The sequence below is a fragment of the Brevibacillus antibioticus genome (assembly GCF_005217615.1).
Classification (GTDB): domain Bacteria; phylum Bacillota; class Bacilli; order Brevibacillales; family Brevibacillaceae; genus Brevibacillus; species Brevibacillus antibioticus.
Window position 1 is genome coordinate 5,490,001 of sequence record NZ_SZNK01000001.1, and the last position, 57,671, is coordinate 5,547,671.

Sequence of the window (57,671 nt, forward strand, 5' to 3'; positions counted from 1 at the left end):
AACATAACAAAAGTATTTTGAAGAAAACGACCGTTGTTGACTTTAAGCAAGATGCTGCTTTTTTTGTTGACCGGGGAATGCGTTGTTTGAATCGGTACGACTATGATAAAGCATTGCGTTCATTTCGCCGAGCAGTTGAAATGGAGCCGAAGAATGCAGAATGCCACTGCCATTTGGCTAGTGCCTTAGCTGAAACCGGACAGTTTGAAGCATCAAATGAAGTCCTCTATGAAGTGATAGAAAAATGGGACCCATCCATGACAGAAGTGTATTTCTACATGGCGAACAACTATGCCAACTTAGAAGATTACCCTATGGCAGAAGAAATGGCTGTTCGTTATTTACAGGAGGATAGCACCGGACCGTATCGGGAAGATGCCGAAGAGCTCCTCGACTATATTTACTTTGAGCTGGACATGCCACCGCGACACTTCCTCCCAAGTGAAAAAGAGGACGTATACAGCAAGCATGAACGAGCTCGTCGCAGTCTGGAAGAGGGACGTTTCCTTGAGGCACTGGATACCTTAAAAGAAATCGTCGAGGCCGATCCTGACTTTTTACCGGCGTGGAACAATTTATCTCTCGCCTACTATTATGCTGGAGAATTCCAGAAGGCGATGGAGACAATCGAACAGACGCTGGATAAGGAAGAAGGAAACCTGCATGCACTGTGCAATTTGGCGGTTTTGCTCTCCCATCACAATCAAACGGTAGAGCTGTTGAGCTTGATTGATATGCTGAAAAAGGTCGTTCCGTTCCATCCGGAAAATACCTATAAGCTCGCAACAACAATGGGAGTGCTCGGCCAGCATGATGAAGCGTATTTCCATTACCAACGCATGCTGCGAAATGGACGGCCGCATGAAGCGTGCACGTACCACTATGCTGCGATCTCAGCTTATTTGAGCGGGAAAAAGGATCAGGCACTGCGCTGGTGGCAAAAAGCCAAGCAATTAGATCCAGAAGCAGGAATCGCAGATCAATACATTCAAATGGTAAAAAACGAACAAGAAGGGGAGACTATAAAACCGATCCCCTACCAATACAATACGACCCAACGTGATGTTTCTTGGGAAAAGCCTTCGTTCACGGGAGTAGAAGATTTTAAAACAGACCCGATGATCCGAGCTTCCCTTCTCTGGGCATTGCAGCATGGACGCGATGAAGTGAAATTCGCGGTGCTGCAAACATTGTCTCTGATCGGGGACGATGAAGCTGAAAACGCGGTCCGTCAATTTTATTATCAGACGGATAACCAACAGCTGCAAAAGTTGGCTTTGCTGGCTTTGGCTGATATGGGTGCAGACATGCCAGAAGGAACTCCTAATGAATCGAATGATTCACCGACGACGGAAGAGCCACAGAGTGGTATAGAAGAAGGCATAAGGCGTTATTTGCTCTCGCAGGGCAAGCAAGAGGCTGGAGAATGGTGCCTCGATGTATGGAGCAAGCATCGTGAATATGCCCAAAGTCAGGTACAAGTGCGAAAAGAAGTAGCGTGGGTCGCAGCATTAGAATATGTATACGGAACAATAACGAACGAAAAACAGTCACAAGCCCTTCTAGCTCAAAAATATGGCATTTCTGCCGCAACCTTGGCAAAGTGCGTCAAAGTTTTGTCGACACTTGATTTTAAATAGATTATTACATTATAATTAATTTAAATAAGGAAACAGAACTGTGTGAGACGAGGAGGCAACAAGCATGAGCGAACAAAAAGTTTATGACGTGATTATCGCCGGAGCTGGCCCTGCTGGAATGACGGCTGCTGTATATACATCCCGTGCGAACATGAGCACATTGATGCTGGAGAGAGGAATCCCAGGCGGTCAAATGGCGAACACGGAAGATATCGAGAACTACCCAGGCTTCACTTCCATTCTAGGCCCTGATCTCTCTACAAAAATGTTTGAGCATGCGCAGCAATTCGGTGCGGAGTATGCATATGGTGAAATCAAGGAAATCCGCGATGAAGAGCCGTACAAACGCGTTATCACGGGTGACAAGGAATACTTGACCAAATCGGTTATTGTGGCAACTGGTGCAGAGCATCGTTTACTCGGTGTACAAGGCGAAAAAGAATTGTCCGGCCGTGGTGTTTCTTATTGCGCGGTATGCGACGGTGCATTTTTCCGTAATAAAGAGCTGGTTGTTGTTGGTGGGGGAGACTCCGCGGTAGAAGAGGCTGTGTTCCTTACTCGCTTCGCTTCCAAAGTGACAATCGTACACCGTCGTGATCAGTTCCGTGCACAGAAAATCCTGCAAAAACGCGCTTTCGATAACGAAAAAATCGAAGTGATCTGGGATACAGAACTAAAAGAGATCCGTGGTGAAGGCAAAGTACAAGCGGTTCTCTTGAATAACACCAAAACAGGTGAACAAAAAGAATACCCAGCAGATGGGGTGTTCATCTACGTAGGTATGGACCCATTGACTGCAAGCGTACGTCCACTGGGCATTACCAACGACGCTGGTTATGTACTGACAGACGAAAAAATGAACACCAAAGTAAAAGGTGTTTTTGCAGCAGGAGATGTACGCGAAAAAATGCTGCGTCAAGTCGTGACAGCAACTGGAGACGGTTCTATCGCTGCTCAATCTGCTCAGCACTATGTAGAAGAGCTGAATGAAAAGCTAAAGGAACAAAATGTCACAATCTCTTAACCTGCTTGTAACATGGATGAAATAATTCAAGAGTAATCTATAGACAATGAATTGACCCCCTTATCTATATAAACAATTGTTGCGTGGCTGGCATTCAGTCACGCATCTTTTTTTCTAAAAATGCTTGTACGCCTGTAGAGGGCGTCATTGGAAAAACAGGGGAAGCGGTTCAAAAAGGTGCGAATAAGGTGGACAATATGGTATGCTATTGTCAGAATCGTAGGAGGCGAGTTGCGTGACAGAATTGGGAAACGACAAGGCCATGAATCTCCTGATTATTACCGGAATGTCAGGTGCGGGAAAGACAGTTGCTGTACAAAGCTTGGAGGATCTAGGCTTTTTTTGTGTAGACAACCTACCCCCTGTACTGATTCCCAAATTTGCTGAGTTGGTTAAACAGTCTGGTGGGAGTATTGAGCGAGTCGCATTGGTGATTGACTTGCGCGGGCGTGAGTTTTTTGAAAATCTAGCCGTAACCATGGAAAGCCTCAATCAGATGAATGGATTATCCTACCACATCCTTTATCTGGATGCGAACGATCAGACTTTGGTTTCTCGCTATAAGGAAACACGGCGTAGACATCCCCTTTCCCCGAACGGTTCACCTTTGGAAGGAATTCACGCTGAGCGCCGTTTGTTGGAGGAAATGAAGGGCTGGGCGCATCAGATTATCGATACGAGTCAAATGAAGCCAGTTCAGCTTCGAGAAAAAATCATCAACCAATACGGTCAACAAGGATCACCACTTACGATTAATGTATTGTCGTTTGGTTTCAAATACGGCGCACCGATAGACGCCGACTTGATGTTCGATGTCCGCTTTTTGCCCAACCCGCATTATGTGGAGGATTTGCGTCCGAAAACAGGATGTGATCCAGACGTGGCAGAGTATGTGATGCAGCACAAGGACACAAAGGAATTCTTAGAAAAGCTAACAGACTTTTTGGGGTACACCCTGCCGCATTACCAGCGAGAAGGAAAAAGTCAACTTGTGATAGGAATTGGATGCACCGGTGGCAAGCATCGCTCGGTCGCCATTGCAGAACATTTGGGAGAAACCTTTAGCAAAGATTTTTCTGTCCGTGTCAGTCATCGAGACATGGAAAAGAACAAATGAGCATAAGATGGCAGGAAAGACTGAAGCGTGCATAAAAAGCCACCTGTGGTATGTGTATTAGAACTAATGAGGTGACATATGCCTACTAAGGGAGTCGGGAGGCTACAGTCAAGGCCATTACGGGTAGTCGTTATTGGTGGAGGAACGGGTCTGTCCGTCCTTCTACGCGGTTTGAAGCACGAGCCGGTGCATATCACAGCGATTGTTACGGTAGCAGACGATGGGGGAAGCTCTGGACGTTTGCGAGAAGAAATGGATATGCTTCCACCTGGCGATATTCGAAACGTCTTGACTGCTCTGGCCGATACAGAGCCGTTGATGGAAAAAGTCATGCAATATCGTTTTTCCACAGGCACGGGATTAGCAGGGCATAATTTGGGAAATCTATTACTTGCAGCGATGAACGAAATCACTGGAGATTTTGTCACCGCAGTCAAAACATTAAGCGGGGTTTTGGCAGTGCGTGGAGATGTATTGCCAGCTTCCACGCAATCGATTCAGTTGAAAGCGGAAATGACAGATGGATCTCTCGTAATCGGAGAATCCCAAATACCGTTGACTGGCAAAGAAATCAAGCGGGTGTTCCTTGATCCGGAGGACGCTGTTCCTCTGGGAGAAGCCCTGATGGCGATTGCCGACGCGGATGCCATTTTGATTGGGCCTGGCAGCTTGTACACGAGCATCCTGCCCAATTTATTAGTACGCGGGTTATTTGAAGCGATTACACGCGCACAAGCCCCGAAAATCTACATTTGTAACGTCATGACACAACCGGGGGAGACAGACGGTTTTTCTGCATCCAAGCACGTAAATGTCATGTATGAACATGTAGATAGATCATTTCTGGATACGATCATTGTCAATTCAGCTGAGCTGCCTACCCATGTATTGGACAAATACGCGGAAAAAGGAGCAGCTCCTGTCCGATGTGACTTAAAGCAATTGCGCCAGCTCGGTCTGCATGTGGTGGCGAAGCCGTTAGTCACATTTGAGGACGGATACCTACGTCACGATGCACATGCTGTCAGCAAGCAGGTTGTGTCACTCGTCAAACGAAGACGGAAGGTGCTGAAGATAGAGAAGGAGTAGTGAAGTCGATGTCATTCGCCGCGCATACCAAAAAAGAGCTTACCATGATGGAGGGTGCCGATTGCTGCAGCAAGGCAGAGCTCTCAGCCTTGATTCGGATGAATGGAAGTCTGCAGTTTGGAGCCGGACGACTGGTGCTGGATGTGACGACAGAGAACGCGGCGATTGCCCGACGCATTTACACGTTAATCAAGAGGTTGTTTCAGATACACGCTGAATTGCTGGTTCGCAAAAAAATGCGTTTGAAAAAGAACAACGTCTATATTGTGCGTATTCCGAATAAGGCCAATGAGATCTTGCAAGACTTGGGGATAATGGATCAAAGCCTGTCGTTTATCCCAGGAATCGCTCCTGAAATCGTGAAAAAGTCCTGTTGCCGCGCTGCTTATTTGCGGGGGGCTTTTTTGGCGGGGGGATCTGTGAATCATCCAGAGGCATCCAGCTATCATCTGGAGATTTTCACTTCCTATCAGGATTTTTGCGAAGCATTGACCAAGATCGCCAATCGGTATAAACTAAATGCCAAGTGCATCGAGCGGAAAAAAGGGTATGTTCTCTATATTAAAGAAGGCGAAAAGATTACAGAGTTTTTGAGCTTGATAGGGGCTCATCAGGCGCTTCTGTATTTCGAGGACGTCCGAATTGTAAAGGACATGCGGAATTCCGTAAACCGTTTACACAATTGTGAAATCGCCAACATAAACAAAACGGTGAATGCAGCCACCAGACAAATGGAAAATATCCAGCTCATCGATCAAGAGATGGGATTGGAGAATTTGCCCAAACGTCTGCGTGAGGTCGCGGAGCTTCGAGTGGCTCATCCTGACATCAATTTGAAAGAATTGGGCGAGATGGTGCCGAGCGGAGTAGTGAGCAAATCGGGTATTAACCACCGCTTGCGAAAAATTAACGAAATCGCTGACAAAATACGAGAAAAACAAAATATTTCGATGTAGATGCATGATATACTAAAGGATAATAGTCTACAAGTAAGGAGGTCCATTCATGGTTCAACAGCAGGTCGTGGTTCAGTTAAAGACCGGTTTGCAAGCTCGTCCAGCAGCCTTTTTCGTACAGGAAGCTAACCGTTTTGCATCGGAAGTATTCGTAGAAAAAGGCAACAAGAAGGTCAATGCGAAAAGCATCATGGGTATCATGAGCCTCGCAATCAGCTCTGGAACGGAAATTACCATTTTGGCAGAAGGGCCGGATGCCTCCCAGGCAGTCACCAGCCTTACGAATCTGGTAAGCAAGGAAGAATAGAGTAACGAGAGACACTTTTCCCTTAGAGGGAGGTGTCTTTTTTTGTTGATCGTCTTGATGAATATGTATCAATTCGCTTCGGGCAGGGCATTTCTAACCATGTATATTACATGAAGGAGGAAATGAGACATGAGTAACCGTGATAAGTGTCACGAAGGCCGCGATTGCTATGATATGGACATTGATCGAATGGTGAACGAGGGACTGGGAGGCGGAGTTGTTTCCGACCAAAACGGCCTGATTGAAGAAACGACTGTAGACACGATGACTGGGGCTACATCAGCCAAGCAAGCTCTTGACGATGATCAATAGAGGGAGCCAGTCACTTATGAATGTAACGAGAGCACAAGCCATCATGAAATCCGACGACCATATCAAGGTAGAGTACGAAGGACAAGCCGTTTGGATCGATGCTGTTGACGAAAAAACGTCAACGGCACGTGTGCATGAAGAAAAAAATCCTGGGCATAGCCGAACGGTCTATGTCAGTCAGCTAATGGAAGTATCACAATGATCCATCGAAAAAGCCGAGCAAACCAAGGAAACCTCTTGGGGTTTGCTCGGCATATAAAAAAACACTCGGCCAGTCCAGGCACGAGTGCTTCTTTTTTACTACCTATCACTTATTTTTTCGAAGACGCTTCGGAAGTGATGACTTTGTCAATCAATCCGTACTCTACTGCTTCAGCGGCAGAGAGGAAGTTGTCGCGATCAGTATCCTTTTGGATGCGCTCCAAAGGCTGTCCAGTGCGTTCAGCGAGGATAGTGTTCAGATGATCACGCATCTTCAAAATACGTTTTGCGGCGATCTCAATGTCGCTCGCTTGTCCTTGGGCACCACCCAATGGTTGGTGGATCATGACTTCACTGTTTGGCAGAGCAAAGCGTTTGCCTTTTGCCCCAGCAGCGAGCAGGAATGCTCCCATCGAAGCAGCCATTCCGATACAAATGGTGGATACATCTGGCTTGATGAAGTGCATAGTATCGTAAATTGCCATACCAGCAGTAATAGAACCGCCTGGGCTGTTTATGTACAAGTGAATGTCTTTCTCCGGATCTTCCGCCTGAAGGAACAACAACTGTGCCACAACGATATTGGCTACGGTGTCGTTGATTGGGGTTCCCAGAAAGATGATGCGGTCTTTGAGCAGGCGGGAATAAATGTCGTAAGCACGTTCCCCGCGGTTCGTCTGTTCAATGACGGTTGGAATTAAATTCATATGCATCTAGTCTTCCTCCTCTCTTTGTAACAATATCATACACAAAAGGTCAATGAAGGTCAAACACATAAGTGCGCTCCCTCACTACCATGTTTGCCATTTTCCCTCTGTCTAAACCTACTCGAAAAAGAAAACATTCATTCCTTGGAATTCTCATCGGCCTCGGTCAAATCGACGGCGAGTTTCAGCGTGGCTTTCATCTTTTTTCCTTTGATGATCGTATATTCATCGACTTGTTTGGCTTGCAGCTGATTGATGGCTTCCGCCAGTTCCTGTTGATCTTTGTAAGGTTCAATGGTCAATAAGCATTCTTCGTCACTGGCCTCTTGATAAATGAGAAAAAAACGTTCCCCTGCCATGGTAAGCCTCGCTTTCGAAAGTTATCCACAATGTTATGCACAGGTTGTGCACAAAAACATTTGTTCGTGGGATATTTATTTTTTTTCCTAGTCTTGTCATGTTTGGCGAGAGAATTACATAGGAAAAGTATGGGATAAAAAAGAAGGAAAAAGGTGATTTGTGTCGAACTTTACAAAATTGGAATTGATTTTATGATATTTAAGGGGTGTTTATTATGCTTCGCAAGTTCTCAACAATGATGCTGACAGCGGCTCTTCTAACTGGAAGTGTAGCGGCAACGGCTGCGTTTGCTCAAACTGCGCCTGCTCCTGTACAGCAACAAAAAATCAAGGTTGAACTCAACGGCAAGGAGTTCCCATTCCCACAAGAGATCGTTACTGAAAATGGTGTTGCGTATGTGAATGCGAGCACATTGGCGATTGCTCTGGGTGGTAGTGCAGCATGGGATAGCATGGACAAATCTCTGCTAGTTGCCAAAGACAACAAGTACGCACTGCGTATGTACGAAAACAAAAACTTTGCTTATAAAAACGGCAAAGAAACAACTGTAGAAAATCCGCCACGTCCAGTGACTGGAGGAGTACTCGTTCCTCTCGTATTCATCGCCGAAGAATTGGGTGCAAAAGTGGAGTACGATGCAAGCAAGCTCACTTACAAGCTGAGCATTGCAATTAATTCCTAAAACGAATGGATGTTTCTCATCAAGATAGCCACTTCTATGCGTAGAAGTGGCTATTTCCTTAATACAATACGTGATACGCCTCTATTAGCAGACTGCGATAGAGGTTTTTTTTGGTTGATTATTCTTTCAATCATTTCTATTGCAAATTTTCTAAAATATCCTACAATAAGATTGTGATTCATAGTTTGCTCATAAATAAAGAGGGGGATGTTTTGCTATGAAAAAACAGAAATCATTGTCGATATTGGTTGCAACATTTGCTCTGAGCACATTGCTCGCGGGCTGCGGTGGAGGTGCGGGAACTGGTGGACAAAGCGCGACACCACAGCCGAGCAACAATAGCGGAGGAAGCACAGGCGGTGCAAGTGGCGCTACTGAGAAGCTCGTTGTTGCTGTAGTTGGTCCGATGTCGGGTCAGTACTCCGATTACGGAAGCACAGCAAAAGCTGGTGCTGAATATGCACTGAAAGAAAAGGTAGAGGCATTCAAAGCACTTGGCTATGACGTTCAATTGTCCGCTCAAGACGACCAAGCTGACCCGAAACAAGGGGTAGCAGTCGCGCAAATGTTGATTTCGAATCCTGATGTAGTTGGAGTAGTAGGCCATGCTACAACAGGTGCATCGATTACGGCAGCAGCGCAATACGAGCAAGAGAAGCTCGTGATGGTGTCTCCTTCCGCAACGGGATCAGATTTGACTGAGCAAGGCAAGAAGATCGTACACCGCATTTGTGCGCGCGACGATCAACAAGGCTCCAAGGCTGCTATCTTTGCCAAAAATCAGTTGAATGTAAAAACGGCATTCGTTATGCATGACAAAGCTGCTTATGGACAAGGACTTGCGGAAGAAGTGAAAAAGCAATTTGAAAAAGACGGTGTACAAGTTCTCGGCTATGAAGGGGTAACAGCAGGCGAGAAAGATTATAGTGCGATCATCACCCAAATCCTTGCGAAAAATCCAGAGATGATCTACTTCGGTGGATACTATTCGGATGCAGGGATCATCGTGAAGCAAGCACGTGAAAAAGGCTTCAAAGGTGTCTTCATGGGTGGCGATGGCTACGACTCCGCTGACCTGGTGAAAATTGCTGGTGCGGAAAATGCCAATAACGTAGTCTTTACTTCTACTGTTGGCGATATTGGTGCTACCGAAGACGGCAAGAAATGGATCACAGACTTCGAGAGTGCGACTGGCAACAAAGTAGGGATCTTCACTTCGTTTGGCTATGACTCCATGGGTGTTATGCTGAACGGTCTGGAAGAAGCGATTAAAGCAAACGGCGGCAAAAAGCCAACTCGTGAACAAGTGCTGGAAGCTGTTCACAAAACCAAAGATTATAAAGGCAAATTCGTTAACGTAACATTCAATGAAAAAGGCGACAACGACTTTGCTTCCGTATACGTGTATAAGTACGAGGACGGAAAGAAAGTATTTATGGGTGAAGCGAAGTAATCCCTCATTATGAATAAGCCGTTTGGGACATACTACGTTTGGCAAGAATACCAGAATGAAAAGGAAGGGATTCTGATGTCAAACAATCGAAATACGAAAAATGGCGGCAATCAAGGACACAGCAGTAAGACGCAAGGCACCCAAAAGCAAAAGTCCGAAAGAGATCGTAACCTGAATAAGCAGGATCCACAATAACGAAACAAAAACCCACCTGGCCGGCAGTGAGCTCGCAGGTGGGTTTTTGTTTCGTTATACTCGTTGCTTGCTGGGCAGACGCTGCTCTGGATGACCGTAGCCCTGATGCTGTCTGCTTCGCAGGTTTTTCGCTTGGGATTCGCGAATTTTGGCCACGAACTCACTCGTGCTCATTTTGGTAAAATCCATAGGGCACCTCCAATGATGATGAGATGTACACCTTTCTAGGATGACCCAATTTGGTCCTATACAATCGGCAATGTTATCTCTACCACTGTACCTTCGTGCTCTCTGCTTTTAATTTCCAGGCTGCCGTTGTGGTCTTTCATGATTTTGCTACTGATCATGAGGCCGAGGCCAGTTCCGTTTTCTTTTGTCGTGAAAAAGGGGGCACCCAGCTTGTGAATCATTTCTTCGGAGATTCCACAGCCAGTATCCGTGAGCGTAATGAGCACCTGATGATTGTCTGTTAGGGTGGTGGCAATAAGAACCTCACCATGTCCGTCGATCGCTTCGATGGCATTTTTAATGATGTTGATAAAGACCTGCTTGAGCTGGTTTTCTTCTCCAGCAATGATCGGATGGTAAGCAAATGCGGTACGAAAATCGATGTTTTTCAAATTTGCTTCCGACCTCAAAAGTGTCAAGACGTTTTCCAGCAAAGGGATGAGCGGAAGAGGCTTGATTTGAATGCTATGTGGCTTTGCCAAGACTAGCAATTCACTCACAATAAAATTGATCCGTTCCAATTCAGAGAGCATGATGTCGGCGTATTGTTGGTTATCATTCATGCTCGGATAAAGAAATTGGATAAAGCCCTTCAAAGATGTGAGCGGATTGCGAATCTCATGGGCGATTCCAGCAGCCAGCTCCCCAATCACGGACAGTTTCTCAGCCTTCCGTAATAGTTCCTCGTTATGCCGCCGTTCTGAAATATCCCGCGATACGATGATAAAGCCATCACAATCTCCCGTTTTTGTCAGGATGGGGGCACCCTTTGATTCGAGAACGATCCATTTGTTACTTTTCGTTTGGAAACGGAATTCGCATATCTTTGGTTCTTGGGTCGCCAGCAAATGATGAAAGTGGTCAATGACGGTTTGACGATCTTCAGGATGAATCTCGGCAAAGGTGAGCTGACGGCCATGTTCATTCGTTTCGATTACGCGTGAATGAGAAGGGGAGAGATAGAGGATATCCCCGTTTTTGTCCGTAATCAGAATAAGATCCTCTGTGTATTCTGAGATAATTTTATTCGTATTCTCGCTTTTAAATAAGGCAGCCTCTGAGTATTTGCGTTCAGTGACATTTCGCGAGACTAACATGATGTTTTGGACGTCTCCTACCGCGCTTAAAATGGGGATACCGCGTGTTTCGAAGGAGAACTCGTTTCCATTCTTGTCCATAGAGCGCGTCTCAAAATGAACGGGTTGTTTCGTTGCCATGATCTCTTGAAATTTGTCCTGGAACATAGGGATATCCTCTGGATGTGTGAGCTGCAGATTGTTAGGGGAAGTAACCTCGGCTGGAACAAATCCCAATTGCTCGATTGATGGGGATGCATAGATGCGTCGCATGGATAAATCATAAATCGTCACGATATCCTGGGTATGATCGATGAGGAGACGATATTTGGCTTCAGTTTGACGCAAGGCCTCTTCAATTTTTTTGCGGTCGGAAATGTCACGGGTAATGCAGGAAGCACCTATAATTTTTCCCGTTTCGTCTTTGATTGGCGCAGCCGAGAGAATGACATCCATCTTCGTGCCATCTTTGCGCTGCCTGATGGTTTCGTAATTCGTTAGTAATACACCCATGCTCCTGACCGCATCAAATAACTGTTTGGTCTCGCCCCTGTACTCGTCTGGAATAAAACAGAGCGGTGAAGCGTAAATCTCCTCCATGGACCAACCATAGTATTGCTCAAAAGCATGATTCACCAAGACGATATTGTTATCGAGATCACTAATCGAGATGGCATCGGTCGTGAAGTGAAAAAATGCTTTTAATATTTGATCTGGAAATAACACTTGCGTGATTTCCTTTTTTGCTCGTTTCTTTTTCCATAAGAAAGGGGTATTAAGCTTGTTCATCAGATTCCCCCGCATAGTCTATCTAGTATTTGTATGAGATAGCGTTGTCGTAACTATTCGAGATATAGGAGCCATTTTCCTATCAATTAATTTGGAATAGTTTGTTAGTGAATCATGAATTGTTAGGCACGAAGGTTCTGACTCGCATGGAAATCAGCTATAATGAGAGTTAGAAAAAAGTCGGGGGTGTATGCATGTCAACTGGTTTTATCGTTGCGTTGGTGCTCATTTTTATCGTCATCATCGGTGCGACGATTTTGATTACAAACAAAGCTTATTCACGTAAACCTGAACAAATAGATCCGATTCTGCCCAGTAAGGATACTGCTGGAAATAAGGAACCAGATCAATAATGCCAGCAGGCAAAAGAAAAGGAGTGGTTATCTCAACCACTCCTGCTTTATTTATAGCCTACAGTTTGGAGAAGCGTTCTACGATGTCATCAACAAGCAGTTCAGCAGAAAGGATACCGCCGCCTACGTTCCAGATCACTTCGTCAACTTGGAATGCCTTGTTGTTTTTCGCGACATTCAGTTTTTGATAGAGCGGATCTTTCATCCATTCCTCGGTGTACTTATTGGCAGATCCATCACCGGAATAATCGCCGATCCAGTAGAACATGACGTCGCCATCCATTTCAGCCATGAGCTCTTTTGGAATGTCTTTTTTGAACTCATCGATGTCTTGGGAAGCTGGTCGAGCAATGCCGAGCTGGCTCAAAACAACGCCAGAGAAGGTGTCTTTCAAGTAAAGACGAGTTCTGCCAGCTACGAAACGAACGACAGAGACTTGCATCTTCGTCTTGTCACCCAGTTTTCCTTTTGCATCTTCAATCTTCTTATCGAAATCAGCCATCAGCTTGTCGCCTTCAGCCTTTTTATTCAGTGCTTCGGAGTAAAGTGCAAAGTTGATTTTCCATCTACCTACGAGATCCTCGGAGTAGACGGTTGGAGCAATCGCGGAAAGCTGAGCATATACTTTTTCTTGCCCTTGGCGTCCTTTTGTTCCCAGAATCAGGTCTGGCTTCAGGCTGGCGATCAGCTCAACGTTTGGTTGGTTCTCATCACCCAATTCAACTGCATCCTTCATTTTTTCTTTAATATGTGGATGCCATGGGTCACCAGGTTTTCCGAGACCACTCATGACAGCACCAACTGGCGTAATCCCTAATGCGAGAACAGCCTCTGTGCTTTCACTGGTGAGAGCCACGACACGTTGAGGAGTCCCTTTTATTTTTGTCGACCCCATAAAGTGTTTTACTTCTCTCTCTTCAGACCCTGCCGGTGCAGGTGTAGTTGTTGACGCAGCTGGTGTAGAAGAAGATGAGTCGGATGAAGGCGTTGCCTGTCCCCCGCAACCTGTTACGAGCATCACAGCGGAAAGCATAGCCCCGAGCATCAAACGCAGGGAAGTTTTGCGCATGATGGAAAATCCCCCTTTTAACTGATAATGATTATCATTTTTCTTCACTACTGTATATGCTTATATGACAATGTGTCAACATATTTTTTGGAACCGGAGGAAAAGTATAGATATTTTTGTGAGGAATTTTCCAATAGCGATAATAAAAATCAATATCATTGACTAGCCCTATCTGCAAGCTTAGACTGATTAGTGGGAGAAACTTACATACATATGTAGTGAATAGACAGAATAGGTAGAATGCAACGGAAAGAAGGGAACAGGCGTGAATGTGATTTTGTCCAGCCGACTGCAAAAGACTACTGTACTCATAGCAGGATTCGTTGTCCTGGCAGTCGTGATGGTAGCTAGTATCCTTTTCGGAATCAATCAGTATTCGCTCACTACTGCAGTAGAGGCATACACCCAATTTTCCGGTTCAGAGGAACATTTGATTATTACGACTTCCCGAATGCCTCGTACACTGACAGCGGTAGCGGTGGGGAGCAGCCTCGCTGTAGCAGGTGTTTTGTTGCAGGCGTTGACTCGCAACCCTTTGGCTTCACCATCTCTTATCGGTGTGAACGCTGGAGCTGCAGCAGCTATTGTGACGACGATTGTTGTTTTTGGCTCGCAATTCCCAGTGTCGCAAATGATGTGGGCAGGCTTTATCGGAGCGGGTGTAACTGCTCTGCTTGTATACGGGTTGGCTTCCGCTGGGCGGGGAGGCATGACTCCGATTAAACTGACACTTTCGGGTGCAGCGGTTGCCGCTTTTGCTTCGTCTGTGACTTCGCTGTTTATGCTGCTGCAAGAAAAGACGATGACAGAGGCTTTTTACTGGTTAGTGGGTTCTGTGGAGGGAAGACAGCTCGATCATTTTTTTATGATTATTCCTTATTTGCTAGTAGGCTGGTTAGGCGCAATGCTACTGACCGGCTCGTTAAACTTGATGGTACTCGGTGATGATGTAGCGACTGGCCTGGGCCAAAAAATTATCTTGGTAAAAGCTACAGCGATATTGCTCGTGGTGCTCTTGGCAGGTGGGAGTGTCGCGCTCGCCGGACCAATTGCATTCGTGGGCATCATCATCCCGCATCTATGTCGTTTTTTAGTCGGGCTTGATCACAGATGGCTGATTCCCTATTCGATTGTCTTCGGCGGAGCTTTTCTGGTTTGCGCTGATTTGCTTTCTCGCCTTGTATTGATGCCGATGCGTTTGGAAGTACCAGTTGGCGTAGCAACCGCCATGATCGGAGTGGCCTTTATCATTCCGCTGGTCAGGAGGAGGGCGTATGCATAGACATGTAGTCATTCGGACCAAAAAGCCAGCGCTCTCGTTTCATGTAGATAAGCGGGCGTTAGGGATTAATTTCCTACTATTTTTGCTGTTATCTGCTGTGATTGTTTTGAGTATTGGCTTGGGAAGCTTGCATATTCCTGTGTGGGAAGTCATCAAAGCTTTTGTGGGAGCGGGCAGTGAACAGAATGAATTGATCGTGCTCGATTGGCGATTGCCTCGCGTTGTCGTTTCAGTCATGGTGGGAGCTTCCCTGGCGGTATCAGGCGCCATCTTGCAGTCCTTGGTCCGAAATCCGTTAGCTTCGCCTGATTTGATTGGGACGACAGCGGGAGCGACAGCAGCAGCGGTAGCATTTATCACATTCGCAAAAGATGTAAGTGTGCAATGGATGCCATTGGTGGCCTTGATCGGTGGATTGTTAACCGCTACGCTTACGTACCTCACTGCGTGGAAGGGGGGAGTCTCCCCTTTTCGCCTCGCGCTTGTCGGTGTATGTATTTCAGCAGGCATGGGGGCATTAACGATCTTTTTCCTGATCATCACCCAAACTCACAAAGCATCAAACGCTCTCGGTTGGATGACGGGAACCGTGTACGGTACGTCTTGGGTAAATGTCATGACGTTGCTTCCGTGGACCGTTTTGTTTCTCGTGGCTACGATTTTCCAAATCCGTTATTTGAATGCCCAGGAGCTCGGTGATGATATCGCCAAAGGCATTGGTGTAGCGATTGATAAGAAGCGATTGCTCTTGATTGCGATCAGTGTGGCATTGGCAGGGGCTGCGGTCGGAGTGGCGGGAGGAATCAGTTTTATCGGTTTGATGGCTCCACATATTGCTCGTAGGTTAGTAGGTTCTGCGTACGGTTACTTGCTGCCGGCTTCCGCTGTTTTGGGCGGGATGCTTGTCGTCTTGGCTGATTTGATTGGGAGAACGGTGTTTTTACCGCATGATTTGCCAGCAGGGATTTTTACCGCAGCGATTGGAGCGCCGTTTTTTGTTTATCTTTTGTATAAAACGAGGAATCATCAGTAGGAATTCGATGTGAGTTTAACGATAGTTGAGTGAGAACCCTGAAGGAGAGTAATGCTTCAGGGTTTTTTGTGTTCACGACCTGGCAAATTATTACAAAATACTACAAATATTGAATTTACAAAACGGCTTAAATATGGTAAATATTAGTATAGATTACATTTATCATAACCTATGGAATTAATCGTTATGGGCTGCTTTGTGCATGGGAACCCCTACTATACGGAGAGTGGCAAAAATCGATAATAATAGTCATCGTTCGATAAATGTAGACCTCATTCCAGTGTATTCATCAAATTATTACAAAAACTCACAAAACTTATATTTACAATTTAGTTATAAAATGGTAAATATAAGTAGTACTTACTATCATAGCTTTTGGAGGGATTTATTCGTGAAAAAATTCGTAGCAAGTTTATTAACTCTGACAGTAGCATTGTCTCTATCCGCATCTGCATTTGCAGCAGAACCAGCCAAAAATATCAAGTCTTCCCAAAAAGCTGCTGCTTCTGTGACCGATCCATACGAACCAAATGATAGTGTTGAATACGCTCCATATATTAATTCGAACGTTTCATACACAGCTGCCATTAATCACTATAGAGATAATGATTATTTTAATTTTTACGCAAAACCAGGAAAGTTTAATCTTGCATTCAGCACTTTGTCATCAAATTCTGAGCAGATAACAATCTTGGTGAAGAAGCCAACAGGAGGGTTTCTACATAGAGCTGTTACCAAAAGTAATACATCTTTTTCAGTAGATATCCCGGAAGAAGGCCAGTACAGCATTATGCTGGGTACGCCACATGCAGTATTAGATAATAGACAAATAGCACCAATCCCTTATTCTTTCAAAGCGATTTTTAACCAATAAATGTAACGCACGAAAAACAGTCCTTAATCGGGCTGTTTTTTTGTTTCATCTGGGATCCAACATAAAAAAGCAACCTCTTGAAATTCAAGAGATCGCTTTTGGTTTGAAAGTATGGTACGCCTGAAGGGAATCGAACCCCCGCACATGGTTCCGGAGACCATTGCTCTATCCACTGAGCTACAGGCGTATATTGTGACGACAACTTTTATTATAAAACATCGAGAATCTCAATGCAAACGAAAAAAAGTAGTTCAGCAGAAAAAACTAGCGATAAGGTAAGCAAGAGTGAAAAAGTCCTTTGGTGAAGATCATTCGACATATTTTGTGTTCTGTTTCATCAATTTGGCAGGAAAATTGCATGAGAGAACGAATATAATGAAAATAAAGAGTCATCGAGCAGCATGAGCAAGTGCGAAGGAGGCGAGCTTCATGAACATGGGATTGGGGTTATTTCAAGAACAAACACTGAAATTAGTGATGACGCCGGAATTACGCCAAGCGATTACCATATTGCAGTATTCAGCCATTGATCTCATCTCCTATTTGCAGGATCAGGCCAATGAAAATCCTGTTTTCGACCTTGAAGTGGCTGGAGAAGTCGCTTCTGCAAAAGCAGAGAAACCAGCTCCTGAGATTGACTGGAAAGAAATCGTGGGCAATCGCGCGACAGGTGAGTACGGTTCGTTGAAAAATGAAAGCACTTACAATCCGCTGGATTACGTCCAGCAAGGTGCGGAGACACTGTACGAACATCTGGAGAGTCAACTCGGCTATGTAAAAGGATTCTCGTCGCTGCAAAAACAGATTGCTCTTTTTTTGATCGGGAATCTGGATGAGAAGGGGTATTTGGAAATTACACTGGAGGAAGCGAGTACGCGCCTAGGTGCTGAAATGCTGGAGATTGAGGACGTGTTGTCCGTTTTGCAGCATTTTGATCCGGTAGGTGTAGCTTCACGCAGCCTGGAAGAATGTCTTTTGCTGCAGCTCGAGCATTTGGCACTCGATGACGAAAAGATCGTGCAGGTCGTTCGCAACCATCTGCAAGATTTGGCGGACAATCGCTATCAGCGGATTGCAGACAAAATCGGATGTACACCGCAAGAGGTACAGGCGATGGCAGACCTGATCCGTACGCTGAATCCGCGTCCAGGGGCGGCCTTTTCCTCAGTAGAGACAAGATATGTCATTCCAGATGTGACGGTCGAGAAGGTCGGGAATGATTATGTAGTATTGGTCAATGATGTTGCTGCACCGCGGCTGAAAATCAATAGCTTTTATGAAAAAATGCTGAGCCAGCAAAAAAGTCAGGATGAAGCAAAGCAGTTCATTCACGATAAGCTGAATGCCGCCATGTGGCTGGCAAAAAGTCTGGAGCAGCGTCGCTTGACGCTCATGCGTGTAACGCAGGCTATCCTCGATATGCAACGGGAGTTTTTTGATCGGGGGATTCATTATTTAAAGCCCATGACTCAAAAGGAAATAGCAGAGCGGGTCAGCCTGCACGAATCGACGATCAGCCGGGCAACCAGCAACAAATACGTCCAGACACCGCGCGGAATCTTTGAGCTGAAGTATTTCTTTACGTCAGCACTCTCTACTTCCAGCGGGGAATCAACTTCGTCAGAGAGTGTGAAGCGTAGAATCAAAGCACTGATCGAGCAAGAAGATCGGAAGTCTCCGTTATCTGATCAAAAGCTGGGTGAGATGCTGCTTACAGAGGGGATTGAAATATCCCGCCGCACGGTTGCCAAGTACCGGGAAGAAATGCTGATCCCATCGTCGGCCAAACGAAAGAGGTTTTAATAAGAATGAATGAAAAAACGTTTGAATTGGTCTTGTACGGACGAAATAAATGTCATTTGTGCGACGAGGTGGAGCTCTACATCCGCAGTCTGGCGGAGGAGTTCCCTCTTCGTATGCGTATGGTTGATATTGAAAGTGATCCAGTCTTGCATGAAGAAATGATGTTTGTCATCCCAGTAGTTGAGATAGATGGAGAGATCGTGTTTCGTTCCATAACGCATGTGGTGACGCTAAAAGAGCTGCACGAGGAACTATATAGACGTACCGCTCTATCATAAATGATTGCTATGGTATTGGCTGTTTTTTAGCTTTAGAAAGTACCAATGAACCAACAAAGCTTGTGAGAAGAAAAAGCACAGGGCTCGTAGACCTTGGCATCGCCAACCCAGTCGGAACTTCCAAAAGGGGACCCGCTTGTCGAACACTTCTTCTCTGAGAAACTTCCGCCCGTAGGGTGGCTTTGGCTCGACGGTCCCCTTTTGGAAGTGGAGACGGACAGTGAATCTCCTCTGCTGGCGTGTCAGAGTCGAAGAGAACTGTGCTTTTTCTTCTCCTCCACAATGTTGACTCAAACCAAAACGACCTCCTGATGGTTGTCTTATAGGTAGAGGGGAACTTGCAAGATATGGTTAAATATGATACATTCAAGTTGTAGCAAGTGATCTTTTTTTTGCACCGAGCGGGACGTAAAATGTATATACAGGGACGAAAAATGTCCCGATCAACCAATTTGTAACCAAGGAAGAAGGCAAATGCGACGTTTACTGGAACTGCAACAAAAATTGTTGCCCGACTTGATTCAGGTTTTGCGTCAGCGGTACATGTTACTTCGATCCATTTATCATTTGCAGCCAATTGGCAGAAGAGGTCTAGCTCAAGCCATGGATACCACTGAGCGTATTTTACGGGCAGAGGTGGAACTGCTAAAAGAGACGGGGCTCCTTCATGTAACGGCTGCGGGAATGAGCCTGAGTGAAGAAGGACAACAAGTCTTGGACGACATGGAGCCTCTCGTCGGAGAGCTATTCGGCCTTTCTGACTTGGCGGAGCGTCTGCAAAAAAAGCTGGGCATATCAGAAGTCATTGTGGTGCAGGGCAATGCAGACCAATCGCCTTGGGTAAAGGAAGAACTTGGACGGGTAGGGGCAAGGGTCCTCAAACAGGTCGTGCAAGAAGGAGACATTGTAGCGGTAACGGGTGGTTCATCCATCGCCAGCGTAGCAAGTCATCTGACTCCTTCTGCTTCGTTCAAAAACGTTCAGTTTGTCCCAGCTCGCGGTGGACTGGGAGAACGCGTAGAGCTGCAAGCAAATACGCTCGCTTCCGCCATGGCAGCGAAAACAGGTGCTTCTTATCGGCTTCTTCACGTACCGGATCGCCTCCATCCAGAAGCCTTGCAGACATTGGTCAAAGAGCCGCAAGTGAAAGATGTTTTGTCGCTCTTGGGCAAGACTCGAATCGTTTTGCATGGAATCGGGGATGCCGTCACGATGGCGAGAAGGCGGAATTATTCGGAGGAAGAGCTCGCAGAATTAGTCGAGACGGGTGCTGTATCAGAAGCATTCGGCTACTACTTTAATGAAGCGGGAGAAACAGTCCACAGAATGCCGACCATTGGTTTACAGCTAGAGGAAGTGCACAAGGCAGAAACGGTGCTCTCCATTGCGGGGGGCGAAAGTAAGGCAAAAGCGATTCTTTCCTTTGCTAAGCAATCGTGTCAGAATGTACTCATTACGGACGAAGGAGCAGCTTACACGCTCTTGTCCACACGATTGTAACGGAAGGAAGTCGGTCGCATGTCTATCACATCGGTAGCACCCATCTTGGCAATGATCGCGGGTATCATTTTGAGCCTATCGCTCGGTTTTCCGATTGCATGGGGGATTGTTTTTGCGATCTTGGTCACACTGGTTAGTGTAAAAAGATTGGGTTATCCGTGGAAGCAACAGTTCGTGTTTGGCTGGGAAGGTGTCCAAAAGACAAAGCCCGTCCTTACGATTCTGTTTTTAGTAGGACTCTTGATTCCACTATTAATGATGGGAGGAACCATTCCCGCCATCATTTACTATGGATTATCGATTGTGAATGTCGAGTATTTGTTCGTCCTCTCTTTTCTGTTGACCGCAGGCGTCAGTTATTTATTGGGTACATCAATCGGTACGTTGAGTACGATTGGGCTGTCCCTGATGGGCATTGCACACGCAGCAGGGATATCACCTGCGATCGTAGGAGGTGCGCTCATCTCTGGAGCGATGGTGGGGGAACGTTTCTCACCGATATCCAGCAGTCGTTTACTGGTGCTTTCCAATGTGGGTATGACAGACGAGCAGGAAAGAAGAATACGGCGTCCTGCTTTGCTTACGGTAGCGATTTGCGCGTTACTTTTCCTGATCCTTGATCTGTTTCGACCTCAAGCGAACTCGACGGATACCATTCAAATGTACCAAGAGCTGTTAGTCAGTCATTTTTCTGTACATTGGCTGCTCATGCTGCCTCTCGTCGTGTTAATTGCTTCTTTTGCACTGAGAGTAAAAGCGGTAAAGGCATTGTTTTTCGGTATCGGAGCCAGTGCGATTCTAGTCGGGATCAGTGGGAATTTGGATGTGAAGACGTTTTTTACATCGATGCTAGTTGGATTTGAGCTTCATTCAGAAACGCCGCTGGATCAACTGGTCCATGGGGGCGGGATGTTCGCCATCTTCAATGTTTTGGCGTTAATCATTCTCGCAGGCTTTTTAAACGGCATTTTGAACAGAGCCAATTTATTAACCCCCATCGTAGATAAAATGATGGGCCATACAAAAAATAAGACGGTATTGGTAGCGAAGGCAGCGGCATTGTCGTTGTTAGTGGTCATCATCAGCTGTAATCAAACCATTCCAATACTAGTTCTCGGCTCTACTCTTCTCGGGCGTTTTTCTGAGTGGGAGAGAGGGCACGAGCTGTTAGGCAAGACGATGCTGGACTCCACAGTTGTCATGCCAGTACTGATTCCGTGGAACGGACTATCGATGATGATGGCACTCACGTTAGGTGTTTCGACTATCCAAACATTGCCTTTTGTGTTTTTTCCAATCTTATTACCGATTGTGACAATATTATCAACCCGCTGGTTTTCGCCAGAGGGCAGGTTTCTCGCAAAGAAGAATAAAGCTAGCTAATGAGCAGGAGGTATACATTATGGTAAAAGTAGGTATTAACGGATTTGGTCGTATCGGTCGTAACGTATTTCGTGCAGCACTGAACAATCCGAATGTAGAAATCGTGGCGGTCAATGACCTGACAGATGCACACACACTGGCGCACCTTTTGAAATATGACTCTGTTCACGGTGTTCTGAACGTGAGCGTTGAGGCTTCCGAAAACACGCTCATCGTTGACGGCAAAGAAATCAAGGTGCTGGCAGAGCGCGACCCGGCTCAACTCAAGTGGGCAGATTACGGTGTTGAAATCGTAGTGGAATCGACTGGACGCTTCACGAAGCGCGAAGATGCAGCGAAGCACTTGGAAGGTGGCGCGAAAAAAGTCATCATCTCTGCTCCAGCAACAAACGAAGACATTACAGTGGTAATCGGTGTAAACGAAGACAAGTACGATCCAGCACAACACACTGTGATCTCCAACGCGTCCTGCACAACGAACTGCTTGGCGCCATACGCGAAGGTTCTCAATGAAAAATTCGGTATCGTACGCGGTTTGATGACAACTGTTCACTCTTACACCAATGACCAACAAATTCTCGACCTGCCGCACAAAGATTTGCGCCGTGCCCGTGCAGCTGCGGAGAACATTATTCCAACCTCTACAGGAGCGGCAAAAGCGGTAGCACTCGTACTGCCTGAGCTGAAAGGCAAACTGAATGGTTTCGCTATGCGCGTACCAACTCCAAACGTATCCGTAGTGGACTTGGTCGTTGAGCTGAAGACAGACGCAACTGTTGAAGAAATCAACAACGCGCTGAAAGAAGCGGCAGAAGGCCCGCTTAAAGGTGTTCTGGGCTACTCCGAAGAGCCGCTCGTATCGTCTGATTACAATGGAAATCCTGCATCCTCCACAATCGATGCTTTGTCTACAATGGTACTGGAAGGAAACATGGTGAAAGTCGTTTCCTGGTACGATAACGAGTGGGGTTACTCCAATCGTGTCGTAGACTTGTGTCATTATGTTGCACAGCGCGGCTTCTAACACGTAAAATAGAACTGTTGTGGAAAAAAGGGAGAGCAATCTCCCTTTTCCCATATCTTTTTTCCGAATAAAAAGCCAATGATTTGGGAGGATCGTTCATGAACAAGAAATCTATCCGCGATGTTGAGCTGGCAGGTAAGCGCGTATTCTGCCGCGTCGACTTTAACGTGCCGATGCAGGACGGGGTAATCACCGACGATACACGAATTCGTGCTGCTGTACCAACCATCCGTTTCATGGTGGAGGCAGGGGCCAAAGTAATCCTGGCGAGCCATTTTGGGCGTCCTAAAGGCCAAGTAGTGGAAGAGATGCGTCTTACTCCTGTCGCAGCCCATCTGTCCTCGCTCTTGGGCAAGAACGTGCGTAAGCTGGAGGATTGCCATGGTGCTGACGTAGAAGCGGCAGTAGAACGGATGGAGTCTGGCGACGTCATCCTGTTGGAAAACGTGCGCTTCCATGCGGGAGAAGAAAAGAACGATCCAGAACTGGCAAAAAGCTTTGCGGCCTTGGCTGATCTGTTTGTGAATGATGCATTCGGGACAGCTCACCGGGCACATGCTTCTACAGCGGGAATCGCTGAATACATACCAGCAGTTGCAGGCTTGCTGATGGAAAAGGAAATTCGCTTCATGGGCGGAGCCTTGTCCAATCCGCAGCGTCCGTTTACAGCGATTGTCGGCGGTGCAAAAGTAAAGGATAAGATTGCTGTCATTGAAAACTTGTTGACCAAAGTCGATCACCTGATCATCGGCGGCGGTATGGCGAATACATTCCTCAAAGCACAAGGTTATGGCATTGGTGCTTCTCTGTGTGAAGACGACAAGCTCGACCTCGCACGTACGTTGATGGATCAGGCAAAAGAGCGCGGCGTACAATTGCTGATGCCAGTTGATGTTGTGGTAGCTGACCGTTTTGCGGCAGATGCAGAAAAGCAAGTCGTGGCAATCGATGCAATTCCAGAGGGCTGGATGGCACTCGATATCGGGCCAAAAACAGTGGAACAGTACCACAGCGTCATTGTAGATTCGAAAACGGTTGTATGGAACGGTCCCATGGGCGTATTTGAAATGGATGCTTTTGCGGGTGGCACGATTGGTGTAGCCAAGGCGATGGCAGCATGCAGTGGTACGACCATTATCGGTGGTGGTGACTCCGTAGCGGCTGTGGAAAAAGCAGGCGTAGCCGAGCAGATGACACACATTTCTACAGGCGGCGGAGCGTCCCTGGAATTCATGGAAGGCAAGGAACTGCCAGGCGTAGCTGTGTTGGCAGATAACGAATAAGAGCAAAGAGGGGGAGCTTGCATGCGAACACCAATTATCGCGGGGAACTGGAAGATGTTCAAGACGATGGCCGAGGCAAGAGCGTTTGCCCAGGAAGCAAAGGCAGGCAATCATACTTCTGGAGTACAAAAAGTCATTTGCGCACCTTTTACAGCGTTGGCTGCACTTAAGGAAGAGCTGGCGGGCACGGATATTGCCATCGGCGCGCAAAACATGCATTTTGAAGAGCAAGGTGCTTATACAGGTGAAATCAGCGCATCCATGCTGAAAGAAATCGGTGTGGAGTACGTGGTTCTTGGTCACTCCGAGCGCCGTCAATATTTCAATGAAACAGATGAGACCGTGAACAAAAAGGTTGTAGCCGCATTAGCAGCAGGTCTCGTACCGATTGTATGCGTAGGCGAGAGTTTGGAGCAGCGGGAAGCGGGCGAGACAGCTGACGTAGTCCGTACCCAGACAGAAGGTGCCTTTGCTGGAGTGAACGCTGCACAAGTGGCGGATACCGTTATTGCATACGAGCCGATCTGGGCGATTGGCACAGGCAAGTCTTCCACGGCAGAGGATGCGAATGAAACGATTGCTATTATTCGCAGTGTAATCGGTGAACGCTTCGGACAGGCGACAGCCGAGAAAGTGCGCATTCAATACGGCGGAAGCGTAAAGCCGGAAAACATCGCAAGCTACATGGCACAGCCGGATATCGACGGAGCATTGGTCGGTGGAGCGAGTCTCGTAGCGGACAGCTACTTGCAGCTTGTGGCAGGAGCTACGTCGCGATAGGAGGAGAAAGCAATGGCACAAAGACCAAAACCGGTTGCCCTTTTGATTGTGGATGGTTTTGCTCTGCGGAACGAGACGCATGGAAACGCAGTAGCACAAGCCAACAAGCCGAATTTTGATCGTTACTGGAACCAATACCCGCACGCGACACTAGAGGCAAGTGGGCTGGCTGTTGGGCTGCCAGAAGGACAGATGGGGAACTCCGAAGTAGGCCATCTCAATATCGGGGCAGGGCGTGTCGTTTATCAAGATTTGACGCGCATTACCAAGTCGATTCAAGAAGGCGCTTTTTTTGAGAACGAAACATTGATCGCTGCTTTCCAGCACGCGAAGCAAAACGGCAAGCAGCTCCATCTGTTCGGGCTTTTGTCCGATGGGGGTGTGCACAGTCACATTGACCACCTATTTGCGATGCTCGAGTTGGCGAAAAAGCAGGACTTTGCGGATGTGTTCATCCACGGTTTCCTCGATGGCCGCGATGTATCGCCTGACAGTGCAGTGGGTTATATCGAACAGCTACAAGCCAAAATCGCAGAGATCGGCGTTGGCCGTATTGCTACCGTACAAGGTCGCTACTATGCGATGGATCGTGACAAACGCTGGGATCGCGTAGAGAAGGCGTATCGTGCCATGGTGTATGCAGATGCTCCGGCTTATCGTGATCCGGTTCAGGCGGTAAAGGAATCCTACGAAAAGTCCATTATGGATGAGTTTGTCATGCCAACCGTGATTCTCGATGAAGAAGGAAAACCAGTAACGACCGTTCAAAGCGGCGATTCGGTTATTTTTTATAATTTCCGCCCGGATCGTGCGATTCAAATGTCACAGGCATTCACGAATGAAGATTTCCGTGGCTTTGACCGCGGAGATGAGCGCCCACGCGATCTACATTTTGTGTGCCTGACGCATTTTTCCGAGACGGTTAACGGGTATGTTGCTTACAAGCCTTCCAATCTGGATAACACGTTGGGAGAGGTGCTTTCCCAGCACGACTTGAAGCAGCTGCGCATTGCCGAGACGGAGAAATATCCGCATGTGACGTTCTTCTTCAGTGGCGGGCGTGAGCAAGAGTTTCCAGGTGAGAAACGCATCCTGATTCCTTCGCCCAAAGTGGCAACGTACGATTTGCAGCCGGAAATGAGTGCACCAGAGCTGACAGACGCTGTTGTCGCTGAAATCGAGGCAGACAATTTTGACGCGATCATACTGAACTTTGCCAACTGCGACATGGTTGGTCATTCCGGTATGATGGAGCCTACGATCAAAGCAGTTGAGACAGTCGATGCATGCTTGGGCCGAGTCGTGGATGCGATCGTAGCAAAAGGCGGAGTAGCCGTTATCACCGCTGACCACGGCAACGCGGATTTGATGCTGGATGAAGCGGGTCGTCCGATTACTTCACACAGTACATATCCGGTGCCTGTAATCGTGACCAAAGACGGGGCTGCTCTGCGCGAAGACGGTATTTTGGCCGACTTGTCGCCAACGCTTTTAGAGCTTTTGGGGGTAGCGCAACCGGTTGAAATGACAGGCAAATCGTTACTTGCAAAATAGGCTTTACTGGGACACACTGTAAGGGTAGCTTGGTGTTTATCGAAATAGATTGTAAGTGCACATGAAAAAGGAGATGGACGAGAAATGGCAATGATTACTGACATTTATGCACGCGAAATTATGGACTCCCGCGGTAATCCAACTGTGGAAGTAGAAGTGTATCTCGAAGATGGCTCGATGGGCCGTGCAGATGTTCCATCTGGAGCGTCTACAGGTGCGTATGAAGCAGTTGAGCTTCGCGACGGTGACAAATCCCGTTACTTGGGTAAAGGCGTACTGAAAGCCGTAGAAAACGTGAATGAAATCATTGCTCCTGAACTGATCGGCATGGATGCCTTGGATCAAGTCGGCATCGATATGGCGATGATTCAGCTCGACGGCACGCCAAACAAAGCCAAACTGGGCGCAAACGCAATTCTCGGCGTGTCCATGGCAGTAGCACGTGCAGCTGCAGATTCTCTTGGCGTTCCTCTCTACAACTACCTCGGTGGCTTCAACGCGAGAATGTTGCCAGTTCCTATGATGAACATCCTGAACGGTGGTAAGCACGCAGATAACACCGTAGACATTCAGGAATTCATGGTCATGCCAGTAGGTGCTACTTCCTTCAAGGAAGCGTTGCGTACAGGTGCGGAAATTTTCCACTCCCTGAAAAAAGTATTGGGTGAAAAAGGCCTGAGCACAGCAGTAGGGGATGAGGGCGGTTTCGCTCCAAACCTGAAATCCAACGAAGAAGCCATCACAACCATTTTGGATGCGATCAAGGCAGCAGGCTATGAGCCAGGCAAAGACGTGTTCCTCGCGCTGGACGTAGCAGCGACAGAAATGTTCAAAGACGGCAAATACCACTTCGAAGGCGAAGGCGTTGTGAAAACAACAGAAGAAATGATCGCGTTCTACGAAGATCTGGTAAACAAATACCCAATCATCTCCATCGAAGACGGTCTGTCTGAAGACGACTGGGATGGCTGGAAAGCGCTGACTGACAAACTGGGCAGCAAAGTTCAGCTGGTAGGTGACGACTTGTTCGTAACCAACACCGAGCGTCTGGCTCGCGGAATTGAGACCTCTACAGGTAACTCCATTCTGGTAAAAGTAAACCAAATCGGTACGCTGACAGAAACATTCGAAGCAATCGAAATGGCGAAGCTGGCTGGCTATACTGCGGTGATTTCCCACCGTTCCGGTGAAACCGAAGACTCCACGATCTCTGATATCGCAGTGGCTACAAATGCAGGTCAAATCAAGACTGGTGCGCCTTCCCGCACAGACCGCGTAGCGAAGTACAACCAATTGCTGCGTATTGAAGACGAACTCGCTGATACAGCTCGTTTTGGCGGTCGTTCTGCTTTCTACAACCTGAAGAAGTAAGCTAGTATGATTGATAGATAAAAAAGAGCGCGCGGCAGTCCAGGACGTAATAAAGTCCGGGATTGCCGCTGTTTTTTTATAGGATGGAAGAAACATGCCACTGGAAGCCTCCATTCGTTGAGCGTTCAAGTTTTTGCATACAAAAAAAGACTGCCCATACCACTCGATGGACAGTCTTTTTGTTGTTTGGTGCTTATGACATGGCGAATGCTTTTCGTTCGGTCTGCACAGTGCCTAGGCGGCTTTTACTGTACGGGATGCACATAGGAGTTCCGTACAGCGGGTCTTGCGTAATTTGGCAATCCATATCGAAAACCGTTCGGACAAGGTCGGTCGTCAGCACTTCGTTCGGAGCCCCTTCTGCCACGACGGTCTGATTGTGAACAGCAACGATATGATGGGCATAGCGGCAAGCGAGATTCAAATCGTGGAGAACCATGACGATGGTGCGTTGTTCCGTTTGATTCAGTTCAAACAACAGGTCCAAAATCTCAATCTGATGCGACATATCCAAATAAGTCGTAGGCTCATCTAGCAAAATGGTTTCGGTACCTTGGGCGAGCGTCATTGCGATCCAAGCGCGTTGACGTTGTCCGCCAGAGAGACTGTCGACCGCGCGGTTAGCCATTTCCGTGAGTTGAGTAGCTGCTAATGCTTTGTTGACCATCTGCTCGTCTTCTTCTGACCATTGCTGTAGCCAGTTTTGATAAGGATAGCGTCCTTGTTTGACCAATTGCAGAATCGTCAATCCTTCTGGCGCAGATGGCCCTTGAGGAAGGATGGCAAGACGTTTAGCTACCTCTTTGGTAGAGCGTTTCGCGATCGATTCTCCTTCAAGCAGGATGGCCCCTTCCTTTGGTTTGAGTAAACGTGCTAGAGAGCGCAGTAATGTCGATTTGCCACTGCCATTACTGCCAATGAAAACGGTGATTTTTCCACGCGGGATGTTTAAATCTAACGCTTCAATGATGTTGCGTTCTCCGTACGATAACGTAAGCCGTTGGGTTTCCAAAGCTTGCATATGGGTTGGACTCCTTTCAACGTATAGGAAGTTAAAAAATATATTCAGGCAGCATGTGGCTATGGTGGGGAGAAGAATATTTCCAGTCTAGGCTCAGTGCTCCGTCCCGCTGAGGGTTGGGACTGTCCGCTCCGAAGGGATTCGCGGGGAAACGCAAAAGTGGTAGCCGCTACGTAGTTCGGGCACGGTTGCGTTTCTTTTGCCCGCGAATCCCTTCTCCGCTCGGTAGGACTCCACAAGTCGCTACGTCTGGAAATATTCTTCTCTAGCGTTACTGAGCACATTCTTCAATCTTTTAAAGGCTTTTTAAAATTCGTTTAACACGAAAGCTCGTAGAGGAAACAGGAGAAATAAGCGAAGATCTTTGGTACACCGACCGAGACGGAATGCAAAAAGCGAAACACGCTCTTAAGCGTCCACCTCTGAATAACATCCCTGAACCTCTACTTTGGACGCGGTTTCGCTTTTTGCATGGAGTCGGGCAGTCCATCCCTCAGCGGGTGGGACAAGAAGCTGAGCGTTTTCTCCTGTTTCCTCCCCACCACCACAGCCGGACAAAGCTCTTTACTAGCGATTTCGATTTTTATACAGCAAGTAGATGAAAAACGGAGCGCCGATGGCAGAGGTGAATACCCCTACAGGCACTTCGATTGGTGAAAAAGCCATGCGGGCAATCAAATCCGCAAGCAATACGATAATGGCACCCAAGAACGCCGAGAGTGTCATGGCACCGCCAAAGGACGGACCAATCAGTTGCTTGGCAATGTGTGGGGCCAGCAAAGCCACAAAGCTGATATCTCCTCCAACAGAGACGGCTGTTCCCGTCAAAGCTGCGCAAATCATGAGCAGGAGAAAGCGATCCATTTGCAAGGAACTGCCGAGACTCGTCGCCAGATCATCGCCGAGCTGTTGAAGGTTCACACGTCTTGCAAGCAAGCTGGCTACGAGAATCAGTCCAATGACCCACGGCAAAATCATGAATACGTCGTTCCAGTCAACGCCGTAGATGCTTCCAGTCAGCCAGAGCAATGCCTTATTTTGTAGCAAAAACGGACTAAACATGATTAACATGGTGACGATGGCACCCGCAGCGATTTTAATTCCAACACCGATCATGACGAGACGAAGCGGCGTGACGCCTTTTTTCCAAGAGAGGGCGTACAGCAGGAATGTCGTCAGTGTTGCCCCCAAAAAAGCAATGGGAGGAAGCCACTTGATGCTCGCTGTTTCAAAAAGAATCAAGAAGCCGACTGCAAAAACAGAGGCTCCACCCGATACCCCAAGAATATCCGGGGAAGCCAACGGATTGCGGACGAGGCCCTGCATGATGGCACCAGCTACTGCTAGTGCGGCACCTACCAGAATAGCAATGACGATACGCGGCAGGCGAAATTGCTCCACAATCAAAGCATTTTCTTCTGAACCGATTCCCAACAAAACTTTTACCACATCGAGCGGGGCGATTTTCATTTCACCCATTCCGAGACTGACAACTGCTATGGCGATGACGATCAGCAAGGCGAGTAGCGAAAACCAGATCGTCTTTTTATGTAGCTGAAACGATGAAAAGCGCTTGCCGATGCGAAGAGACAGGTAGTCTTTCATTATTTATCCAGCCCCTTGCGTGCGACATAGATGAAGAACGGAATTCCGATCAGGGCTGTCATTACTCCAATAGGAACTTCAGCAGGCATTGCGATAAAGCGAGCACCGATATCTGCTAACAGCAGCAGGACGGAGCCAAACAGACCGCTGTACAAAAGCACCCAGCGAGTATCGATTCCGACGAGATAGCGGGCCAGATGCGGAGTGACCAATCCGACAAAACCAATAGGTCCAGCCACAGCAACCGCGCAACCGGATAAGAGAACAATGACGATTCCTACGCTTAATTTGACCAATAAGGTGCGTTGTCCGAGACCTTTTGCTACGTCATCACCCATCAACAACGTTTGAATCGGGCGTGCGAGGACAAATGCAGCGATCCAGGCAATGATCATATAAGGAAAGACAGTGGCTAAATACTCTAGCTTTCTGCCTCCGACTGACCCTGCCAGCCAGAAAAGCACCTCGTCTGTGGCTTTTTCATTTAGGACCATCATGCCGTGTCGGATCGAGGAAGCCAAAGCGGTGATAGCTGCACCCGCTAGAACCAACTTCACAGGCGAAAGCCCATCTCTGCCGAATGAACCGAGCAAGTAGACGATCAAACCTGCTACAGCGGCTCCTATAAAGGAAATCCACGTAAACTGGGTCAAGGAGCTGATCCCGACAAATGTAACGGCGAACACAACAAAAAGAGAAGCACCTGCATTAAGACCGAACAGTTCAACGTCTGCAACAGGGTTTCTCGTCAAGGATTGGAGCAGAGTTCCGGCCAAGCCGAGGCAAAAACCGACCGTAAGCGCATTGAGCACGCGCGGTACTCGCACTTCTTTAATGACGATGTGTTCATTGGAGCCGTTGAAATTCGTGTAGGCATCAATCGCAGTTTGCCAACTCGTGTCAATGACGCCAAAGATGAGGCTGGCATAACTGAGGTAAGACAGGAGGAAAAGGGCGAATACCACTCCCAGAATTTTACGAAAGTTGCTAGCTAAAAAAGAATTCATGATGGCTACATCCTTATTTCTTAGATGGTTTCATAGTTAAGTGTAGAGCTACATAAAGGAAGTGTCAATGACGTTGATAGTCATTATCACTTTATGATTGACTTTTGACAAGCAGGGGAGTAGGATAGACTCTGTCATTGATATGAATTCTCATTATGGAAAAGGGAAAGGGGTCCTTTCATCATGTTTTCTCGTACATATCGGACCGCAGGCGGTAAAGCTTTCTTTGCTGTCTTAATGGCGACCTTGTTGGTTGTTACCGGTTGCGGTACTCCACAAGCAAGTGAACAAAAGCCGGCAGAACAAAAGCCTGCTGATCAAGCAACTGGTTCCGGCCAAAGCTACACAGTGAAACACGCGATGGGCGAAACAACCATCAAAGGTACACCAGAACGCATCGTCATGTTGACCAACCAAGGTACTGAAACTCTGATGGCTCTCGGTGTGAAGCCAGTAGGGGCTGTAGGTTCGACTGTTGATCCTACTCAATTCTACGATTTCACCAAGTCTTTCCTTGAGGGGACAAAATCCGTAGGTACAGAAGGTCAACCTAACCTGGAAGCAATCGCGGCATTGAAACCTGACCTGATTCTGGGTATGAAATTCCGTCATGAAAAAATTTATCAACAATTGACTGCAATTGCTCCAACGGTATTCGTTAACGAGCCACGCGGCGACTGGAAGGCAAACTTCTCCTTGTTCGCGGAAGCAGTAAACAAAAAGGCTGAGGGAGAAAAAGTCCTCGCTGATTGGAACAAGCGCGTTGAAGACTTCAAAGCAAAAGCGGGCGACAAGCTGAACACAAAAGTATCTGTTGTACGCTTTATGCCTGGTAAAGTTCGCATCTACTATAAAGACACCTTCACTGGTGCTATCTTCAAAGACCTTGGCCTGGCTCGTCCAGCTTCCCAAGACAAAGACGATTTCGCAGCAGAAGTAACCAAAGAGCGCATTCCAGAAATGGATGGCGACATCATGTTCTACTTCACGTACGAAACAGGCAAAGGCGAGGCTTCCAAGCTGGAGCAAGAGTGGACGAACGATCCTCTCTGGAAAAATCTGAACGTCGTGAAAGCGGGCAAAGCATACAAAGTGGATGACACCATCTGGAATACTTCCGGTGGCGTAATCGCAGCCAATAAAGTACTGGATGAGCTGGAAGGCTACATCATCGGTAAATAATGAGAAAAGACGGGACTGATGCTCCCGTCTTTTTTGTGTGGTTACCCCGCCATGTTGTTGAATGTTCCTCGTGGGTAGTAAATGTTTACGTGATCAATGTAGAGGCTGTTTGGATCATTGGTCATGATGCCTGAGAAAATGAATTTCAATTCATAATCAGGGGTTACCTTGTAGGTGTAGATGGTTTGGCCGCCCGTTGTGGCTTTACTTGTTGGCTCCCCAAGTGTTTCACGGACCTCGGCAAGTGTGATTGCTTGCAAGCGTGGATCATAGGAACGAATATCAACGATCTGCATTCCTTTGTTAAAGGCAAAGACTAGATTGAGATCCCGGTACGTATTGTACGTGATGCCATTGATGAAGGAGACGACATCCGGTTTGCCCAGCTGTTTTTCTGCGTCATCGAATACATCCTTTTCTAAACGATACTGACTGCCAAAGATTTGGCCTTTCCCCGCGAGATCACGCACGCTTTGCAACAACTCGGCATTGTTCGCATACAGCATGAGATTTTTGTTTCCTTGCGGGTAATACAGCTGGTATTCAACAAGAACCAGGTCTTTCTTGTCCGTGCTTTTTGTACCTTGGAAGATCAGTTTGACCTGATATTTGCTCGTCACATCGTAGGTATAAATCGTATGATCCCCAAATTCACTGATACGGTTCGGTTTTCCCCAGCTCTTTTCGACAGCAGACAGGCTGATTTGCTGCAAGCGAGAATCTATCCTGTGCATGTCTACGAGCTGCATGCCTTTGTTGTAGCCAAACACGACTTCTTTTTTCGGGTAGGCGGAATAGCTCAGTCCATTTGCTGTGTAGGTTTTCTCAGGCTTTCCCCAGCCCTTTTCTATATCATCTATCGTTTTTTCCAGAACGAATGGAAGGGAGATGCCCCTGCCTTCTTGAGCATTTGAGCGAATTTGTGACAAGAGCTTTTCAGACTGCGGAATAGGCTTTGTTGTTACGCTGTTGCTTTGACCTGGTCCCGGAGAAGCGGTAGGGGAGCCAGGAGCAACAGGCGCAACGGTATCTGGCATTGTACTCTGCGGTTGATTCGTAAGGAGTGAGGCTCCCAGCCAGACGGTCACAGCAAGTACCGAGCAGAGGGCCAATCCCTTGCCAAGCGCAGAGAAACCACGAAAAGAAGCAGTCCCCCCAGATTTGCTCACATTTGTTTGGCGAATAGCAGAAACGATCTCGTGCTTATGTTCTCCGCTCATTTTCATATCCGGCATCCCCTTCAATTTATCTAGTAAGTCATGGTCTGAATTAGATCGCATCGCCAATCATCTCCTTTTTCTCACGCTCAAGTATTTCCCTGACGGCTTTCATGGCACGGTGCAATGTTACGTTGACTTTGTTTTCGGACCACCCCAGTATTTCAGCGGTCTCCTTGGAGGACAGTCCTTTGACTCCGCGCAAAATGAGTACCTCCCGAAAAGCTGGTTTTACGTTACGGATTGCATGGTAAAGTGCTTGCTGCTCCTCATGTACGTGCAGAATTTCTTCCGGTGTTTTTTCTTCCGTCTCTACATTCGCCAGCCATTTATCTGGTAGCCAATTACGAAGACGTTGCTTTCGTTTATGATCAATGGCGGTATTCCTGGCGATCGTCAATAGCCAAGTTTTCGGTTGTGATCTGCCTTCGAATGCGTCGAGAGACCGAAGCGCTTTTAAAAAGACATCCTGAACGAGGTCTTCTACATCGCGGGTTCCTGTGTAGTAAATAAGAAATTTGTAAATATCATCGCCATAGCGCAGGAACCATTGCTCCATTAAAACGTTTTTGTCCATAGCTGAACCACCTTTTGTACGTTCTCCTTGTAATTTGACGACTCAGGGTGCATTTCATTACAAAAACAAAAAAACTGCCGGAAGAAAAGATCCGACAGTGTGTTCATTTAAGAGTGGAGCATGGAATCCCGCGTAAACCAGAGCTGATAGCAGAGTATGCTGATCAGAACCGCCGAAATGGCAGCAGAGGAGCTGAAGCTGAGCATAATGAGGATTTGGTAGCGCACGGCCTCGATGGGACTGGCACCTGCGACGATCATGCCGGTCATCATCCCTGGCAATTGGACGAGTCCGATTGTTTTCATCGTGTCAAAGGTAGGGATCATGCTCGCTTTGACAGCGCGCTTCAACACCACATGTACAGCTTGGCGTGTAGTGGCTCCCAGACAAAGCAATGTTTCGATTTCCCCACGAGACGCTTCTACTTCTCTGTTCATATGCGTGAGAAAAAGGCTCGTGACGATCATGGAGCTGCCAATTATCATGCCGCTCATCGGGATGATGTACTGCGGTGTAGGAGAGACAAGCCCGAGTATAACCAACAGTCCCATGGTGATGACCTCTGTTATCGCAAGGGAAAGGGAGATCCGCCAAAAGATCCCCGGTAATTGCTTCGCTCTGCTGGCAGCGTTCCACGAAGCGACCAAGATCATCATGAGAATGATCAATAATATAAACCAGACACTGTCGGCAGCAAAGACAAAATGCAGGACGTAGCCGATCGCAAGCAATTGAACGGTAGAGCGGATGGTGCCAATCAAAATGTCTTTTTCCAAACCGAGCTTCTGCCAAACAGAGAGCAGGAGGGCAATGAAAACAAAGGCATAGGCAAAGAGTAGCCATATGTATGAACCCGTAAACGTATGTGTCATCGCTGCACCTCACTCAGGGCAGCATGGATATTTCCATCCTGTAAAAATTCACGAGCCTCCACGGATTGGGGCGAGTGGAAAAACGTTTCACATTCCGTGTCCTCTGCGAGCTGGTGATTGGCCATAAACCAAATGCGCTTGCAAGCGACTCGCGCTTCTTCTAAATCATGTGTGACCCAAATTAAGGTCGTGCCAGTTTGGTGGTGCAAATCGACGAGGAGCCGCTCAGCCGCCTGCTTGCTTTTTGTATCGAGTGAAGCGGTGACCTCATCCAGCAGCAGGACAGGTGGCTGAAGCAACAGGCTGCGAACGAGAGCGAGTCGTTGCTTTTCGCCGCCGGACAGTTGAGTGGCTGGTTTTGACCAATCGATCTCTTCCATATATAACTGCTCCATCAAGTCTGAGGCTAGCTTCTTATCAAAAGGACGCTGATGCAGGGTACTTACTGTTCGCAGGTTATCTTCGACGGTGCCCGGCAGCATAACAGCCTGTTGTGCCACGTAACTGATTTTCATGCGCCAAGCTTTTGCGTCCCACGATGACATTTCTTTCTTCTCTAAAAAAATCGTACCAGCGTCAGGTGGTAGAAGACGACCCAAAATACGGAGCAAGGTGCTTTTTCCTTGGCCTGATTTTCCCAGAATTCCAATAATCGTAGGCTCTTTAATACAGGCGTTTAGGTCACGGAACAACCATGTACTCGTGGGAGAGTGGAGTTGTTTCCCCAAAGCTTCGATCTTGATAGTCATTTGTAAAAGCCTCCCCATTAACGCGGAAAACACCGAAGAGGACGAGTCTTCGGTGTTTCTTTCTTACAGGCTATCTATGTACTTATTTTTTCTCCGACAGCCACTGTGAAACCGCTTGAATTTCTGGTTGTTTCTTCAGCATTCCAGGAGGCATGCCGCCTTTACCGTCTTTGATGATTTTAGCAATGTCGTCAGCGCTAAGCGTTGCTCCAATTTTCGTCAGGTTTGGACCTGCAATGCCTTCAAGATTTTGACCGTGACAGGAAGCGCAATTTTGTTTGAATACAGCAGCAGCGTCAATTTGTGCAGTTGGTGCGCCGCCACCATTGGCTTCTTCGCCATGTTTTGGTGGGAAAATGATTGATCCTACAAGTGCAATGAGAAAAACAAGAAACAAGATACCAAACGAAGTGAAAAAGGCCTTCGCGGAATCAATTACATCGTTTTGATTCATGTCTTTTTTGTTGGACCCAGCCATCTGACAAAGACCTCCCAAAGCAAATTATAAAGTTTCATGGTAATTTTACGGCAAAAGTTTGACAATATCAAGGAGACTACCAAACAAGACAAAGAAAGTACACAATTTACCATTTTTTCGTAAAAACACGTTGCCCTTAGTCTACCTTATAACAGTCAATATTATTTGAGAGAATTTCTCTTTTAATGGAGAGGATAGCGGGTTGCTGTTACCAGACAAGTGTGATAAAGTTGTTGTATTGGTTTTTTCCGCCTTGGAAATACGTTTTGAGGTGAATGAAAATGGCATTGGCTGCGAAAATTTTACTTGTGATCGCAAGTATTGGCTTAATTATCGTCGTGTTGCTGCAATCGGGAAAAAGTGCCGGCCTTTCCGGAGCGATTGGTGGCGGCGCAGAGCAACTGATGGGCAAACAAAAAGCCCGCGGGATTGACGCATTTTTAGGAAAACTGACCGTTGTATTTGCGGTTAGCTTCATGATTTTTGCGATTTTGCTCGGGTATTTCTTGAAATCAGGAGCGTAATAGACGAACGGCCGAAAGACAGCGAGTGCATCTTGCTGTCTTTTTCTCTATTCCGATTGCGATATGCAGGAACGGTGAATACTACATAATAGGATGGTCATGGAGAAACGCGGGAATGCCACGCGAAAAAGGAGGTTTGTGAATGGAAGATCAAGAAAAAATACTCGCATTTATGCGAGAGCAAGCATACCACCCGATGACGGTGAGGGAACTGGAAGAAGCATTTGGAATTAAGGATTCTGCCACGTTCAAGGAGCTTGTCAAAACGCTGAATGCACTGGAAGCGAGCGGAGAGGTGATCCGCACCAGAGCGAATCGGTATGGCGTGCCTGAAAAAATGAATCTGGTACGCGGACGTCTGCAAAGCCATCCGAAGGGCTTCGGATTTGTGATCCCGGAGACACCTGACTCGGATGACGTATATGTACATGCGAATGATATGAATGGAGCGCTCCATGGCGATACGGTTTTTGTCCGCGTGGAAAAAGAAGCGGGCGGCAATCGTCTGGAGGGGCAGATCATCCGCATTGTCGAGCGCGGAATCAAGCAGGTCGTAGGGACATTTAAGGATGAGAGGCATTATGCGTTTGTGATCCCCGACGAAAAGCGAATCGGCAAAGATATTTTCATCCCGAAAGACTCCTTCAACGGAGCAGTAGATGGTCACAAGGTAGTCGTGAACATCGTTCGCTATCCAGAGGGGCGTGTGAATCCAGAGGGTGAAGTCGTCGAGATTCTCGGACATAAGAACGATCCGGGCGTCGATATTCTGTCGATCATCCGCAAGTTTAATTTGCCTGAGGCTTTTCCAGAGGACGTATTAGCTGAGGCTGACGCTGCACCAGATGAGATATCCGAGGAAGAGATCAAAGGTCGTCGTGACTTGCGTGATCGGATGATGGTCACCATTGATGGAGCAGATGCCAAAGACTTGGATGATGCTGTGTCTCTTGAGAAGCTGCCAAACGGAAACGTAAGACTCGGCGTGCATATCGCTGACGTCAGCTACTATGTTCGTGAAAAGTCTCAGTTGGACAATGAGGCGTATCGTCGCGGTACCAGTGTTTACTTGGTTGACCGTGTCATTCCGATGCTGCCACATCGCTTGTCCAACGGCATATGCAGTCTCAATCCGCAGGTGGATCGCTTGACGATTTCTTGTGATATGGAAATGGATGCAGGCGGGAACACCGTTAAGTACGATATATTTTTGAGCGTGATTCGTACAGATGAGCGCATGACGTATGCAGATGTACGCAGTATTTTGGATGACAAGGACGAGGCTTTGATTGAGAAGTACAGCAAACTCGTCCCGATGTTCGAGGATATGAAAGAGCTGGCCTTGAAGCTGCGTAAAAAACGTATGCAGCGCGGCGCCATTGACTTTGATTTCCGCGAAGCGAAAATTTACGTCGATGAAGAGGGAACCCCTACGGAAATCGGCTTCCGTACGAGATCGATTGCGGAGCAGATCATCGAGGAGTTCATGCTGGCTGCCAACGAAACAGTGGCGGAGCATTTCCACTGGATGAAGCAGCCGTTCATGTACCGGATTCACGAAGACCCGAACGCTGAAAAGCTCATGGCCTTCATGGAGTTCATCACGAATTTTGGCTACTCGATCCGCGGGAAGGGCAATTCTGTTCATCCACGAGCATTGCAGCAGCTGCTGAAAGAGGTAAAAGGAACGCCAGAAGAAATTATTATCAGCACGGTCATGCTGCGTTCGATGAAGCAAGCGCGCTACGACGCGGAAAGTCTGGGGCATTACGGTTTATCTACGGAGTTTTATACCCATTTTACTTCGCCGATTCGCCGTTATCCCGACCTGATTGTTCATCGTCGTATTCGCGAATGGATCGAGCTGGGGAATCAACTATCAGAAAAACGTCTGGGGTACTGGGCAGAGCAAATGCCAGTAATCGCAGAGCATGCGTCACAGCGTGAACGGTTGGCTGTCGATGCTGAGCGTGAAACAGACGATCTGAAAAAAGCGGAATTCATGCTTGAGCGAGTGGGAGAAGAATTCGAAGGCGTCATCTCCAGCGTCACTTCGTTTGGGATTTTCGTCGAGCTGCCTAATACCATTGAAGGCTTGGTGCACGTAAGCTTTTTGACCGACGACTACTATCATTACCATGAGAAAATGTTTGCGATGGTCGGTGAGCGCACAGGCAAGCAATACCGGATCGGAGATGTCGTCGAGGTACGTGTAGCGAATGTCAACGTGGATGAACGCACCATCGACTTTGAAGTCGTCGGGATGCCAAAGGCTGGCTTCCGCGGCAGCCGTGAGCGTGCGCCTCGCGTCATAGATGGTCGAGGTGGGGATCGTAAGCCGACACGCGGCAAGCAACAAGATCGTTCACGCGCAGGCCGTCCAGATCGTACTGGTCGTCCAGATCGACCAGATCGTACTGGTCGTCCAGATCGACCAGATCGTCAAAAGGATAAAAAGCATCCGGCGGAAATCCGTCAGAAATACAAGGATCGTCGCAAAGCGGAAGGGAACAAACCTCCTCGTCGTGCTGGATCGGGCAAAGCATCGAGCGGTGAAGAAGTGCTGCCAATCGGTACAGGAGAAGGGGATACCCCAGCGAAACGCCAGAAGGGATTCTGGGAAGATCTCGTCAAGTCCAAGAAAAAGAACCGCAAAAATGTAGCCAGTCAGGTAAAACGGAAACGCCGTTAAACAGGTGTTTAAACCCCGAAAAGTACGCGGCGCGATCCGTTTCCCTTTTCGGGGTTGGCTATTTACCGGGTAAATGACTTGCCACAATGGGCAAAATTTGCTAGACTAACTGGTACGAAACGCAGTACGTACAAGTGAGGTGATCTCCATGTCAAAAGAGAAGGCCGGAACCAAAACAATCGCCCAAAACCGAAAAGCGCGCCACGATTACCACATCGAGCAAGTATACGAGGCAGGCATTGAGCTGACCGGTACGGAGATCAAGTCCGTGCGTGCAGCGCGTGTCCAGCTCAAGGACAGCTTCGCCCGTGTGCAGAATGGCGAATTGCTTCTGTACAATGTGCACATCAGTCCGTACGAGCAGGGGAATCGCTTTAACCATGAGCCAGAGCGGACTCGCAAGCTGCTGATGCGCCGCTTGGAAATCCTCAAGCTCAATGGTCTGATTCGCGAAAGAGGCTACTCGTTGGTCCCGCTCAGCATTTATTTGAAGGGCGGCTGGGCCAAGGTCGAGCTCGCACTTGTCAAAGGGAAAAAGAACTACGACAAGCGCGAAGACCTCAAGAAAAAAGAGTCTACGCGTGATATCGAGCGTGCTCTGCGCGAACGCCAAAAAGGTTGATTGGATTGCACTGGCAGGCTTGGCAGCAATCAACGTTGAGTTTTGGTTGTCGCCTGTGCTATATTTAATAAGCAACAACAAGCCAATACACCATTAATTAATACAGTCTAGGTGTGGATTTAATGGCTCTTCACCTAGACTTTTTCTAACCTACCTGGGGGCGTTCTGGATTCGACGGGGATGGTAGAGCATGAGAAGCGAGCCGGGGGGCTGCGGACCTCGTCAACAACGCGGAACGCCATTAACTGGCAACAAACAACTTTCTCTCGCTGCTTAATAACCAGTGAGGCGCTACCATTCCATCGCCCATGTGGCATGACTAGCGCTCAACTTTAGTGGGATACGCCGGAGGTCTCCGTCTGGGGCCAAAGGAAGAAGATCAATCAGGCTAGGTAACGGGTCAGCGCGTCACTCCGCGAATCCGGTACCGAAATTTAAATGAGTGACTGCGCTCGGAGATGCTCATGTATCGCTGTTTTCGGACGGGGGTTCGAATCCCCCCGCCTCCACCAAATACATATCAATGATGTCACCTGAAAAGGTGACTTTTTTGTTTTTGCCGGAGGATAGTCGCTTATGATGTATATTGACTATCGCAACGGATGTGAGAGATGAAACAGCTTTTATTGAATTTGGCTCTATAGGGACACCAGCACTATGTCATAATCGAGATGAAGATATGCATAAAAACTTGTTAATGCCAAAACTATAACCAGGCGAGAAATAGGCGGGATATTTCCTACCTGAATGTTTATTCTTTTCCAGTGAATGTTCGTATTCCTCGTCCGATCTTATCTGACTCGATGTGTAGCATGTTTTCTAGAACTACGAAATACCTATACAAAGTAAAGATAAGCTCAAACCCTTCAATAATGCTTTCCTCCAACATATATTTTTTGAAAAACTCTCGCTCTTCTTGAATGATTTTACTGTTATTTTGCTCTGGTACGTCAGTGTCAAAGGCGTTTGAATATTTCTCTGGAACCTTTACCAATTCCTCGAAGCCATTTTTAGTAAAAAGTAGACGATCTAATTTTTCAATCCTTGAAAATAAAAATTTGACTGATGCAATATTTAATTCGTACTTGTATCTCGAAAACCATCGAGATATTTCCTTATTATCAGGTGAATTTATGTTTTCAATTTCTTCCGTGAATTGTTCTATTTCAGCTATATCTTTAAACTGGAAATATTCTGATTCCTGATAACTCCACCTATACCATAGATGCTCTGAATAGCCTACTTTTGAGGTGTCAGGAAACCTCTTGTACGTCCAGTAGTCAACTAACATATCGTAACAATCGATCGCATACTCTAAATTTTCCGATCCTTTAAGGATAATCTCAATAGCATAGTGCGAAAGTTTACGATGCAGTAGGATAACTTCTTCAAGTTTTTTTCGATTTGCTTGTGCTACTGCACGGCGAACAATTCCTTGACGACTTATGAAATACCAGAGGAAAATAATAAGCACAAGTACGACGAGAGCCGAAAGCTTTGTGAAATTATCCCAAATAAAATTGACCCTTTGATTCCATATGTTAAAAACAGTATTTTGAATTGTACTGAACATTGAATTGTTGAAAGTGAGTAGGGTTAGAATTCCCGCTAGAATTGAAGCTTTACCTAAAATAAATGAAAACATAATCTTAAACAGATCTAAAGGTGTAGGACTAACAACATAATCTATCATCTCTGCACGATTTTTGCTTGATCCTCCGAAATAAAAAGCAATTCTCATATAATGGCGAAGTTTGGCGAATCCATATTTGAACCGAATCAATCTAATTAAAAGCCATTTTTTCTTTATCCATAGATGGGAGAACTTGTTGTAAAAAGTTCTTACTTGAATATGAAGGCGATACCAAAGCAAATCCCATACAAACGCAAGTAGTACAATTTCAATCCAATAAATTGCTAATAACCCATACCAGCGTGTTGACCATTCCCATTGGTGATTCCAAGTTTCTATTGATCGCCCAATCTCAAAAAGTGTACGAGATTTATAAAGCCAAAATAAGCCGATTATGGTAGCTAGGAAAAAGATCCACTCAATTATTAACGATTTGTTTTTCCATAGAGATCCTACCCTTTTGTTCATTTAAACACTCCTTTTTAAACCTTACTTGGTTCAGATAAACAAAATGTAAATGTTTTGTCTGGGACTGGATTACGGCATGGTGAAGAAATGTACAGATTAATTAAATAATTCGTGGGTAACATGATAAGGTATACCTGTACCAAAGGGTGAATTTGTAACTTGGGGATAAATTCTAAAAACGTCAAGAATATACCTCTATTTCCACTTAACATGGGTCAAAAACGATGCTTTTAATAGAATACCATTTGTCATCATGCCGCTAAAGAGTATACATTCTATCAGAATGTATTGGAACAAATCATAATAATGTAGTGAATTATTAGATATGGCGAAAGAGATGATGGAGAAGATCAAGAGTAATATGCTTAACTCAGGTGGCGTAGATAATGTTGGTGCATGCGAATCAGATCCTGGGTTAGTTCTGCAATATTTCAGATTAGTCAAGAAGACGTGGTGACTTTCAATTGAAGCTACTGTGAGATCAGATTAACAATGGTCAATCTGAAAGGTATGGATGCATATGATCCATGCCATTTTTGTGCTCAAATTTGCCATAGAAAAGATTAGATCGTCCCTCAATTGTTACAAGATAGTATTAATAGAGAGAGAATTCGCCAAATTGATTACATGTTTACTAAAATTTAGGTAAGATTGTACCGATGGGCTTGCTACTTATGGGTCATCTCTTATGAGGGGATGATAAGCAGTTTCACAATCAGGAGGACTTTCATAGATAGAACCTATTATGCGGAAGGGCGGTAAATTGCATTTCTTGTTCCGCGGGTTATTCGTTATGCTGACTGTACTATTGTCCTTTTATAGCACACCCGGATTACACTGGGGCTTCTTCTTTCTGTTCATGGGTGCAGGCGTACTTCTAGCAGAGAGAATGGGAAACATATGGACGCGTTACAGTAGGAAAGTAAATCGGACAACCAAGTCTACTGTGATTAAGAAGATAAAAGGTCCCTCGGATACAGTAACACCACAGAAACAACGTAGAACCAGGGATGACGGAATTATGAGTGCTGATATAGAAAGACTGTCTTACAGATTTCCAACAATTGATGGAGTTCTAATATCGCGATCAAGGGTACTCTGTGAAACGTATCGGTGGCTCAGGCGACCATGAAGTCGATCTAATTCTGAAAGAAAAAGAAGGGTATAAAATTGCAGTTCAGTGCAAGCGCTGGAAACGAAGCGTTGGTAACGATATTGTGCTTAGACTCAAAACGGGTAAACAAGTACATGGTTGTTATGATGCCTGGATTATCACAACCAATCATTTTACGAAGGAGGCCCAAGGGCTGCAGAACGACTTAATATACGATTGATCAACGGAGTAGCCGTCCGCGATATTATAACCCGATGGAGAAAACAGCAAGTGAAATCAAGAAGATGATCATGTGGGGGGAGGACATACGAGAAGTGATAGTTAGGGGCGAAAGAATGTCTAGTATGCAGTGCACTTTTGTAAAAATACTCGGGTGAAAACAAAAGTGGACACATGGAGGGAGGTAGAAATATGAAAGAAGTATTAAAGGATAGTGAATTGAGAATTAAAGAACTTACGGTAAACAATCAAATTTGGTTTGAAGAATTTCTTTCAAACATAAAGAATGGAAGTAGTCGCATCCAGTATCGTTCTGTGATTTTAAACTATTTAGAGGCAAAAAGAGATTGTGATGCAACTGAATATGGTATTGAAGAGATGACGGAATATTTGGCTTCACGATTAGATGAAACTAGTCCCAAAAACTACAACAAGTCTGTTTCATATACTAAAAAGTTTTATGAGTTTCTTAATGAAAAAGGGTTTCCTGTACGAGGGTATTTAGAACAGTTGAAGCATTTACTTATTCCACCAAGTGAAATTAAATAAAGTGACAAGAGTATACTATCAGTTCCGTTAACCATTGAAGAATTGATAACGATAAGACGGGGTGTTGCATGAGCGAAACGAGTATGTAAAGTCGTTCACATTTGAAATGTCTTACTTGCATGGATTACGGCTCGACGAGTTGGTAGAGTGCCTTAACTATAATGCTCATGATCGCACTTTTACAATTAAAAGTAGAGAAGAACCGATCAAGGTTAGTGACAAAATCCATAAACTAATAACTAACAATAAAAGATTCCTTGAAGACAAACAGAAATCCGCCTTCCAGTACCATCTTGAAAAAATCGGAAACATGATCGGGCGCCCACTAAAATGGAATGATATCAAGGCTACACGTGAGAAGTTTTTCATCCCTTGTGTATCATGTGGACGAACCTATGAAAACACACCGCAGAATTGGTCTATGATTCAGTACGAAGATGATATGTAGATCAGACAAAATGGATTGTATGTTTTTCCTGCGAGAATAAGGAGAAGCAAACTAAATGAGAAAACAGACGATATACAATCTTGAGGAAGCCCTCCCTTTGTTCCTATATAATGGTGCTGGATCTTTGATAATAAAAGAATCTCCGGAGACAGTGGAAGCGGTTTTAGATAACCATACTTCATTGATTCACCAACAGGGTCAACTAGCCATTGCCGAATCCAAGGGCGTACAAAAGTATTTGCTGATCAAGACACTGGAAAAAAGCAAACGCAGTCTGCATCGGAACTCTTACTTCTAGGTCACTTTCCTAATTCGGTTTCTGATTCCTGGAGGGAAAGCCGTGTCTGACGAATAACGATCTACAAAAAGGACTGTCCCGATTCAACTATCGAGATAGTCCTTCTTTGCGCTACCACTTCAACGCTCATGTGGCTTAATGAAGCCAACCTATTTCTTCAATATAACCCACTCCACAATAACAAAATTAAGAATAAGCCCAGCCCAAATGTTTACATTCAATACGTCTCTAATAACGGTTTCCATACCATGCGGAAGAGAAAAACCGTGTAGTATAAAGTACAGAAGTAGTAATACTGGCACCAACAGACGCGCGCTTACGGCAACCAATGTCATTCCAAAACTGCGGATCATCCATTTGCGGTGTTCCTCATATTGCCTGTTGATGGCGGTACGATACCCTTTCCAGCAAGTGAACAGCCAAGCAAAAGATAAGATCAGGAAGCTTATTGCCTTCATGAAATTTTCTGCATAAAAGATACTAGCTAAAGAGAGGAGTCCGCTGATAAACACGCTGTACACATAAATCCGCCCAAGAAAACGATGTATCCTTGGGTTCTTCAGACGAATTCGGTCGACAAACTGGAAAAAGCCAGTGAGAAGAGCAATGAAAGCAGACACGATATGAGCAACTAATAAAGGATATTGAAGAGAACCGGAAATAATGGTTATGCGACTGTTTGCAGGATCGAATGTTAAATAGGGAGCCATGAATGGAACGATAACCACTAGAGATACAAGAAATAACGCCCACCAAATTTTAGGGAGTTTCATGCCTACTTCCCCCCTAAAGGATGAGCATGTTTTACGGTGGTAAGAGATCCCCAGAAGAGAAACAAGGCAATGACCGGGTGAAGTGCAGGGAGGATTCCTAAGTGAGAGGAGTAAATAACGGTAAGGAACTGCGCAACGATCATGAGGTACAATCCGAGACAAATCCACCGAAGATGTACGGGCAGCTTTCCAAGGAAAGAGAGAACCAACATGCCGACAGGTAGTAGTGCAAAATATTGAGCCAAGGTTCTATGCATTCCCCAATGTTCTCCGTTGACGAACAGCCCAAGACCCGCCAGTGATACCTGAACAATAATGAAAGCAAAAAACCCCCAGGCGAGGACAATAAACATGTACCTCAATATTTTCACACGAGGAGGGGGAAGGGGAATCTTCTCATTCTTCTCAAGCATCAAAAACCGCTCCCATCTGGATAAATTGTCTTACCCCCATCCTAAACGCAAGTTCAAAACAAACCCTAAACGATTTCTAAAAAAAGGATAAAATCTGAATGACATAGCGGCATATGTATCCGTTACATAAAAAAACAAAGACCAACATTCGCCGGTCTTTGACTCATCATCAGCTATTAATTGGGCTCTAACACAAAGTAATAAGGTTTGGAGAGAAGATTGTTCAAATGATCGCGTACTTCCACGTGAGGCAATCGGTTTAATGCTTCGCTAATTTCTCGTTTCATGTCCGCGTATTGGCTCTCATGCTGCTCTGTCGGGCCCTCTTTTTGTTTCTCCTCGTGAATGACTCTAGCTAAACGATTTGCGATCTGAAATAGCTCTTGATTGGTCTCACCGTAACTAGGTTCATTCGCGTTTGCCAAATAACCGCGCATTTCTGCCAACCGAGACAGGGTATCACGCAAGTTCCATACTTGAATATTCTTTTCCCTTGTTTGCGAGCATATCTCATCGAACGGATTTTTTGATAACAAATCCTCTAATGTCCCCCATGAATCTGGTCGCATAGATTCTTCAAGTTTTTGCAAACAGTACGCATTAGGGGAGAGTAACTCTACCACTTCACGAAACGCTGGAATCGAGTTTCGTTGATAGCTTTTGATTCCCCACAAGCTATGTACCTGCAATGCCGTAGCAAAAGCCTTGCAGTGAGTATCGAGCTCTTCTAATCGTTCCTCATCGAGCTTATGATTAGCAAGAATCCTCGCTTTTACCTCATTATCAGGGATGTTCTCATTCGCTTCGCCTAATTGCATGTTTCTTTTGATGTAAGTACGAACCGTATCTTTTGGTATCGAATGGTCCTCTTGAGCACCAAGAATCCCAAAGCGATAAGAGATAAATTCCTCGAATCCTTTACTACCTCCAAATCCATCATCGATGGCATGCAAATCTGGTTGGACTTTCATCATTTCAGCGAGCACCTGCTCCTCAAGTCCGTAAATGCATGCTTCGATATGTGTCCAGTAGCTTCTACATTCGTCTACGCTCCCTAGTACACGTTGATAGACGTCATGGAAGAAGAGGATATGAGCAATTTCATGGAAGTAATTTTGAAAAGGAAACTTGATGTGCGTTCCCTCCAAATACGATCCTGCATTTTGATAGATCCGTCCATGCTCTGGTCGGAATAATGTGGGTAGCGTCGAATGTAAATCTAAGTATAATCCAATGCCTTCATTGTAACTATGTGCCCAAACAGCTAAGTAGGTTGGGCTTAACAACAAAGCGATGGAGTGATTGGTAATTTGAACAGGCAGGTTGAAATAGCCGCCGTTTATTTGAGGCTGTAAGCTTAACCAGGTCATCCCAACTGCTAGAGCCTGGTATAAAGGAAATTCACCATCCGCAGATGCTTCTCTACAATAACGTTGAAATTGAAGAATCGTGCTAACAATTTCATGGCTCTTAAAACCATAGCTACTCTCAAATCGCTCAAGTCCCTCAATGAAATCCTCTGGTGTTACCGTTAAAAATACGTTAATTCCATCCACCCAAAGATCGGAACCGATCTCTGATTCTAGCCATGTGTCTGCATCCTCGGCAAGTTCTCTCAACTGATGGTATCTTTCCAACAAAACCGCTTGGTTCATAATCTGCACCGTCCCGTCATGTTTGCTTACTGCCTGGAAAGCGAGAACCTTATGTAAAAAATTCAAGAGCACACGAGGTGCTCTTGAACAATTGATTACATTTTACATACAAGTGTCATAATTGGATGGACAATCATTTTCATTTCTTGAACGTTTTGATTGTTAGAAAGTTGTGCTTTCACTACCTTTTTCATGGGCAATCCCCTCCTTCCTGACTTTTATCATTTATGGAATTGTGTATGCTTTTTGATTCTCTTACAAGCAAACATCAACAACCACGCGCCATTTCAAAGCTTTCATTTCTTGCACTTGTTTGTTCTTGTTTACTGCTACTTTTACGACCTTTTTCATGAGTTTACACCTCCTTTCCAAAAAAAGATGGAACTAATAGGCTTGAATGTAATTATAAGGAAAAATGCCAATTGATTTCAAGTTAAGAAAAATAAATATTTTCTGAAATATACGATTAAAAACTGTTTGCAAAGTGCCTGGTGCTTCTCACACTCTCATAAAGAACGGTGTTCACATCAATGCTTTTACCGAAAATTGTATGAATCATGATGTGAGATGTAACAATATTGTGCTTAGCGGGATCATCTAGGGTAGAACAAAAAAGGGGGGGGGGAAAAGTGAACAATGATGGAGTACCGCTAACCAGTCTTACTATGAACCCTGACGCTACCTTGGAGTGGTTAATGGATCAGTTTGGGGAAAATGTATTTCATTTGGTTTATATGACAGTTAAAGATCATGCGCTGGCAGAGGATATTACCCAAGATGTGTTTATCAAAGCTTATCGCAATTTGGGAACCTTCCGTGGTGACGGGAATATCAAACATTGGCTTTACAAGATTACGATAAATGAGACAAAGAAGCATTTTCGCTCTTGGTCATTTCGCCACATCTGGGCGACTGTGGATGATCGGCTCGTAAGCCTTATGGATAAGCAGGCAAAAAATCATGTGGAAGAGGAGACTGTGAACAGGCAGGAACGGGAGGAAGCCTTTCATCTGATTATGTCTCTTTCAACAAAGCTTCGAGAGGTGATCATTTTACATTATTGCGAAGAGCTATCTATTAAGGAAATGGCTCATGTTCTCTCTGTAACTGAGGGGGTTGTGCGAACAAGATTGCACCGTGCCAGAAAACATTTGAGAAAACTTATGGTAAAGGAGGAAGGGTGATGGATGAAGATAAAGTATTGAAAAAGTTTGCCCAATCAGCCAAACAAGTGGCCAGGGAGAAATATCAATTTAGCCATGCCACTTTGAAAACCAGCGTGCTAAAAAAAATTCACATACAAAATAGACACTGCCGCTCGCGTAGAATAGCTGTCTCAATAAGTTTGGCTGCTTGTCTTACTCTCTGCGGTTATATCTTTCTCCCAGTGTGGAACGGTATATTCTTCAGGGAAGCAGGGCCAGATCAATCGGCAACACAAATGGAGTTGATTGAGCCAGATGAAGGAATGCTGTGGGCAATTCAAAACGGATACAGGTTCCTTCCTAATATTCAAATACAGAAAAATGGCTATACCATCGAGACAAAGGATATCATGGTGGATCAACAACGAATCGTCTATTCGATATGGCTCTCCGGAGAAAAAATTGAAACCTACGCGAATGATAAATCATATTCAGTTTACAATGTTTCTTCTGAGCTGGATGTTCCTGGATCTATCTATATATTGCGAAATGGAAGGGAAAAGGAATACAAGCTAGTTAATGGAGTTCATTATCTCATCATACAGGGGGAATTGTTCCTGAACCAGGACGAAATGCAAAATATCCTTAGTAAGCCAAACCCTGTGATTCCATTGACTGTAGGTTACATGAACCAAAAAGAGGTAGAGATTCCTCTCCCTTTAACGGAGGAGGTTCGCTTGGAAAAAAAGGTAATAAAGACCACGGCAACAGCTAAAGCAAAATTGGGAACACAAGAGGTTTTGCAAAATCTTGTGCTAAGCCAGCTAGATCTTTCTCCTACTATCATGCATGTAAACATACAGGGAGAGATGAAGGAGGATTACGAATTTCATGGTTTGAAAAATCCTCGACTCGTTGATGGGAAGGGGAAGGAGTATCACTTAGCGGAACGGGGACAAAATAAAATGAAGACTAACAGCTACTCTCTGCACTTTATTCCTTCCTTGTATTTTGACCAGTTTCCTCAGAAGCTGTCTCTGGAGTTTGATGGTATTGTCACTTCAACGAGAAAGAGTGGAAACTTTGTATTGGAACGGAACGGTAAGTATCCATTTGAGGTACCGTTTGGCAACAAGAAAGGCCGTATCCTTCAGGCGTACTATGACAAAGACAGATTGGTCCTTGACCTTGAAGGTTCGTTGTTATCGGAAGAGACCGATATCAAAATTGATGGAGTAGATTATCATAATCAAATTTTTGAGAATGGAAAATGGATTGTCACATATCCTGTTCCAAAGAAAGACACATATCAGGTTGAAACAAGTAGAAAAGATACTGAAACAATACCAGTCAATGCAGAAGTACCCATTCTGGACAACTAGTAACAGTCATGATAAACAAGAATACCACCTGTTTGGGGTGGTTTTTTTGTTTTTATGGGGAATTCTCTGCCAGAGGTCAATGTATAGCGGGAGGAAGCGATTCGAGCGAAATGCAGGGAAGGTACTTCCAGATGCGATAATGGGGTGCTTGTAGTAAACTGTATCAGGGGTGTAAGCTTCATTTCCGGCAAATTGGAGTTACTAGGCTCATAGTGATTGGAGTATCTTTCTCTTGCGAGCGGTACTTTGAGTTATCGTGTGTTTGAAAAGAATGTTTATTTAGAGTATAGTATCAGAATGAATAAATGAGGGTTGGGAAAGCAGCCGTCTGAATGAACATCTATGATTGGGAGATAGGGAACAATTAGGAGGATTATTGTGTCACAGAAAGCGCCAGTTTCTTTTATCGTTACGATCGGATTCATGTTATTTGCTCTGTTTTTTGGAGCGGGTAATTTAATTTTTCCGCCAATGCTTGGCCAATTAGCAGGAACAAATGTATGGATAGCCAATGCAGGTTTTTTGGTTACTGGGGTTGGGTTGCCTTTGCTAGCGATCACAGCCTTTGTTTATTCGGGAGCAGACGATTTGCGATCTTTAGCCAGTCGCGTGCATCCCGTATTCGGAACGGTATTCACGATTGTTCTATATCTAGCAATCGGTCCGTTTTTTGCGATACCTAGATCCGGCAATGTATCGTTTGATATTGGGGTAAAGCCTTTTCTATCAGAACAGGCAGGTCCGGCACCGCTAGTTCTGTTTACCATCCTGTTTTTCGCAATGGCCTGCTTCTTATCGCTCAATCCTATGAAAATTATCCATGTAGTCGGAAAAATCTTAACTCCAATTAAATTAACATTTATCGGAATTATTGCGATAACGGCTATTATTTATCCAATTGGAGCCCTTCAAGCCCCGCAAGCAGGTTACACATCCCATGTATTTTTCAAGGGTTTTCAAGAAGGGTATTTAACATTGGATGCGCTTGTAGCCTTTGTTTTTGGAATGATCATTGTGAATGCGATTAAAGAAAAAGGTGTTACTGCCAAAAAACAAGTTTTGGCTACGTGCGCAAAAGCAACAATGATAGCCGGTTTACTCCTTGCCCTTTTCTATACCGCACTTTCCTTTATGGGTGCCTCTAGTGTAGAGAAGTTGGGCCACTTAGAAAATGGCGCTGAAGTTTTGGCGAAGGTTTCCGATTACTACTTTGGTTCTTATGGTGCCATTTTATTGGGATTAATGATTACAGTGGCATGTTTGACTACAAGTGTAGGGCTTATTACAGCCTGCTCTTCTTTTTTTCATTCGTTGTTTCCGAAGATCTCTTACAAAAAATTTGCGGTTATTTTGTCTGTTTTCAGTACACTCGTTGCCAATATTGGATTAACGCAACTCATTAAGGTCTCCGTTCCGATCTTGATGACCATGTATCCGATTGCGATCTCGTTGCTCTTCTTGACGTTTCTGCACAAAGCATTCAATGGCAGACCAGAAGTGTATCAAGGAAGTTTACTTTTCACTTTTCTGATTAGTCTGTTTGATGGCTTAAAGGCTGGGGGAGTCGAAAACAGTTTTGTCCATCATTATTTTACTCAGTACCTTCCTCTGTATGACGTAGGTTTGGGGTGGCTGCTGCCTTCTCTAATAGGTGGGGTATGCGGATTCGTGATCAGTGTATTCCGGAAGAATATGTATCGCGTTCAAAAACACAAGGAGGCATGAAAATAGCTCTTCACATAGACACATGCCACAAAGAAGATGCTTACTATAGGGCAAACCCGTCTCTTAACATATAGGAGACGGGTTTTGTTCATGTTTTGGTGTTGAGAATGTTTGGATTTTTCGAAAGTTTACCGATTGTAATTACTCATTGTATGGTATTCTATTTTTTGCGACGGATGTCATATATATGGGGTGCATAATGATGATAGAGCACAGGATAGAGAAAGAACGGACGATATTTGATCATACTGGAAATAGGATCAAGACAGATGATCGAGAGATTCGAATTCTTGCCAAGTATGAGGAACCGTTGGTTGTCGTGTTAGGAAATGTCCTTAGCCATAGTGAATGCGATGAGCTAATCGAGCATTCCAGAGAACGATTGCAACGCTCAAAAATAGGCGAAGATCGTTCAGTCCATTCTATTCGAACGAGCAGCGGGGTGTTCTGCGAGCAGACGGAGACGATTACAAGGATCGAGAAGCGAATCTCTCAAATCATGAACATTCCGATTGCGCATGGTGATGGCTTGCAAGTTCTACGATATACCCCTGGCCAAGAATATAAACCCCATTATGATTTCTTTGCAGAAACGAGTCGAGCAAGTACGAACAATCGCATTAGTACGCTCGTGATGTATTTGAATGATGTGGAGCAAGGCGGAGAAACGGTGTTCCCTTTGCTTCATTTATCTGTTTTCCCTATCAAAGGCATGGCTGTCTACTTTGAATATTTTTATAGAAATCAAGAAATAAACGAGTTCACTTTGCATGCAGGTGCACAAGTGACCCATGGGGAAAAGTGGGTTGCAACGATGTGGATGAGAAGACAAAGCTTTCGAGTCTCCTAGATAAGAGTGGTGTGCCAAGGCAATCGCCAAAAATGTAACTACCACCTGACAAAGGTGGCTTTTTTATGTCCACAAGCCAAGAGTCGGCTGCTTGAACTTTCTTATATACTTGAAACGAATATTATCAAGTGTTAGACTATTTTTTATTTATTGCATAATAGCTCATGCTAAATACAAGGGGGCATCCGATGCCTATCTTACAAAAAAAAGCAAACCACTCGAAAAAGATTAGCCTAGTGACACTTTTAACAGGTCTAGTCTCTTTATCCGTTGTTCTGACTGTTACCATTCTCCTGATCTCATTCTATCAATCCAAAATACAGGCACTGATTCATACGACGTTGACCCTAAATCACACAAGTGCACTCAAAATGAGTCACACCATAGACGCTTTAATAAAATCTATGCGGAGTAGCTTACAGTATTCGACGAGCATCTTTTCCAATATGCACACGATGGATGCAGATGAAATACATGCGAAGCTTGAATTGATACGTCGTACAAACAACTATTTTAATTCGATTATCGCGGTGGATGAAACCGGGCTTGTTCGAAGTGTGTCTCCCGAATCAATTGGTACAGCAGGAACATATTTGAAAATGGATGTGGGGAAAACGATATTGGCATTAAAAAAGTCCTACATTTCTGTACCATGTATCACTGCACATTCGAATCGTCTCATTTTGCTTATTAGCGAGCCCATTTTCGATAAGGACGGAATCTACCGTGGGTTTATCGGAGGAACCATTTATCTTCAAGAAGATAACATTTTAAATACGATCCTGGGGAGCAACCCAACCGACGAGCTAGGTTCTTCTTTCTACATCGTAGGATCAAACGGTCATTTGTTGTTCCATCGTGATGCAAGTCGGATCGGAGAGGATATCAGTGCGAATCCAGCCGTGCGCAAGCTCCTTCAAGGACAAAGTGGCTATGAACAGATCGTTAATTTGAGGGGACAGACGGTACTAGCCGCCTACGTGAAGGTTCCAGAGAACGACTGGGGTGTCGTTGTCGGGTCACCTATTAGTGTTGTTTATGAACAAGTAAATCGTGATATTCAATCCGTGGTGTTGTATACGCTGCCTCCCTTTCTATTATTAATGCTAGTTGTAATTGGGCTCGCGCGCAAAGTAGCAAGGCCTTTCGTATCCCTGGCCGATCTTGTGAGCAAGGCCGGTAGAGAAGAGGTTGAGTTCTCGGAAGGTAAACAGCATTGGAATCGAGAGGCTGAGCTACTAACGCGAGCCATTCGCTTTACATTAAACGATATCAAAAAACAGACAGATCAATTGGCTCATGATGCGCGAACAGATCCGCTGACAGGGCTAAAAAACCGAAGGACGCTCGAGGAAACCATGGAAAAATGGATGATGGAGCAAATCCCCTTTTCTCTTATTATGATGGACTTAGATCGGTTTAAATTCATCAATGACACATATGGTCATCAGTCTGGAGATGAGGTGTTGAAACATTTTGCGAAAATGATTTCTTCATCACTTCGACCAGAAGATGTGAGCAGTCGTTTTGGCGGTGAGGAATTTGTTGTCCTTGTTTCCCATGCTGGCTTGGAGGAGTCCTATCAGGTGGCCGAACGAATACGCCATACCTTAGAAACAAGTACAAATCCAATCGGGCAGCCGCTAACCGTGTCACAAGGCATTGCCCACTATCCTTCCCATGCTGTTTCTCCTGAAGATCTGATGCATGTAGCTGACGAGGCCATGTACAAGGCGAAGAGATCGGGTAGGAACCAAACAGTGATAGCGGAGAAATGAAGAAAAAAAGATTTACTTCTCAGGTGCTAAAAATGTAAATTAGGAGATATATTATCTCGCTTTTTACATATGCATGTAACAAATGGACAAATAAGGAAAAATATTCGAAGATGTGAAGCACATGATTCTTGTATCTCACTTTGAAGGAGGAGATTCACTTGGAGAATGTTGTCACATGGGAACAGTATGAGAGGGCACAACGCTTGCATCCCGCCAATTATTACGACGCAGTATTCAATGTTTTTGTCAGGCCAAACTGGATCAGCGGGAATCAGTTTTGGTACATCCGTGAAATCCGTTTGGAAAAGGGGGCTGGCAGGCAATATGTGATCGTGGATGCTGAACAGAATACGAGTCAGCCAGCATTCGATCACGCACGATTAGCTGTCTGTTTGTCAGGTAGTGTAGGCGAAACGTATAGCGCAGAAACATTGCCACTTGGGGAACTTATGTTTACCCGGAATGGATCAACCTTCCAGTTCGAGGTGAGAGGCACGGTTTGGAGCTGTGATTTACAGAAATACACCTGCAAGCCCATAGACCATTATCAAAAGCCGCCGATGGATGAACTGCCGTCTCCAGATGGAAAATGGGTGGCGTTCGTATATGATCACAACTTGTATGTTCGATCGCTAGAAACCGGAAGGCGTATCAGGCTAACCCATGACGGCACGGCTTACTATGATTACGGAACCCAACCTGAATGTAGGCTCTCGACCGTGGCGGAGCGATTGAAGGGCATTAAGCTTCCTCCAGTGGTTATTTGGTCACCAGATTCCAAGATGCTGCTGACCCATAAGCTTGACCAGAGAAAGGTGCGCGAGATGCATCTGATCCAATCTGCTCCGAAAGGGGAAGGAGTCAGACCGGTACTGCACTCGTATCGTTATCCACTAGTTGGCGATCAACACGTACCATTGGCAGAGCTGGTCATCTGTAATCTGGAAAGGCGAAACACAGTCCGGATTGAAAGTGAGCCTTTACTGGCATGTCCAGTCTCCCCCCTCACTCCGGGGATGCAAATGGCCGGATGGTCATCCGACAGTAAACAGATCTATATCACCCGGATGTCCCGTGATGCCCGTTCTGTCGATTTTTCCGTAGCGGATCCTTGCTCTGGTGAGGTTTGCACGCTACTGCGGGAACATAGCGATACGTTTTTGAACCAAGATCTGCATAATCTCGGCGATTCTAATCCGAATATTCGGTTATTGGCGGATGGCTCGTTTATCTGGCATTCAGAGCGTGATGGATGGAGCCACCTCTACCATTGTGATGGCAAAACGGGAGAGATTTGCAATCCGATCACATCGGGTTCCTGGACGGTTCGTAGGCTATTGGCAGTGGACGAGCAGCAGGGATGGGTGTATATCACTGGAGGGGGGCGTGAGGAAGGGCGCGATCCTTATTATCAACACCTGTATCGCGTTCGTCTGGATGGAACCGGGTTGTCGTTGCTGACGCCTGAAGATGCAGAGCATGATGTTGTGTTTTCTCCCAATTTGAAGTATTTCGTCGATACGTTTTCGCGAGTTGATTTGCCGCCAGTAACTGTTCTTCGCTCGGTAGATGGCAGCCTGATTCGCGAATTGGAGTATGCTGATGTGGAAATGCTGCTGGAGATGGGGTACCAAATGCCAGAAAGGATTACCGTCAAAGCACGAGACGGCGTGACCGATCTTTATGGGGTGATGCTGCGTCCATTCCCGTTTGATCCTTCCCGCAAGTATCCGGTGGTTGATTACATTTACGGGGGACCACAGATTATCAATACACCAAAAGCTTTCGCACTCGATCGCGGCCGAAGCCAGGACCTGCTGGGTGGTGGACAGTCATTGGCGCAGTTGGGGTTTATTGTAATGATCCTAGATGGAATGGGAACACCTTATCGTTCTAAAGCGTTCCATGACATCTCAAACGGAAAAATGGAGGAAGCAGGAGGCTTGATTGACCATGTGATAGCGGTAAGGCAATTGGCTGAGCGCTACCCGTATGTGGATGTTGACCGGGTAGGCATCTGGGGATCGTCAGGGGGAGGCTACGCTTCGACAAGGGCCATGCTCTCATTTCCTGACTGTTACAAGGTTGCTGTTTCCGCGTGTGGAAATCATGATCAACGGCTGTATATAGCAGCATGGGCAGAACGCTATCAAGGCTTGTATGATCCGGTCCTGTACAGAGATCAAGACAATGCTCGTCTAGCAGCGAATCTGCAAGGAAAGCTCTTGCTCGTGAGTGGCGATATGGATGAAAATGTGCATCCTTCCCAAACGATTCGGATGGCGGATGCATTGGTTAAAGCGGATAAAGATTTTGACATGTTGATTTTACCCAACCGACATCACGGATTTTCTTTGGATCCGTACTTTATCCGCAGAAAAATGGAGTATTTTGTACGGCACTTGATGGGAGCAGAACCTTCATGGAGGAATCAAATAGCTGACAAAAAGGCTAGTGATAAAGAGCCGATAGAGAAGTAGCGCGAGACAAATAAAAACTGAAAGTTGCATTCTGATTACCGGGAAGAAGCCACCTGATGAAGGTGGCTTCTGTGTTCTGTCGCTATTTTACCTCGCGAAAACTTCCACTGACTTTTTGCAGTTCTTGCTTGAGGGACGCAAACCTACTTTGTTTTGTCCAAGCCATGATTTGATGAAAATGTGTAGGCGTTTCGACCAATGTCACAATATAAGCGAGCTTAATGCCGCCTACGTCGCCTTTGGCAATAAATTGGATGGCCACCTGGTTGTCAACTACAGTACGAATCGGTTTATCTATGGATAAATTTTCTGCTGCCTCTTGAATGTTGCTTTCAATGACTTGGGCATAATCTTGAAGCGTGAATGAACTGTCTAGATCCTGTTTCGATTCTGACAGTACCACTACATATTTTTCGCTAATACGATTGGAGATTTCTATACCTGCCTCATCGTGAAGGGCCGAATCCTTGCG

At 45.8% G+C, this 57,671-nt stretch carries 54 protein-coding genes, 1 tRNA gene and 1 other RNA gene (2 of these 56 only partly in view); 37 read left to right on the forward strand and 19 right to left on the reverse strand.

Going from position 1 to position 57,671, the window contains the following annotated elements:
* From E8L90_RS26495 to E8L90_RS26530, 8 genes are all read left to right on the forward strand, one after another.
* On the forward strand, positions 1–1,640 hold the 3' portion of the coding sequence (locus tag E8L90_RS26495; protein ID WP_137032176.1) for a tetratricopeptide repeat protein. 4 nt of this gene lie to the left of the window's left edge; the window shows 1,640 of its 1,644 coding nt (coding positions 5–1,644); its start codon lies beyond the left edge, outside the window; it ends in the stop codon at positions 1,638–1,640.
* A gap of 64 nt (positions 1,641–1,704) precedes the next feature.
* On the forward strand, positions 1,705–2,664 hold the full coding sequence (gene trxB / locus E8L90_RS26500) for a thioredoxin-disulfide reductase (protein ID WP_137032178.1): 960 nt from the start codon (positions 1,705–1,707) through the stop codon (positions 2,662–2,664).
* A gap of 235 nt (positions 2,665–2,899) precedes the next feature.
* Positions 2,900–3,781, forward strand: coding sequence for an RNase adapter RapZ (gene rapZ, locus E8L90_RS26505; protein WP_137032180.1), 882 nt, complete (start codon positions 2,900–2,902; stop codon positions 3,779–3,781).
* Positions 3,782–3,859: 78 nt separating this feature from the next.
* Complete coding sequence (locus E8L90_RS26510; RefSeq protein WP_137032182.1) at positions 3,860–4,870, forward strand: gluconeogenesis factor YvcK family protein; 1,011 nt, start codon at positions 3,860–3,862, stop codon at positions 4,868–4,870.
* An 8-nt stretch (positions 4,871–4,878) separates the two neighbouring features.
* The gene (gene whiA, locus E8L90_RS26515) at positions 4,879–5,826 is read left to right on the forward strand and encodes a DNA-binding protein WhiA (protein WP_015893487.1); all 948 of its coding nucleotides are present in this window, start codon (positions 4,879–4,881) and stop codon (positions 5,824–5,826) included.
* A 49-nt stretch (positions 5,827–5,875) separates the two neighbouring features.
* On the forward strand, positions 5,876–6,133 hold the full coding sequence (locus E8L90_RS26520) for an HPr family phosphocarrier protein (RefSeq protein ID WP_048034964.1): 258 nt from the start codon (positions 5,876–5,878) through the stop codon (positions 6,131–6,133).
* Positions 6,134–6,262: 129 nt separating this feature from the next.
* A complete protein-coding gene (locus E8L90_RS26525) occupies positions 6,263–6,445 on the forward strand; it encodes a hypothetical protein (RefSeq protein ID WP_137032184.1) in 183 nt (60 codons plus the stop codon).
* A gap of 16 nt (positions 6,446–6,461) precedes the next feature.
* On the forward strand, positions 6,462–6,647 hold the full coding sequence (locus tag E8L90_RS26530; RefSeq protein WP_088909644.1) for an H-type small acid-soluble spore protein: 186 nt from the start codon (positions 6,462–6,464) through the stop codon (positions 6,645–6,647).
* A gap of 109 nt (positions 6,648–6,756) precedes the next feature.
* Here the strand turns inward: E8L90_RS26530 and clpP are convergent, their stop codons facing one another.
* Entirely contained in the window at positions 6,757–7,359 is a 603-nt protein-coding gene (gene clpP, locus E8L90_RS26535; protein ID WP_137032186.1) for an ATP-dependent Clp endopeptidase proteolytic subunit ClpP, read from the reverse strand.
* A 131-nt stretch (positions 7,360–7,490) separates the two neighbouring features.
* Entirely contained in the window at positions 7,491–7,712 is a 222-nt protein-coding gene (locus E8L90_RS26540; protein ID WP_026043328.1) for a hypothetical protein, read from the reverse strand.
* A gap of 215 nt (positions 7,713–7,927) precedes the next feature.
* Here E8L90_RS26540 and E8L90_RS26545 point away from each other — a divergent pair, with 215 nt between their 5' ends.
* Both E8L90_RS26545 and E8L90_RS26550 read left to right on the forward strand, forming a co-directional pair.
* Complete coding sequence (locus E8L90_RS26545) at positions 7,928–8,395, forward strand: copper amine oxidase N-terminal domain-containing protein (RefSeq protein WP_137032188.1); 468 nt, start codon at positions 7,928–7,930, stop codon at positions 8,393–8,395.
* Between the two features lie 217 nt (positions 8,396–8,612).
* Positions 8,613–9,848, forward strand: a complete 1,236-nt coding sequence (locus E8L90_RS26550; protein ID WP_137032190.1) for a branched-chain amino acid ABC transporter substrate-binding protein — start codon at positions 8,613–8,615, stop codon at positions 9,846–9,848.
* Between the two features lie 249 nt (positions 9,849–10,097).
* On the opposite strand, the gene E8L90_RS26560 is transcribed toward E8L90_RS26550, so the two are convergent.
* Both E8L90_RS26560 and E8L90_RS26565 read right to left on the reverse strand, forming a co-directional pair.
* Positions 10,098–10,232, reverse strand: coding sequence for a DUF4023 domain-containing protein (locus tag E8L90_RS26560; protein WP_017251626.1), 135 nt, complete (start codon positions 10,230–10,232; stop codon positions 10,098–10,100).
* A 56-nt stretch (positions 10,233–10,288) separates the two neighbouring features.
* Entirely contained in the window at positions 10,289–12,136 is a 1,848-nt protein-coding gene (locus E8L90_RS26565) for a PAS domain-containing sensor histidine kinase (protein ID WP_137032192.1), read from the reverse strand.
* Positions 12,137–12,330: 194 nt separating this feature from the next.
* Between E8L90_RS26565 and E8L90_RS30390 the strand changes: the two genes are divergently transcribed.
* Positions 12,331–12,489: a hypothetical protein gene (locus E8L90_RS30390; RefSeq protein WP_167497623.1), complete on the forward strand. Its 159-nt coding sequence runs from the start codon at positions 12,331–12,333 to the stop codon at positions 12,487–12,489.
* A 58-nt stretch (positions 12,490–12,547) separates the two neighbouring features.
* Here the strand turns inward: E8L90_RS30390 and E8L90_RS26570 are convergent, their stop codons facing one another.
* The gene (locus E8L90_RS26570) at positions 12,548–13,558 is read right to left on the reverse strand and encodes an ABC transporter substrate-binding protein (RefSeq protein WP_137032194.1); all 1,011 of its coding nucleotides are present in this window, start codon (positions 13,556–13,558) and stop codon (positions 12,548–12,550) included.
* A gap of 265 nt (positions 13,559–13,823) precedes the next feature.
* Here E8L90_RS26570 and E8L90_RS26575 point away from each other — a divergent pair, with 265 nt between their 5' ends.
* The 3 genes from E8L90_RS26575 (at position 13,824) to E8L90_RS26585 (ending at position 16,747) form a co-directional block, all read left to right on the forward strand.
* Positions 13,824–14,840, forward strand: a complete 1,017-nt coding sequence (locus E8L90_RS26575; RefSeq protein ID WP_137032196.1) for a FecCD family ABC transporter permease — start codon at positions 13,824–13,826, stop codon at positions 14,838–14,840.
* Positions 14,833–15,873, forward strand: coding sequence for a FecCD family ABC transporter permease (locus E8L90_RS26580; RefSeq protein WP_137032198.1), 1,041 nt, complete (start codon positions 14,833–14,835; stop codon positions 15,871–15,873). The genes E8L90_RS26575 and E8L90_RS26580 overlap by 8 nt, the downstream gene beginning before the upstream one ends.
* 391 nt (positions 15,874–16,264) lie before the next feature.
* Positions 16,265–16,747 (forward strand): hypothetical protein, encoded by a 483-nt coding sequence (locus tag E8L90_RS26585; protein WP_137032200.1) that lies wholly within the window; start codon positions 16,265–16,267, stop codon positions 16,745–16,747.
* 112 nt (positions 16,748–16,859) lie between these two features.
* Here the strand turns inward: E8L90_RS26585 and E8L90_RS26590 are convergent.
* Positions 16,860–16,934 (reverse strand) — tRNA-Arg (locus E8L90_RS26590).
* A 242-nt stretch (positions 16,935–17,176) separates the two neighbouring features.
* Between E8L90_RS26590 and rpoN the strand changes: the two genes are divergently transcribed.
* The 9 genes from rpoN (at position 17,177) to eno (ending at position 27,723) form a co-directional block, all read left to right on the forward strand.
* Entirely contained in the window at positions 17,177–18,550 is a 1,374-nt protein-coding gene (gene rpoN / locus E8L90_RS26595; protein ID WP_137032202.1) for an RNA polymerase factor sigma-54, read from the forward strand.
* A 5-nt stretch (positions 18,551–18,555) separates the two neighbouring features.
* A complete protein-coding gene (locus E8L90_RS26600) occupies positions 18,556–18,828 on the forward strand; it encodes a glutaredoxin family protein (RefSeq protein WP_137032204.1) in 273 nt (90 codons plus the stop codon).
* 474 nt (positions 18,829–19,302) lie between these two features.
* On the forward strand, positions 19,303–20,328 hold the full coding sequence (locus tag E8L90_RS26610) for a sugar-binding transcriptional regulator (protein WP_137032205.1): 1,026 nt from the start codon (positions 19,303–19,305) through the stop codon (positions 20,326–20,328).
* A gap of 18 nt (positions 20,329–20,346) precedes the next feature.
* Positions 20,347–21,711 (forward strand): Na+/H+ antiporter NhaC family protein, encoded by a 1,365-nt coding sequence (locus E8L90_RS26615; protein WP_137032207.1) that lies wholly within the window; start codon positions 20,347–20,349, stop codon positions 21,709–21,711.
* 19 nt (positions 21,712–21,730) lie between these two features.
* Positions 21,731–22,735, forward strand: coding sequence for a type I glyceraldehyde-3-phosphate dehydrogenase (gene gap / locus E8L90_RS26620; RefSeq protein WP_137032209.1), 1,005 nt, complete (start codon positions 21,731–21,733; stop codon positions 22,733–22,735).
* 98 nt (positions 22,736–22,833) lie between these two features.
* Complete coding sequence (locus E8L90_RS26625) at positions 22,834–24,018, forward strand: phosphoglycerate kinase (protein ID WP_137032211.1); 1,185 nt, start codon at positions 22,834–22,836, stop codon at positions 24,016–24,018.
* 21 nt (positions 24,019–24,039) lie between these two features.
* Positions 24,040–24,798, forward strand: coding sequence for a triose-phosphate isomerase (gene tpiA, locus E8L90_RS26630; RefSeq protein ID WP_137032213.1), 759 nt, complete (start codon positions 24,040–24,042; stop codon positions 24,796–24,798).
* Positions 24,799–24,810: 12 nt separating this feature from the next.
* The gene (gpmI, locus tag E8L90_RS26635; protein ID WP_137032215.1) at positions 24,811–26,352 is read left to right on the forward strand and encodes a 2,3-bisphosphoglycerate-independent phosphoglycerate mutase; all 1,542 of its coding nucleotides are present in this window, start codon (positions 24,811–24,813) and stop codon (positions 26,350–26,352) included.
* Between the two features lie 84 nt (positions 26,353–26,436).
* Positions 26,437–27,723, forward strand: coding sequence for a phosphopyruvate hydratase (gene eno / locus E8L90_RS26640; protein WP_007729436.1), 1,287 nt, complete (start codon positions 26,437–26,439; stop codon positions 27,721–27,723).
* 193 nt (positions 27,724–27,916) lie between these two features.
* On the opposite strand, the gene E8L90_RS26645 is transcribed toward eno, so the two are convergent.
* The 3 genes from E8L90_RS26645 to E8L90_RS26660 all read right to left on the reverse strand — a co-directional run bounded on the left by E8L90_RS26645 (position 27,917) and on the right by E8L90_RS26660 (position 31,356).
* Positions 27,917–28,744, reverse strand: a complete 828-nt coding sequence (locus E8L90_RS26645) for an ABC transporter ATP-binding protein (protein WP_137032217.1) — start codon at positions 28,742–28,744, stop codon at positions 27,917–27,919.
* A gap of 567 nt (positions 28,745–29,311) precedes the next feature.
* On the reverse strand, positions 29,312–30,349 hold the full coding sequence (locus E8L90_RS26655; RefSeq protein ID WP_137032221.1) for a FecCD family ABC transporter permease: 1,038 nt from the start codon (positions 30,347–30,349) through the stop codon (positions 29,312–29,314).
* Entirely contained in the window at positions 30,349–31,356 is a 1,008-nt protein-coding gene (locus E8L90_RS26660) for a FecCD family ABC transporter permease (RefSeq protein ID WP_137032222.1), read from the reverse strand. The genes E8L90_RS26655 and E8L90_RS26660 overlap by 1 nt, the downstream gene beginning before the upstream one ends.
* Positions 31,357–31,539: 183 nt before the next feature.
* Between E8L90_RS26660 and E8L90_RS26665 the strand changes: the two genes are divergently transcribed.
* Positions 31,540–32,538, forward strand: a complete 999-nt coding sequence (locus tag E8L90_RS26665) for an ABC transporter substrate-binding protein (protein WP_137032224.1) — start codon at positions 31,540–31,542, stop codon at positions 32,536–32,538.
* A 41-nt stretch (positions 32,539–32,579) separates the two neighbouring features.
* On the opposite strand, the gene E8L90_RS26670 is transcribed toward E8L90_RS26665, so the two are convergent.
* From E8L90_RS26670 to E8L90_RS26690, 5 genes are all read right to left on the reverse strand, one after another.
* Complete coding sequence (locus E8L90_RS26670; protein WP_137032226.1) at positions 32,580–33,818, reverse strand: YjgB family protein; 1,239 nt, start codon at positions 33,816–33,818, stop codon at positions 32,580–32,582.
* Positions 33,808–34,332 carry an RNA polymerase sigma factor gene (locus E8L90_RS26675; protein WP_137032228.1) on the reverse strand — a complete coding sequence of 175 codons (525 nt, stop codon included), beginning with the start codon at positions 34,330–34,332 and terminating at the stop codon, positions 33,808–33,810. The genes E8L90_RS26670 and E8L90_RS26675 overlap by 11 nt, the downstream gene beginning before the upstream one ends.
* A 107-nt stretch (positions 34,333–34,439) precedes the next feature.
* On the reverse strand, positions 34,440–35,204 hold the full coding sequence (locus tag E8L90_RS26680) for an ABC transporter permease (protein ID WP_137032230.1): 765 nt from the start codon (positions 35,202–35,204) through the stop codon (positions 34,440–34,442).
* Entirely contained in the window at positions 35,201–35,953 is a 753-nt protein-coding gene (locus tag E8L90_RS26685; protein WP_137032232.1) for an ABC transporter ATP-binding protein, read from the reverse strand. Before E8L90_RS26685 ends, E8L90_RS26680 begins: the two co-directional genes overlap by 4 nt.
* Before the next feature lie 82 nt (positions 35,954–36,035).
* Positions 36,036–36,431 carry a YqzM family protein gene (locus E8L90_RS26690; RefSeq protein ID WP_007728788.1) on the reverse strand — a complete coding sequence of 132 codons (396 nt, stop codon included), beginning with the start codon at positions 36,429–36,431 and terminating at the stop codon, positions 36,036–36,038.
* A 281-nt stretch (positions 36,432–36,712) separates the two neighbouring features.
* Between E8L90_RS26690 and secG the strand changes: the two genes are divergently transcribed.
* The 4 genes from secG (at position 36,713) to ssrA (ending at position 40,781) form a co-directional block, all read left to right on the forward strand.
* Entirely contained in the window at positions 36,713–36,955 is a 243-nt protein-coding gene (gene secG, locus E8L90_RS26695; RefSeq protein ID WP_137032234.1) for a preprotein translocase subunit SecG, read from the forward strand.
* 142 nt (positions 36,956–37,097) lie between these two features.
* Complete coding sequence (rnr, locus tag E8L90_RS26700) at positions 37,098–39,647, forward strand: ribonuclease R (protein WP_137032236.1); 2,550 nt, start codon at positions 37,098–37,100, stop codon at positions 39,645–39,647.
* 148 nt (positions 39,648–39,795) lie between these two features.
* A complete protein-coding gene (smpB, locus tag E8L90_RS26705; protein ID WP_106836123.1) occupies positions 39,796–40,269 on the forward strand; it encodes an SsrA-binding protein SmpB in 474 nt (157 codons plus the stop codon).
* Between the two features lie 156 nt (positions 40,270–40,425).
* Positions 40,426–40,781, forward strand: a transfer-messenger RNA (tmRNA) gene (gene ssrA / locus E8L90_RS26710).
* A gap of 239 nt (positions 40,782–41,020) precedes the next feature.
* Here the strand turns inward: ssrA and E8L90_RS26715 are convergent.
* Positions 41,021–42,370, reverse strand: coding sequence for a hypothetical protein (locus E8L90_RS26715; RefSeq protein ID WP_137032238.1), 1,350 nt, complete (start codon positions 42,368–42,370; stop codon positions 41,021–41,023).
* Between the two features lie 1,100 nt (positions 42,371–43,470).
* Between E8L90_RS26715 and E8L90_RS30995 the strand changes: the two genes are divergently transcribed.
* The 3 genes from E8L90_RS30995 (at position 43,471) to E8L90_RS26730 (ending at position 44,998) form a co-directional block, all read left to right on the forward strand.
* A complete protein-coding gene (locus E8L90_RS30995; protein WP_244297393.1) occupies positions 43,471–43,704 on the forward strand; it encodes a restriction endonuclease in 234 nt (77 codons plus the stop codon).
* A 191-nt stretch (positions 43,705–43,895) separates the two neighbouring features.
* A complete protein-coding gene (locus E8L90_RS26725) occupies positions 43,896–44,252 on the forward strand; it encodes a hypothetical protein (protein WP_137032240.1) in 357 nt (118 codons plus the stop codon).
* Positions 44,253–44,755: 503 nt separating this feature from the next.
* Positions 44,756–44,998: a hypothetical protein gene (locus E8L90_RS26730; protein WP_137032242.1), complete on the forward strand. Its 243-nt coding sequence runs from the start codon at positions 44,756–44,758 to the stop codon at positions 44,996–44,998.
* Positions 44,999–45,147: 149 nt separating this feature from the next.
* Here E8L90_RS26730 and E8L90_RS26735 read toward each other — a convergent pair whose 3' ends face one another.
* The 3 genes from E8L90_RS26735 to E8L90_RS26745 form a co-directional block, all read right to left on the reverse strand.
* Positions 45,148–45,771 (reverse strand): DUF2306 domain-containing protein, encoded by a 624-nt coding sequence (locus E8L90_RS26735; protein ID WP_137032244.1) that lies wholly within the window; start codon positions 45,769–45,771, stop codon positions 45,148–45,150.
* 2 nt (positions 45,772–45,773) lie between these two features.
* A complete protein-coding gene (locus tag E8L90_RS31270; RefSeq protein ID WP_137033624.1) occupies positions 45,774–46,184 on the reverse strand; it encodes a DUF6220 domain-containing protein in 411 nt (136 codons plus the stop codon).
* A 176-nt stretch (positions 46,185–46,360) separates the two neighbouring features.
* Positions 46,361–47,839 carry a hypothetical protein gene (locus E8L90_RS26745; RefSeq protein ID WP_244297396.1) on the reverse strand — a complete coding sequence of 493 codons (1,479 nt, stop codon included), beginning with the start codon at positions 47,837–47,839 and terminating at the stop codon, positions 46,361–46,363.
* Between the two features lie 629 nt (positions 47,840–48,468).
* Here E8L90_RS26745 and E8L90_RS26750 point away from each other — a divergent pair.
* The 6 genes from E8L90_RS26750 to E8L90_RS26775 all read left to right on the forward strand — a co-directional run bounded on the left by E8L90_RS26750 (position 48,469) and on the right by E8L90_RS26775 (position 57,199).
* The gene (locus E8L90_RS26750) at positions 48,469–49,023 is read left to right on the forward strand and encodes a sigma-70 family RNA polymerase sigma factor (protein WP_244297397.1); all 555 of its coding nucleotides are present in this window, start codon (positions 48,469–48,471) and stop codon (positions 49,021–49,023) included.
* The gene (locus E8L90_RS26755) at positions 49,023–50,366 is read left to right on the forward strand and encodes a DUF4179 domain-containing protein (protein ID WP_137032247.1); all 1,344 of its coding nucleotides are present in this window, start codon (positions 49,023–49,025) and stop codon (positions 50,364–50,366) included. The genes E8L90_RS26750 and E8L90_RS26755 overlap by 1 nt, the downstream gene beginning before the upstream one ends.
* A 378-nt stretch (positions 50,367–50,744) precedes the next feature.
* Positions 50,745–52,091: a branched-chain amino acid transport system II carrier protein gene (gene brnQ / locus E8L90_RS26760; protein ID WP_137032249.1), complete on the forward strand. Its 1,347-nt coding sequence runs from the start codon at positions 50,745–50,747 to the stop codon at positions 52,089–52,091.
* 199 nt (positions 52,092–52,290) lie between these two features.
* The gene (locus E8L90_RS26765) at positions 52,291–52,941 is read left to right on the forward strand and encodes a 2OG-Fe(II) oxygenase (RefSeq protein ID WP_137032250.1); all 651 of its coding nucleotides are present in this window, start codon (positions 52,291–52,293) and stop codon (positions 52,939–52,941) included.
* 188 nt (positions 52,942–53,129) lie between these two features.
* The gene (locus E8L90_RS26770) at positions 53,130–54,719 is read left to right on the forward strand and encodes a sensor domain-containing diguanylate cyclase (protein WP_137032252.1); all 1,590 of its coding nucleotides are present in this window, start codon (positions 53,130–53,132) and stop codon (positions 54,717–54,719) included.
* A gap of 158 nt (positions 54,720–54,877) precedes the next feature.
* Positions 54,878–57,199, forward strand: a complete 2,322-nt coding sequence (locus E8L90_RS26775; RefSeq protein ID WP_137032254.1) for a S9 family peptidase — start codon at positions 54,878–54,880, stop codon at positions 57,197–57,199.
* Between the two features lie 82 nt (positions 57,200–57,281).
* Here E8L90_RS26775 and E8L90_RS26780 read toward each other — a convergent pair whose 3' ends face one another.
* Positions 57,282–57,671: the final stretch of an RDD family protein gene (locus E8L90_RS26780; RefSeq protein WP_137032256.1), read on the reverse strand. 690 nt of this gene lie beyond the right edge of the window; the window shows 390 of its 1,080 coding nt (coding positions 691–1,080); its start codon lies off the right edge, out of view; its stop codon occupies positions 57,282–57,284.

Bases quoted from the DNA above. Each gene is read 5' to 3' on its own strand.
- eno (WP_007729436.1), top strand. From the start codon at position 26,437: ATGGCAATGATTACTGACATTTATGCACGCGAAATTATGGACTCCCGC.
- E8L90_RS26725 (WP_137032240.1), top strand. From the start codon at position 43,896: ATGAAAGAAGTATTAAAGGATAGTGAATTGAGAATTAAAGAACTTACG.
- E8L90_RS30390 (WP_167497623.1), top strand. From the start codon at position 12,331: ATGTCAACTGGTTTTATCGTTGCGTTGGTGCTCATTTTTATCGTCATC.
- gpmI (WP_137032215.1), top strand. From the start codon at position 24,811: ATGGCACAAAGACCAAAACCGGTTGCCCTTTTGATTGTGGATGGTTTT.
- E8L90_RS26615 (WP_137032207.1), top strand. From the start codon at position 20,347: ATGTCTATCACATCGGTAGCACCCATCTTGGCAATGATCGCGGGTATC.
- E8L90_RS26655 (WP_137032221.1), bottom strand. From the start codon at position 30,349: ATGAAAGACTACCTGTCTCTTCGCATCGGCAAGCGCTTTTCATCGTTT.
- E8L90_RS26545 (WP_137032188.1), top strand. From the start codon at position 7,928: ATGCTTCGCAAGTTCTCAACAATGATGCTGACAGCGGCTCTTCTAACT.
- gap (WP_137032209.1), top strand. From the start codon at position 21,731: ATGGTAAAAGTAGGTATTAACGGATTTGGTCGTATCGGTCGTAACGTA.
- E8L90_RS26670 (WP_137032226.1), bottom strand. From the start codon at position 33,818: ATGCGATCTAATTCAGACCATGACTTACTAGATAAATTGAAGGGGATG.
- E8L90_RS26745 (WP_244297396.1), bottom strand. From the start codon at position 47,839: ATGAACCAAGCGGTTTTGTTGGAAAGATACCATCAGTTGAGAGAACTT.
- trxB (WP_137032178.1), top strand. From the start codon at position 1,705: ATGAGCGAACAAAAAGTTTATGACGTGATTATCGCCGGAGCTGGCCCT.
- E8L90_RS26770 (WP_137032252.1), top strand. From the start codon at position 53,130: ATGCCTATCTTACAAAAAAAAGCAAACCACTCGAAAAAGATTAGCCTA.
- smpB (WP_106836123.1), top strand. From the start codon at position 39,796: ATGTCAAAAGAGAAGGCCGGAACCAAAACAATCGCCCAAAACCGAAAA.
- rpoN (WP_137032202.1), top strand. From the start codon at position 17,177: ATGAACATGGGATTGGGGTTATTTCAAGAACAAACACTGAAATTAGTG.
- E8L90_RS26660 (WP_137032222.1), bottom strand. From the start codon at position 31,356: ATGAATTCTTTTTTAGCTAGCAACTTTCGTAAAATTCTGGGAGTGGTA.
- E8L90_RS26600 (WP_137032204.1), top strand. From the start codon at position 18,556: ATGAATGAAAAAACGTTTGAATTGGTCTTGTACGGACGAAATAAATGT.
- rnr (WP_137032236.1), top strand. From the start codon at position 37,098: ATGGAAGATCAAGAAAAAATACTCGCATTTATGCGAGAGCAAGCATAC.
- E8L90_RS26680 (WP_137032230.1), bottom strand. From the start codon at position 35,204: ATGACACATACGTTTACGGGTTCATACATATGGCTACTCTTTGCCTAT.
- E8L90_RS26690 (WP_007728788.1), bottom strand. From the start codon at position 36,431: ATGGCTGGGTCCAACAAAAAAGACATGAATCAAAACGATGTAATTGAT.
- E8L90_RS26525 (WP_137032184.1), top strand. From the start codon at position 6,263: ATGAGTAACCGTGATAAGTGTCACGAAGGCCGCGATTGCTATGATATG.
- secG (WP_137032234.1), top strand. From the start codon at position 36,713: ATGGCATTGGCTGCGAAAATTTTACTTGTGATCGCAAGTATTGGCTTA.
- E8L90_RS26645 (WP_137032217.1), bottom strand. From the start codon at position 28,744: ATGCAAGCTTTGGAAACCCAACGGCTTACGTTATCGTACGGAGAACGC.
- E8L90_RS26715 (WP_137032238.1), bottom strand. From the start codon at position 42,370: ATGAACAAAAGGGTAGGATCTCTATGGAAAAACAAATCGTTAATAATT.
- E8L90_RS26735 (WP_137032244.1), bottom strand. From the start codon at position 45,771: ATGAAACTCCCTAAAATTTGGTGGGCGTTATTTCTTGTATCTCTAGTG.
- E8L90_RS26520 (WP_048034964.1), top strand. From the start codon at position 5,876: ATGGTTCAACAGCAGGTCGTGGTTCAGTTAAAGACCGGTTTGCAAGCT.
- E8L90_RS26755 (WP_137032247.1), top strand. From the start codon at position 49,023: ATGGATGAAGATAAAGTATTGAAAAAGTTTGCCCAATCAGCCAAACAA.
- E8L90_RS26610 (WP_137032205.1), top strand. From the start codon at position 19,303: ATGCGACGTTTACTGGAACTGCAACAAAAATTGTTGCCCGACTTGATT.
- E8L90_RS26510 (WP_137032182.1), top strand. From the start codon at position 3,860: ATGCCTACTAAGGGAGTCGGGAGGCTACAGTCAAGGCCATTACGGGTA.
- E8L90_RS26625 (WP_137032211.1), top strand. From the start codon at position 22,834: ATGAACAAGAAATCTATCCGCGATGTTGAGCTGGCAGGTAAGCGCGTA.
- E8L90_RS26570 (WP_137032194.1), bottom strand. From the start codon at position 13,558: ATGCGCAAAACTTCCCTGCGTTTGATGCTCGGGGCTATGCTTTCCGCT.
- whiA (WP_015893487.1), top strand. From the start codon at position 4,879: ATGTCATTCGCCGCGCATACCAAAAAAGAGCTTACCATGATGGAGGGT.
- tpiA (WP_137032213.1), top strand. From the start codon at position 24,040: ATGCGAACACCAATTATCGCGGGGAACTGGAAGATGTTCAAGACGATG.
- E8L90_RS26665 (WP_137032224.1), top strand. From the start codon at position 31,540: ATGTTTTCTCGTACATATCGGACCGCAGGCGGTAAAGCTTTCTTTGCT.
- E8L90_RS26530 (WP_088909644.1), top strand. From the start codon at position 6,462: ATGAATGTAACGAGAGCACAAGCCATCATGAAATCCGACGACCATATC.
- E8L90_RS26580 (WP_137032198.1), top strand. From the start codon at position 14,833: ATGCATAGACATGTAGTCATTCGGACCAAAAAGCCAGCGCTCTCGTTT.
- E8L90_RS26550 (WP_137032190.1), top strand. From the start codon at position 8,613: ATGAAAAAACAGAAATCATTGTCGATATTGGTTGCAACATTTGCTCTG.
- E8L90_RS26560 (WP_017251626.1), bottom strand. From the start codon at position 10,232: ATGGATTTTACCAAAATGAGCACGAGTGAGTTCGTGGCCAAAATTCGC.
- E8L90_RS26675 (WP_137032228.1), bottom strand. From the start codon at position 34,332: ATGGACAAAAACGTTTTAATGGAGCAATGGTTCCTGCGCTATGGCGAT.
- E8L90_RS26540 (WP_026043328.1), bottom strand. From the start codon at position 7,712: ATGGCAGGGGAACGTTTTTTTCTCATTTATCAAGAGGCCAGTGACGAA.
- E8L90_RS26565 (WP_137032192.1), bottom strand. From the start codon at position 12,136: ATGAACAAGCTTAATACCCCTTTCTTATGGAAAAAGAAACGAGCAAAA.
- E8L90_RS26685 (WP_137032232.1), bottom strand. From the start codon at position 35,953: ATGACTATCAAGATCGAAGCTTTGGGGAAACAACTCCACTCTCCCACG.
- E8L90_RS26765 (WP_137032250.1), top strand. From the start codon at position 52,291: ATGATGATAGAGCACAGGATAGAGAAAGAACGGACGATATTTGATCAT.
- E8L90_RS31270 (WP_137033624.1), bottom strand. From the start codon at position 46,184: ATGCTTGAGAAGAATGAGAAGATTCCCCTTCCCCCTCCTCGTGTGAAA.
- clpP (WP_137032186.1), bottom strand. From the start codon at position 7,359: ATGCATATGAATTTAATTCCAACCGTCATTGAACAGACGAACCGCGGG.
- E8L90_RS26730 (WP_137032242.1), top strand. From the start codon at position 44,756: ATGAGAAAACAGACGATATACAATCTTGAGGAAGCCCTCCCTTTGTTC.